Genomic DNA, 54,554 nt, shown 5'->3' with positions numbered 1-54,554 from the left:
CGGCCAGCAGTTCACGCAGCTCGTCCTTGCGCGCCGCCTCGTACAGGCTGCTGTCGCCGAGCTTTTCCTCGATGGCGGCAAGCTTGTCGTGGACCTTGCCCAGTTCCTTCTCCAGCTTCTCCGCCTCGCGCTTGTGCGGGGCGAGTTGCTGGCGCAGTGCGGCAGCGGCCTGGCGCTGGGCGCGCTTGTCGGTCTTGTCCGCATTCGGCGCAGTCGTGCTCTGCGGCTGCTGCCGGGCACGGTAGTCGATCAGCCAGCGGGCGTAGTCGTCGAGATCGCCATCGAACGGCTGGATGCGGCCATCGGCGACCAGCATGAACTCGTCGGTGGTGCTCTTCAGCAGGTGGCGATCATGTGACACCACCAGCACGGCGCCGGCGAAATCCTGCAGGGCCATGGTCAGCGCCAGGCGCATTTCCAGGTCCAGGTGGTTGGTCGGTTCGTCGAGCAGCAGCAGGTTGGGCTTCTGCCAGGCGATCAGCGCCAGGGCCAGGCGCGCCTTCTCACCACCGGAGAAGTTCAGCACCGGCTCGTCGCAGCGCGGACCGCGGAAGTCGAAGCCGCCGAGGAAGTCGCGCAGGGTCTGCTCGCGCTCGCTCGGCGCCAGGCGTTGCACGTGCAGCAACGGGCTGGCCTTGGGGTCGAGGGCATCGAGCTGGTGCTGGGCGAAGTAGCCGATGGCCAGGTTCTCGCCGCGCGCCAGGCTGCCATCGAGCACGGTGAGATCACCGGCCAGGGTCTTGATCAGGGTCGACTTGCCCGCACCGTTGGGGCCGAGCAGGCCGATGCGAGCGCCGGGGGCGAGGCTCAGCTTGACCTTGTCCAGCACCGTCTTGTCGCCATAGCCGAGGCGCGCCTCGGACAGGTTGAGCAGCGGGCTGGAGACCTTGTCGGCCTCGCGGAAGACGAAGTCGAACGGCGAATCGACATGCGCCGGCGCCAGTTCCTCCAGGCGCTCCAGGGCCTTGATGCGGCTCTGCGCCTGGCGCGCCTTGGTGGCCTGGGCCTTGAAGCGGGCGATGTACTTTTCCATGTGCGCGCGCTGCGCCTGCTGCTTCTCGTACGCCTGCTGCTGCTGGGCCAGGCGTTCGGCGCGGGTGCGTTCGAAGGCCGAGTAGCCACCGCGATAGAGGGTCAGCTTCTGCTGCTCCAGGTGCCCCACATGGTCGACCACGGCGTCGAGGAAGTCGCGGTCGTGGGAGATCAGCAGCAGGGTGCCGGGGTAGTTCTTCAGCCACTCCTCCAGCCAGAGGATGGCGTCGAGGTCCAGGTGGTTGGTCGGCTCGTCGAGCAGCAGCAGCTCGGATGGGCACATCAGCGCCTGGGCCAGGTTGAGGCGCATGCGCCAGCCACCGGAGAAGTCGCCGACACGCTTGTCCATCTGCTCGGCGGTGAAGCCCAGTCCGGCCAGCAGCTTGCGCGCACGGGCATCGGCCGTGTAGCCCTGGGCGTTGTCCAGTTCGGTGTGCAGGCGGGCGATGGCGCTGCCGTCATGCGCCGCCTCGGCCTTGCTCAGCTCGGCCTGGATGGCGCGCAGCTGGGCGTCGCCGTCGAGCACATAGTCCGTGGCCAGGCGTTCGAGGTTGTCCACCTCCTGGCGCATATGGGCGATGCGCCAGTCGGCCGGCAGCAGGCAGTCGCCGGCGTCCGGCCCCAGCTCGCCGCGCAGCAAGGCGAACAGGCTGGATTTGCCGGCGCCATTGGCACCGATGAGACCGACCTTCTGGCCGGCGTGCAGGGTCAGCTCGGCGCCTTCGAGCAGGCGTTGCGGGCCACGTTGCAGAGTAAGATTGAGCAGTCGAATCATGATGGCGGCGGAGTCTACCAGCTTCGCCCCACCATAGCCCGGAGAGCCGCATGCCGTCTGACCTGTGGAGTTTTGCCAGTTATTGCTACGCGCGTCCCGGCGTGGAACAGACCTGCCTGCGCCTGCAGGGCGAAGGTGCCGATGTCTGCCTGCTGCTCTGCGCGCTGTGGTTGGAGCAGCGGCGAGTTGCCTGCGACACGCAGCGCCTTGAACAGCTACGCGGCATCGCCGAGCCGTGGCAGCGCCAGGTGGTGCAGCCCTTGCGCGAACTGCGGCGTGGCTGGAAGACCGCTAGCGTGAACGACCCGGCCCAGGCGCGGCTGCGCGCACAGGTGAAGGCACTGGAGCTGGAGGCCGAGCAGGAACTGCTCAGGCGACTGGAAGGGGTAGCGCAGAAATGGCAGGCCACGGACGAAGCCGTGGCCTGGTTGGAGCAGCTGGTAGATGACCACGACGCGCGCGAGCTGCTGCGCGCCGCGGCCGATCCGGCTTAGACGCCGGGCGGGGTGGTGCCGTTGCCGGCGACCGGAGCGACAGGCGCAGGAGTCGGCGTGGCGGCGCTGGCCGGTGCGGCCGGTTTCGCTGCTGCGGGCTTGGCCGCGGGTTTGGCTACTGGCTTGGCGGAAGGCTTGGCAACCGCAGGCTTGGCCGCGACCGGCTTCTTCACGGCGGGTTTCGCCGCAGGTTTTGCAGCCGGTTTGGCGGCAGGCTTGGCCGCAGCTTTTACCGCTGGCTTGGCTGCTGCAGGTTTTGCCGCTGCGGGCTTGGCCGCGGGTTTCGCTGTAGCTTTGGCAGCTGGTTTGGCTGCTGGCTTCGCGGCCGGCTTGGCGGCAGCCGCCTTGGCCGGAGCCTTGGCAGCAGCCGGTTTGGCCGGGGCCTTGGCGGCCGGTTTAGCAGCAGGTTTTGCTGCGGCTTTCGCGGCCGGCTTGGCCGCTGGTTTGGCAGCGCTCTTCGCAGCAGGTTTAGCAGCGGGCTTAGCGGCTGATTTGGCGACTGGCTTGGCGGCGGGTTTTGCGGCACTGGCGGCCTTCTTCGCGGCCGGTTTGGCAGCCGGTTTCGCCGCAGTCTTGGCGGCAGGTTTGGCGGCGGCTTTGCTGGCCGGTTTCGCTGCGGCTTTTGCTGCAGGCTTAGCGGCTGGCTTCGCAGCGGCCTTGGCGGCAGGTTTGGCCGCAGCCTTGGCAACGGGTTTGGCGGCGGCCTTCTTCGCCGCCGGTTTGGCTGCCGGCTTCACGACAGACTTGGCGACGGCGCGGCTGCTGAGTGCCTTGTTCGCCGCCTCACGTACCTTGCCTACGCCCTGGGCGAGCTTCAGGCTCTCCTGGGCATCACGCTTGAGCTGCACGATGTAGGCGCGGGTCTCGGCCTGGCGGGTCTTGAGGCTGGCGAGCAGGTCTTCCAGCTCGGCCACGGCGGCCTTGGCCTTGTCCTGCGCCTTGGCCTTTCCGGCCTTGGCAGCGTCCTGCAGTTTGGTGCGAGTCTCGTGGAGTTTTTCTTGCGCCTTGCCGCGCTGCTTTTCCAGTTTGGTGAGCAGTTCTTCGGCGTCGACCAGAGCTTGCGCGCAGGCCTTTTCCAAATGTTCGAGCAGGCTATGGGAGAGTTGCTGAAGCAGATGCAAAGGGGTGCTGACGGACTTCTTATTGTTGGTCGGCATGGCGTGCCTCCTAACGGACGTTGGTGCTCCCCATACTAGACGGCTGACTCGCCGGTCGCTAGCACCCGCTTCGGCAACAGGCATAATCGCCGACAAATTCTGCGGAGACTTCCACCATGTTGCGTCATTCGTTGTTGCTGTTGTGCCTGCTTCCCGCCCTGTCGCCGGCCGCGAATCAGGACGAGGATCTGGCCTACAGCCTGGGGGCGCGCCTGGGCGAAAGACTGCACGGCGAAGTGCCGAACCTGCCGCTGGATGCCCTGCTCCAGGGCCTGCGCCAGGCCTATCGTGGCGAGGCTCTGCGGCTGCCGCCGGAGCGCATCGACGCCCTGCTCGAAGCCCACGAACAACACATGGCGCAGAGCCGCGAAGAGCAGACGCGAATGGCCGAGGGGCGCTTCTTCGCCAAAGAAAAATCCCAGTACGGCGTGCGCGAACTGGAGGGCGGCGTACTGGTGCGAGAGCTACGCGCGGGCAGCGGACGCAAGCCATCGGCGAGCAGTCGGGTGAAGGTGAGTTATCGCGGCGAGCTGGCCGATGGAAGCCTGTTCGACCAGAGCGAAGGCGCGCAATGGTTCCGTCTCAACGCGCTGATTCCCGGCTGGCAAACGGCACTGCGGCAGATGCCGATCGGCGCGCGCTGGCGCGTGGTGATTCCCGCCGCGCAGGCCTATGGCGAAGAAGGCGCAGGCGATTTGATTCCGCCGAACGCGCCTCTGGTGTTCGAGGTGGAACTGCTGGATGTGGCCGACTGATGGTGATCGCCAGGCCATGAAAAAAGCCGCCTGAAGAGGCGGCTTTTTTGTGCGGATCACTGTTCAGATCGGGGTCGCGGTGACCTGGTGCTGATGAGAGTTGTGCAGCACTTCGATCAGGCAGTCTTCCAGTTCGAAGCGCTCGTGCAGCAGCTGCCCGAGGCGTTTCAGTTCGGCATTGAGAGAGGCGGCGTCGCGGCAATCGCCGTTGTCACAGCGATCATTGAAGGCCAGCGCTACTTCGGTGATGGCTTCGATGCGCGGGTAGATCTGCTTGGCCAGTTCGAGGCCGCGCTGGTCGCCGAAGGCCTTGGCCTCGACGGTGAGCTGCTCGTAGACCTCGAAGTGCCCGGCGGAGACATAGTCCACCAGAATTTCGCAGAAGCGCTGCACGTCCTGAGTGTTGTTAGCGACGCCCTGAGGTTTGTCGCAGAGCCCACCGAAAGCGCTCACCAGCTCATGACGTTCCTGCAGCCAGCGGTCGATCAGCTGGTGTACACCGCCCCAGCGTTCCTGGGCGTTCTGGCAGCTCTCGAGCATGATGTCCTCACTTCCCTTACTGGTGAATGCTGAATACGCCAGCCCCGAGACATTTTATTGTCAGCTCGCGGGTTCTCGGGGAAGGCCTCGCCGAAAACGGCGGATTACTGGCGAGACGTAGGGCCAGAGTATGCCCACTCGACGCGGGCATCAAGTCATGCCGAGCGGAAAAACTCAGACCCGCTTCAGCGGCGACGTAGCAGCTGGAACAGCGCGAACAGGATCATGCCGATGAAGGCCAGCAGGCTCCACTCCGGCACGCTCAGGCCGAACAGGGTCCAGGTCACTTCGGCGCAATCGGCGGTGCCATGGAACACCAGGCGCACGATTTCCTGCAGCGGCAGCGCCTCCATCATGAACTCCAGGCTCGGCAGGCAGGCCTCCAGTTGATCGGCCGGCACGCTTTGCAGCCACACCTGGCGCGCCGCGGTACCGGCACCGCCGGCGGCGAACAGCAGGGCCAGCACGGCGTACACACGCTGCCCGGTTCGCGCCGGGCCGTGGATGGCGGCGGTCAGGCAGACCAAGGCGAAGAGGATGACGAACACGCGCTGAACGATGCACATCGGGCAGGGGTTCAGGCCGACCGCATGCTCCAGGTAGAGGGCTCCGCCCATCAGGGCCAGGCAGCCGAGGAAGGCGAGCAGGAACAGGGTACGCGGGGTGGCCAGCGCCATGGGAACTCCGATGCGGGGCGAGAAAGGCGCCTACGGTAGAGGAAAGCTGACCGGCCTTTCAAGGCACCGGCAGGCGCCCCGTCAGCGACAGGGCGCCGCACGTCAGCCGAGCGGCTGATCCACTAGTGTGCGGGTTGCGGCAACTGAGGCAGGCGCTGGCCCTGCAACACCAGCATCTCCTGCAGCAGGCGGTTGCTGCCTTCGGCGTCGCCCTGGCTGGCCAGCAGGCGCGCCAGCTCGGCACAGGTCTCGGCGCTGCGGGAGAACTCCAGACTGATCTCGAAGTACTCGCGGGCCTTGCCCCACAGGCCGTTCTGCAGGCACAGACGGCCCAGGCTTAGCAGCAGCAGCGGGTCCTGCGGGTGCTGCTTGAGCAGGCCCTCGGCCGTCTGCAGCTGACGCGCCGGATCGCGGCCGCGCAGCTGGCCGTAGAGACGCATCAGGCGCGCGTCGTAGCCCTGCTTGAGGGCTTTGCGCAGGACTTCCTCGGCCTCCTCCTGAGCCCCCAGCGCACGCAGCTGGCCGGCATAGGCCAGGAGCAGTTCGGCATCCTGGCGCTGCGCCGAGGACAACTGCTGCCAGGCCGCGGTGAGCGGCTGCAGGGCGACCTCCCCCTGGTTCAGCCCCTGTTCGCCAGCAGCCTGCAGGCGGGCGATCCACACTTTGCGCTCCAGCTCGGCCAGCGCCTCGCCTTCCAGCACCTTGGTCTTGCGCAGCTCCGGCAGCAAATCGAGCAGCGCCGCCCAATCACCGCGCTCGACCAGGGTGCGTTGCAGCTGCTCCAGCACCAGGTGATGACGCGGATGGCGCTCGCGCATGGCCTGCAGAGTGTCTAACGCGCCCTGCAGATTGCCCTGATCGCGCTGCAGCTCGGCATGAGTCAGGGCGATCGCCAACTCGGCCTGGGGCTGGCGCCGCAGGGCCTGTTCCAGCAGCTCCTCGCTCTCTTCCACACGGCCCAGCTTGTGCGCCGCGCGTGCCGCCCCCAGGTAATACATCAGCGGCTGACGCTCGCCTTCGGCGGCCAGGCGCAGGTGGCGCACGGCGCGCTCCCAGCGGCCCTCGATCAGGTCGAGCAGGCCCTTGTCGGCGGCCAGTTGCTGACGACGGCCGCGCTGGCGGCGCGACCAGGGGTTGACCAGCCCGCCGGACACCAGCAGCAGACGCACCAGCCAGCGCAGCGTCCACAGCAGCAGCACGCCGACCACGATCAGCAGCAGGAACACCCACAGGCTGGACTCGTAGCGCAGGCCTTTCCAGGCAATCAGCACGTAGCCGCTGTGTTCGACGATGGCCAGGCCGAGCGCGGTGGCGGCGGCCACCACCAGGACCAGCAGCAGAGCGGCGCGAATCATTGCCCGCCCTCCTCGATCGCCTCGACATCGGGTTCGAGCGCGGGCTCGACTTCAGGCTCGGCTGCGGCCTCGGGCATCAGCTCGGCGGCTTCGCGACGCTTGAGGTAGGCCTGCAGGCCGGTCAGGGCGTCATCCAGCCTGGGCATGCTGGCGACCACTTTCTGGCTGCTCAGCTCGCCGATGCGCTTCTGCATGGCCTGCACGGCCTGGTTGTCGCGATCGAAGTAGCTGTCCAGCACCTCGCTGGCGGAAGCCAGGGCCTGGCGATAGACCTCCTGCTCGCCATTCAGCGCACCCCACTGGGCCTGCTCCAGGGCCAGGGCCAGGGTCAGGCGCACCTGCGCCAGGCTCTGCCCGGCCAGCTGCGGGCGCACGTCCTGGTCGGCGTGCAGGTCGATGCGCACGTAGCGCGACAACTCCTCCCACAGCGCCTCCCAGCGACTGCTGTCACTGGCGTTGACGCTGCTCTGCACTTCCGCCGGCAGGATGTATTCGGGGGCCAGCATCTGCAGCTGGGCGACCTGGCCACGCAGGGCGGCCAGTTGCAGGAACAGACCGCTGCGGTCCACCTGGGGCAGGCTGCGCAATGCCTCCAGCACCTTGATCAGCTCGCCGCGGGCGGCGAAGGCCTGCGGGTCGTTCTGCGCGCGCAGAATATCGTCGGCGCCCTGTACCAGGGCCACGGCGCTGTCCACGTCCTGCAACGCGGAGAGGCGCAGCATGGCCAGGCGCAGCAGGTGCTCGGCCTCGGCCAGGCGCCAGTCCTCGCGGCTCTTGCCGAGCAGGCCGGAAAGGCCCTGGGCCAGGCGCTGCTGCTCGCCCTGCAGGCTCACCAGCAGGTCGCGCTGGGTGGCCAGTTCGTCCGCCGTCGGCAAGCCGGCCAGGCGTTTGGCGACGTGCTCCTCGCTGGCCTTCACCCGCGCCTGGGCGGCTTCTCCGGCTTGCTGGAACTGCGCCAGCTGCCGCGCGGCCTGGCCTTGCTGTTGATACAGCTGCCAGGCACTCCAACCTCCCGCACCGAGGGCGGCCAGGCCAACCAGCAGCGCCAGCCAGGCCGGGCCACGGCCTTTGGCCTTAGGCGCGACGGCCAGCGGCGGCTGGTCGATCTGGGTTTGCGGGGTCTGTTCGCTGATCTGCGGGGCTGTTTCGCTCACGTGTCCTTCCTTTGCTAGTGGGCCGGCGCCGGGGTAGCGCGCAGGGCCGCCAGAACAGCCGCAGCACTGGCGCCGCGACAATCGATGACCTGCCGTGCCCCCGCCGCGCGGGCCATCTCGGCCACCCGCGGACTGGGCACCAGCAAGGGTAGCCGAGCGAGCTCCGCCCAGGCATCGGCGGCCAGCTGGCGGAGGTTGTCCAGGCCTTGCGCGCTGCTCACCAGCAGGGCGTTCAGCTGTGATTCCTCGATCACCTGGGCCAGCGTACCGGCAGGGTATTGAGGCCGTATACGGCGATAGAGTTCCAGATAGTCCACGGCAACGCCACGCTGGCTCAGGGTTTCGGCGATCAGTTCGCGACCGCCCTCGCCGCGCATGATCAGCACTCGCGAGCTCGGCCCCCGCAACGCCTCATCCAGCTGCGGCAGCGCCAGCAGCGCCTCGCTGTCATCGCCCGCGCTCGGGCAACTGGCTTGCAGACCGTGGGGTTGCAGGTATCGGTCGAGAATCTGCGCGGTGGCGGCGCCGACGCTGAACCAGCGCGGGCCGCTTGGCGGCTGCGCGCGATGACGGGCGAGCAGGTCGAGGCCCAGGCGCGCCGCCGGTTTGCTGACCACGATCACCGCGCAATAGCGCTGCAGATCGAGAGCAATGGCGCGCTGCTCGGCCGTCTCGGCCAGCGCCTCGGTCTCCAGCAACGGCAGGCTGCGGCTGAACACTCCCGCCTCGGCCAGTGTCGCGGCCAGGGCCTCACACTCGGCGGCCGGGCGGGTCAGCAGCAGGCGCCAGCCCGTCACTCGCCAGCGGCCTCGCCGTAGACCGCCTTGAGGATGGTTTCTGCGCCTTGAGCCAGGAGGTCCTGGGCCACCTGCACACCGAGCACTTCGGCGTCGGTGCCACGGCCTTCGGCGCGCAACAGCAGGCCGCCATCGGGCTGGCCGACCAGGCCGCGCAGCCAGATCTGCTCGCCTTCGAGCAGCGCGTAGCAGGCGATCGGCACCTGGCAGCCGCCATTGAGGCGCTTGTTCAGGGCGCGCTCGGCGATCACCCGAGTGGCGGTTTCGGTGTGGTGCAGCGGCGCCAGCAGCGAATGGATCTCGCTGTCGGCACTGCGGCATTCGATGCCCACCGCACCCTGGCCACCGGCCGGCAGGCTGTCGTCGACGCTGATCGAGGAGCGGATGCGCTCTTCGAAGCCGAGGCGGATCAGGCCGGCGGCAGCGAGGATGATGGCGTCGTACTCGCCGGCATCCAGTTTGGCCAGGCGGGTATTCACGTTGCCACGCAGGAACTGGATCTTCAGGTCCGGCCGACGCGCCAGCAGCTGGGCCTGGCGACGCAGGCTGGAAGTGCCGACCACACTGCCGGCCGGCAGGACGTCGAGGCTGTCATAGGTATTGGAGACGAAGGCATCGCGCGGGTCTTCGCGTTCGCAGATGCAGAACAGGCCGAGCCCCTCGGGGAAGTCCATCGGCACATCCTTCATCGAATGCACGGCGATGTCCGCCTCGTTCTCCAGCAGGGCAGTTTCCAGTTCCTTAACGAACAGACCCTTGCCGCCGATTTTCGCCAGGGGCGCGTCGAGCAGCTTGTCGCCGCGACTGACCATGGGCACCAGGCTGACTGTCAGCCCCGGATGGGCTTGTTCCAGACGGGCTTTGACGTACTCGGCCTGCCACAGGGCCAGGGCGCTCTTACGGGTGGCGATGCGAATTTCGCGGGACATGGGCAATTCCAGGAAGCGGACTGCCACGGATGATAACAGGATGACCAGCGCACGCCCGCAGGCACAATCGCCGCAGGCGTTTGCACGTGGCGCTACAGGCTGTGCATCAGCTTGCGCACGCCGGCCACATGACGGCGGCTGACGGTCAGCGCATCCGGCCCCAGGCCCTTGAGGTAGAGCTGGAAGTGCCCCAGCGGCGTGCGCTGCAGACGTTCGATACGCTCGCGGGCAACCAGGGCGTTGCGGTGGATGCGCACGAAGCGCTCACCGAACTCGTCCTCCAGCGCCTTCAGCGGCTCGTCCAGCAGTACCTCGCCGCCTTCGTGGCGCAGGGTCACGTACTTGTGATCGGCGATGAAGAAGATCACCTGCTCCAGCGGAATCAGCTCGATGCCCTTGCGGGTGCGCGCACTGATATGGCTGCGCGGGCCGGCGCCATTGTCGCCACCAGAGGGGCGAGTGAGCGCGGCGAGCTGCACCCGGTTGGGCCGCTCGGCCTTCTTCAGTGCGGCGGCCAAGGCCTCCGGCCGCACCGGCTTGACCAGGTAGCCGACGGCGCTGACGTCGAAGGCCTCCAGGGCGAATTCATCATGGGCGGTGCAGAAGATCACCGCCGGCGGCGCCTCGCGCTCGCACAGCTTGGCCGCTACCTGCAGGCCATCGAGGCCGGGCATGCGGATATCCAGCAGGACCACGTCCGGCCGCAAGCTGTCGATCAGCGTCAGAGCCTCTTCACCATTGCTGGCCGAGGGCTCGAGGACACGGTAGCCATCGAGTTCACCGACCATGCGGGCCAGTCGCTCGCGGGCAAGGGGTTCGTCATCGACGATCAGCACATTCATATTGCTCGGGCTTCCTGCATGAGTCTCGAACAAGGATAGCGTAGACAGGTGAAGTGTCGCCCGTCACGGCGATCCACGCTGAGACTCGCGCCGGGGCCGAAAAGTGCCGCCAGGCGCGCGTCGATATTCACCAGTGCCTGGTGGGTGCCGCGCGACGGCTGCTGCTCGGCGCGTTCCTGGTAGGGGTTGCTCACACAGAGCTGGAACACCCCGTCCCGGTAATCCGCCTCGATCCGTACCAGACCGCCCTCGATACGCGGCTGGATGCCATAGATAAGGGCATTCTCCAGCAGCGGTTGCAGGGTCAGCTGGGGGATCGGCAAGTCCGTCGGCACGGTTTCCACCTGCCATTCCAACTGTAGCCGGTCGCCGAGCCGATAGTGCTCGATCGACAGATATCTCTTCGCCAATTCCAGCTCATCGCCCCAGGCCACCAGGGTGCCGGGCTTTGCCAGACTGGCGCGGAACAGGTCGGATAGATCGAGCACCGCCTGCTCGGCCTTGATCGGGTCGATCGCCACCAGGCTGGCGATGCTGTTCAGGCTGTTGAACAGGAAATGCGGGCGGATGCGCGCCTGCAGCGACTCGATGCGCGCCTTCAGCTCGGCCTGCTGCTGCCGGCGCCACTGGCTCTGCAGGTAGAAGTAGCGCAGCAGCAGGGCGGACATGATCAGGCTGATCAGCGCATGGCGCAGGTACAGGTTGACCTCGCCATCGCGCGGCAAAGGTCCGCCCAGCTCGTAGTAGTCGGCCACCGCCGTGCAGCCCAGCGCCAGCCCCACCACCAGGGCGCAGCACAGGGTGCCGGCCAGGGCCGCGCGCAGCCGTGCCAGCAGCGGGCGCAGGCGACACAGGAGGGCGGCGGAGAGCAGCACTATCCACTGCACGAACAACGAGGTCAGCGCCAGGCGCACCCAGTTGAAGCCCGGCTGCATCGGCTCGGACAGCACCAGCACCAGCACCAGCAGCTCGGCCAGCAGCACCAGGCTGAGCAGCGCCTCGGGCTCGCACAGTTCCGGCAGGAAGAAATCGTCGTCCGGAGCGAGCGTGCGCCCCTTGTTGAACCAGTGGATTTTCATCCGCGCAGTTTCCTTGTGTGCCACTGGGGCGGCAAGCCAGAGCGCTCCGGCCGGGCTAAAACGGGTGCCCAAATGCCACCTCTCGCTGAAAACTGTGACGAGCCTGGCAGATCGGCGCGGCCTCGGTTTTCCCGGCAAGGCTGTTATTATCGACACACTTTGTCCTTTTCGCAGGCGCCGCGCCTGCCCAGTCCCGCGAGTTCTGCCATGAGCCTTGAGAAGACCAACCAGTCCTGGGGCGGCCGCTTCAGCGAGCCCGTCGACGCCTTCGTCGCCCGCTTCACCGCCTCCGTCGACTTCGACAAGCGCCTCTATCGCCACGACATCATGGGCTCCATCGCCCACGCCACCATGCTATCCAAGGTCGGCGTGCTGACCGCGGAAGAGCGCGACGCCATCGAGGCAGGCCTCAAGCAGATCCAGGGCGAGATCGAGGCCGGCCAGTTCGACTGGCGCGTCGACCTGGAAGACGTGCACATGAACATCGAGGCGCGCCTGACCGACCGCATCGGCGTCACCGGCAAGAAGCTGCATACCGGCCGTTCGCGCAACGACCAGGTGGCAACCGACATCCGCCTGTGGCTGCGCGACGAGATCGACCTGATCCTCGCCGAAATCACCCGCCTACAGCAGGGCCTGCTCGGTCTGGCGGAGGCCGAGGCCGACACCATCATGCCCGGCTTCACCCACCTGCAGACCGCCCAGCCGGTGACCTTCGGCCATCACCTCTTGGCCTGGTTCGAGATGCTGTCGCGCGACCATGAGCGCCTGGTCGACTGCCGCAAGCGGGTCAACCGCATGCCGCTGGGCTCGGCCGCCCTGGCCGGCACCACCTACCCGATCGCCCGCGAGATCACTGCCGAACTGCTGGGCTTCGACCAGGTCGGCGGCAACTCGCTGGACGGCGTGTCGGATCGCGACTTCGCCATCGAATTCTGCGCCGCCGCCTCGCTGGCCATGATGCACCTGTCGCGCTTCTCCGAAGAGCTGGTGCTGTGGACTTCGGCGCAATTCCAGTTCATCGACCTGCCGGACCGCTTCTGCACTGGTTCCTCGATCATGCCGCAGAAGAAGAACCCGGACGTGCCCGAGCTGGTGCGCGGCAAGACCGGCCGCGTGTTCGGCGCCCTGACCGGCCTGCTGACCCTGATGAAGGGCCAGCCGCTGGCCTACAACAAGGACAACCAGGAAGACAAGGAACCGCTGTTCGACGCCGCCGACACCCTGCGCGACAGCCTGCGCGCCTTCGCCGACATGGTCCCGGCGATCAAGCCCAAGCGCGAGATCATGCGCGAGGCGGCACGTCGCGGCTTCTCCACCGCCACCGACCTGGCCGACTACCTGGTGCGCAAGGGCCTGCCCTTCCGCGACTGCCACGAGATCGTCGGCCACGCGGTGAAATACGGCGTGGACAGCGGCAAGGACCTGGCTGAGATGAGCCTGGACGAACTGCGTCAGTTCAGCGACCAGATCGGCGACGACGTGTTCGCCGTGCTGACCCTGGAAGGCTCGGTCAACGCCCGCGACCATATCGGCGGCACCGCACCGAACCAGGTCCGCGCCGCCGTGGCGCGTGGCAAGGAACTGCTGGCGACGCGCTGATCGCCATAGCGGGAAAGGGACTTCCGATGGATGCACTGTTGCATGGCCTGGGCGCGCTGCTCCGGTGGCTGGTCCTTGGACTGATCCAGGGGCTGTTCGAATGGCTCTTTCTCCAGCTCTGCTATGCCCTGGGCTGGCTGGCCCTGCGTCTGCTCACCCTGGGGCGCCATCCGCGCCAGCCTCTGCGCCAGGCCGATCCGGATACGCCGCGCAACGTCTGGATCATCGCCCTCGGTTTCATCTGCCTGGTCGGCCTTGTGGCCGGCCTGATCATTCGCAATGGCTGAACACTTCGAGAACTCTCCCATGAGCCTGCATATCCGCCCCGCCACCGCTGAAGACGCCGCGCTGATCCTGCGCTTCATCACCGACCTGGCCATCTACGAGAAGGCCGAACACGAGGTAAAGACCGACGTGGCCGGCATCCGCGACAGCCTGTTCGGCGAAGGAAGCACCACTCACGGCCTGATCTGCGAACTGGACGGCGTGCCGGTCGGCTTCGCCGTGTATTTCTTCAGCTACTCGACCTGGCTGGGCAAGCACGGCATCTACCTGGAAGACCTCTACGTCTCTCCCGAGCACCGCAAGCTCGGTGCCGGCAAAGCCCTACTGCGCCACCTGGCCCAGCTGGCCGTGGCCAAGGGCTGCGGGCGCATGGAATGGGCGGTGCTGGACTGGAACACGCCGGCCATGGAGTTCTACGAAGCCTTCGGCGCGCGCCCCAAGGATGACTGGGTCTGCTACCGCCTGACCGGCCAGGCGCTGCTCGACTTCGCTGCCGGCTGAGCCGGCAGCGGGCACACTGCCTCAGGCCTTGCTCTTGAGAAAGGCCATGAAGCCGGGCATGCCGGCTTCTTTCTGCGCGGCGATCATCTGCACGTGCGGGTTCTGCTGCAGCCGCTCCAGCAGCGCGCGGGCGGCCGGGAAGTCGGCCAGCAGGTCCAGGCCGAACACCTTCTGTGCCACCACCGCGGCCAGGTCGATGCTGTAGAGGAAATACAGGTCGGCCAGGCTGAACTGCTCGCCAGCCACATAGGGCGCGAAGCGGCCGTGGCGCTTGAGTGTGGCGATGCCGGCCAGCAGTTCGCCGCGGGCCTTGTCCTTGATCGCCGGGTCCACCGGGTTGCGGAAGAACGCCTCCGGGTAGCAGCTGCGCGCCGGCAGCTCGATGTACAGCTCGATTTCCTTGACCAGCGCACGCACTTGGGCCCGCGCGTAGGGCTCGGCCGGCAGCAGCGGGCGGCCTTCGCCGAGCTCTTCCAGGTAGTCGAGGATGGCGCTGGTCTCGCTGATGTAGCCGTGCTCGGTCTGCAGCACCGGCACCTTGCCGCGCGGGCTGATGGCGAGGAAGGCCTCGTCCTGGCAGCCGTAGACGGTGACGGTGTCGAACGCCAGGCCCTTTTCCAGCAGGGCCAGGTGCACCATGTTGTAGTAGTTGCTGACGGCAAATCCGTGGAGTCTGAGCATGGGTCGCTTCCAGGCAGGCAAAACCCAGTTATAGCCGGCCGCAACGCCAGGGGAAGCTTCATCAGACGGCTGAATGGCACAGCAACGGGCAGGCCGTGGCACACTGCGGATCAGCAACCGAGGAGTCGCCATGAGCGAGCACGACGACAACGACGAAGAAGCCTTCGCCGAACAGACCCTGATCCAGGCCATCGAGAACCAGCTGGAAGCGGACAATCCGCCGGCGGCCAAGGCGGTCTACAACAAGCTGACCCTGGTGGGTTACCCGCGCGAGGAGATCCTCGAGCTGATGGCCCTGGTGCTGGCCCACGAGATCGACGCCATGCTGCGCGACGACCGCCCCTTCGACGGCGCCTGGTACGAGCAGGCCCTGCGCGCCCTGCCGGATCTTCCCGAGCAGGGCTGATCCCGGACTACACTGAGCCGAATGATTCCCGCCGCGCCATCGCGCGGCCCACGACAACAACAAGCCGGAGTCGCCATGGCCTACACCCCCGAACTGATTGCCGAACTGGAAATCCTCGCCCTGTACAACCTGGACAACCACCAGGAAGGGCTCAAGGTGCACAACAACGCCTCCAACCGCGCCCAGATGGCCATCACCCGGCTGCACGAGAAGGGCCTGGTGACCCAGGCCGACGGCGGCTACCTGACCAGCCTGGGGCTGGATGCCGCCGAGCATGCACAGGCGCTGCTGACCATCCTCTGCCCGCAACCAGCCTGAGAACCTGCCTACGATCTCTTGATCGTCGGCCATGCTGCGTTGAAATGGGGCTCACCCTTCGGGCCAGCCTGCGGCTGTTACTCCCGCTGGTCGTTGCGCCTTGCCCGGCTCAGCTCAAAAGATCGTAAACAGATGCTCCGCGACCGGGGGCGGCGCGACCCCCGGATTTCTCCCTACAGTCGTGGCCGGGAGCCGCCGATACACTGGGCAGGAATGGCTGCCAGGCGCCGCTCGGCGCTGGTAGTCTTGCTGCCACCATCGCTTTCGAGCAGTACATGACGCGCACCCAGGAAATCCGTCCGGATATCAACGAAGGCATCGACCGCAAGGTCCTGGCGCAGCTGCGCGCGCGTTTCCTGAAGATCAACGCCGGCCGCCTGGGCCGCGCCATGCAGGCGCTGTCGACGCGCCAGCAACTGGTGCTCAAGCTGCTGCCGCTGCTGTTCCATGTGAACCATCCGCTGCTGCCAGGCTATGTCTCGGCCGCTACCCCGGCCGGGTTGTCTGGCTTCGAGCCGAGCGAGGAGATCCTCGCCGAGGCCCAGCGCCTGACCCGCTCCTTTACCTACAAGCCCCGCCGCAGCAGCCCCCTGGCCGGCAAGCGGCCCGCGCCGATCCACGGCCTGTTCCTGATGGGCAGCCTGGGCACGGTGGCTCAAGCCGAGCAGAGCGACATGGACCTGTGGGTGTGCCACGACCCGGCGATGGACCCCCGCGCACTCGCCGAACTGCAGCGTAAATGCACCCTGCTGGAAGCCTGGGCCGCCACCCAGGGTGCCGAGGTGCACTGCTTCCTGATCGACCCGGCGCGCTTCACCGTCGGCGACCGTGAGGCGCAACTGACCTCCGACGACTGCGGTACTACCCAGCACTACCTGCTGCTCGACGAGTTCTACCGCACCGCCATCTGGCTCGGCGGGCGCACCCCGCTGTGGTGGCTGGTGCCGGTGTACGAAGAGGCCAACTACCGCGGCTACACCCATGCGCTGCTGAGCAAGCGTTTCGTGCGTGCCGAAGAGGTGCTCGACCTGGGCAACCTGGCGCGCATCCCACCGGGCGAGTTCATCGGCGCCGGCATGTGGCAGCTGTTCAAGGGCATCGACTCGCCCTACAAGTCGGTGCTCAAGCTGCTGCTCACCGAGGTCTACGCCAGCGAGCACCCGCGGGTGGAATGCCTGAGCCTGCGCTTCAAGCAGGCGGTGTACGCCAACCGCCTGGAGCTGGACGAGCTGGACCCCTACATTGTGGTGTACCGCCGCCTGGAGGAATACCTCACCGAGCGCGGCGAACTGGAGCGCCTGGAGCTGATCCGCCGCTGCCTGTACCTCAAGGTCGGCAAGAAGCTCAGCGTGCCGCCGCGCCAGCGCGCCAAGAGCTGGCAGCGCCTGCTGTTCGAGCGCCTCACCGGTGAGTGGCACTGGAGCCAGCGCGAGCTGGCCAATCTCGACAGCCGCAGCCAGTGGAAGGTGCGCCAGGTCAGCGCCGAGCGCCGCGCGCTGGTCAACGAGCTGACCTACAGCTACCGCTTCCTCTCGCAGTTCGCCCGCAGCGAGCAGGCCGCCATGCCGCTCAACAGCCGCGACCTCGGCGTGCTCGGCCGGCGTCTGTACGCCGCCTTCGAGCGCAAGGCCGGCAAGATCGAGTTCATCAACCCCGGCATCGCCCCGGACCTGGCCGAGGACACCCTGACCCTGGTGCAGAGCCCCAGCCAGGAAGCCGACGGCGAGACCCAGTGGGCGCTCTACCCAGGCAGCCTGAACGGCCAGGAATGGCCGGACTTCGCCCCGCTCAAGCGCGCCCGCCAGCTGATCGAGCTGCTCGCCTGGTGCCACCGCAACGGAGTGATCGACAGCAGCACGCGCCTGTCGCTACACCCCGGCAGCAGCGACCTCGGCGAGTTCGAGCTGTCCAGTCTGCTGAGCAGCCTGCAGCAGAGCGTGCCGCTGCCGCTGCCGGCGGTGAACGAGGATTCCCTGCTGCTCGCCGCCGAGCCGGCCGAGGTACTGTTGCTGGTCAACGTCGGCATCGACCCGCTCAAAGCCCACAGCCAGCTCAACGTGCACCTGACCACCGGGCGCACCGACTCGCTGGGCTACTCCGGCGTGCGCGAGAACCTGGTGCTGACCCTCGACCAGGTCAGCCTGAACAGCTGGAACGAGCTGATGGTCAGCCGCTACGACGGCCCCCACGCCCTGCTCGACTGCCTGCGCGACTACCTCAACGCCCTGCCCGCCAGCGGTCGCCGCCCCAGCCTCAAGGTGCGCTGCTTCTGCCGCAACCGCGCCCAGGCCATCGCCCAGCGCGTCGAGGAGCTGTTCCGCGATGCCCTCGCCAGCCTCACCGGCGGCTCGGGCAGTCGCTACCTGCTGCAGGTGCAGCAGCACTACCACGTGCTGGAGCTGCTGCCCGGCCAGGTCAGCCACGCCGCCCTGGCCGACCTGCCGAGCCTGATCGAGCACCTGGGCGAGGAACAATCGGCCTACAGCCCGCTGCACCTGGACCGCTACGCCCTGGAAGGCGAGGAGCTGGCGCTGGTCCTGCCCCTGGGCCGCCCCCAGTGCATCCAGGTGTTCTATCGGGTCGACGGCGACCAGGCCGAGCTCTCGGTGCTGGACGAATACAACGCGCTGTGGCGCCAGCGCCTGCCGTTCCGCGACGAGCAGAGCCTGCTGACCCCGCTGCAGCGCTTCCTGCAGTCAGTGCTGTACCGGCGCAACGCCCTGCTGCCGCTGGACAGCCCGCAACCACCGGCGGCGCTGGACATCCTCTACTACGAGGTGCTGCCGGCGCCGCCCCACCGCGCCCGTCACCTGGAGCGCCGCGCCCCGCCGCAGGCCCAGGTCGCCCACTCGTTCTACGATGTGCAGGCCATCGTCGAGCCGGCCGAGCACGGCCGCGTGCACGTCACCCTGTACTGCAACCACCGCGAATTCTCCGAGCTGGAGTACGGCGCCGAGCTATTCGGTGCCGTGGCCCGGCACATCCTGGCCCAGCGTCGCGGTGCCGAGCGCTACCCCTGCTACATCACCGACCTTGATCTATCGCGCATTCTCGGCGACGGCCAGGCGCAGACCATCCACTACCTGCGCTATAAGGCCGAGCTGGAAGCCGCGCTCAACAGCGCCCTGCAAAACGCCTGACCGACAAGGACGCCCCATGCTCCTCACCAGCGCAATCATTGGCGCCACCGCCTTCGGCCTGTTCCGCTGGCGCCGGCATCGCCAGCGCGTGCTGCGCGAGCAGTTCATCGCCGGCTTCGAGTTCCCCGAGCAGCTGCGCAGCAGGCTGACCAAGCACTACCCGCAGCTCACGCCCACCCAGACCGGCCAGGTGCTGCGTGGCCTGCGCGAATACTTCCAGCTGTGTCGCCTGGCCGATCAGCGCATGGTGGCCATGCCCTCGCAGGCGGTGGACATGGCCTGGCACGAATTCATCCTCTATACCCGCCAGTACCGCCAGTTCTGCCGCCAGGGCCTCGGGCGCTTCCTGCACCATACCCCGCATGACGTCATGCCCAACCCGAACGCCGCCAGCGAAGGCATCCGCCGCGCCTGGCGCCTGGCCTGCAGCCGCGAGGGCATCGACCCGCAACTGCCGGCGCGCCTGCCACTGCTGTTCGCCCTGGACGCAGAATTGGGCATCGCCGACGGCTTTCGCTACAGCCTGGATTGCGGCGCCCACCCGGGCAGCTACCGCAATGGCGATGCCTACTGCGCCAGCCATATCGGCTGTGGTTCGGGTTGCTCCGGTGGCTCGGGGTCGAACAACGACAGCAGCGGCGATAGCGGCTCCGACGGCGGTGGTTGCGGTGGAGGATGTGGCGGGGGCGGCGACTGAGCCGCCCGGCTCAGCCGTTCATCGGCGCCTGGGGATGTTCCAGGGCGTAGAGGTACGAGCCTTCCAGGCTGTGGTTGGCTGCCACGCTGGCGTAGCTGGCGGTGAAGGCCACCGCCAGGCCCAGGTGCTGGTACAGCAGGGTGTCGGTCACCGCCGGCGGGATTTCCGGCACCAGGTCACTGTCGTTGACCACGCGGAAGGTGGTGATGCCCAGCGCGTTGTAGCTGGCGGCGAAGTCCGGCGCGGCCAGGCGCGGGCTGGCGAAGTTGTAGTGCTGCAGGGCCTGGTCCGGCCAGCGCTCGTGCAGGTCGAGCACCGCCATGCTGCTCAGCGCGCAACCCAGGCTGTGTCCGCAGACCCATAGAGGGCCGGTCGGCTGCAGGCTGTCCAGCGCCGCCAGGGCCAGGTCGCGCAGGGAACCGTAGAGCTTGAGAAAACCGGCATGCACATGGCCCTGGCCGCCGTCCTGCCAGGGCCATGCGGCCTGCTCCACATCCAGATCGTCGAGCCAGTCCTGCACCGAATCGGTACCTCGCAGCACCAGGTAGGTCTCGCCCTGGTCGTTGGCCGCGGCGAAGCCGAAGGGCTCGGACTCGTTGATGAAGTGCAGGTCGCTGAGAATGCTCCAGATCGGCTGGGAGAAACGCCAGCCGGGCAGCTGCGGCGGGGTCCAAACGAAGTCCTGGGGGCGGCGCGGACGATCCTGGGTCTGCCATTGGTGGTACTGCGCGTAGGCCTGGTCGACCAGTTGCGCGCAAAGCAGCGCGCGGTCCAAAGAAAAGCCTTGGGGGAAGTACAGGGGCAGGCTAGACATGGCGGCCTCCTTGCCGGCGGTGGGTTAAGACACTCTAGTCCAGTGACAGGCACGCACGGGGCGAGTTCCCGACCCTCGGAACAACAATCAATCCAGCTGATACTTACTACGCAGAAGCAGCATTATTCAATCGAATCACCCTGAGCGAATCTGGCGCCATTCCAGCATTCCCTCGGGAGAACGACATGCCCAGACCCATGCGCCAGCACGCGGACAGCGGCGCCCTCGCCGCTTTCGGCCTGTTCGCCATCGCAGCCAGCGTACTGCTGAGCCTGGTCCTCGGCCTGGGCGACGAGCGGGCACCGACCAGCGGGGCCAGCCTGCCCGACGCGCTGCACGCTTTGCTCGGGGCTATCCGGGTGGGAGGCTAGGACATGCAGCTCACCCCGCCCAAGGCCCTGTTGCTCGCCCTGCTGCTGGCACTGATCAACGCTCCGGCGCTGGCCGGCAGCGGCAAGGTGGCTGGCGGTGGTGTGGCGCGCACCATCGAGTGCAACCACAACATGGCGCGCAATCTGGAACTGGACGAGCAGCTCAAGCGCCGTAGCGATACGCCGCCCTGCCGGGAGCGCGCGGGACTGTCCGCGCGCTTTCTGCTGGCCTAGCGTTGGTATTCGCCAGCGGCCTCGGGCTGGTATTCCACGGCCAGCAGGGTCAGCTTGAGCGGCTTGCCGGCCGGGCCCGGCCAGTCGATCTGCTGGCCGACGGACAGGCCGAGCAGGGCGCAGCCCACCGGGGCGAGGATCGACACCCGGCCTTCGCCGCCGACATCCTCGGGGAACACCAGGGTCAGGTGGTAATCCTTGCCGCTGCCTTCCTCGCGGCAGTGCACCCGCGAGTTCATCGTCACCACCCCGGCCGGCACCTCGTCGTGGCCCACCACCTGGGCGCGCGCCAGCTCCGTTTCCAGGGCCTTGGCGGTCGGGCCGAAGTCCTCCAGGCTGTCGAGCAGGCGCTCCAGGCGCTGCAGGTCGAGACGGGTGATGATGATCGCGGGGGTGCTGCTCATGACGTGGGTCTTGCTCCTTGGGCCAGATAAAGCAAAACCCCGCCCTGAGGCGGGGTTTTGATCGGTTAGTCAGCTTTGACTGACCCTACCACAAGCCCGGCAAGAAGCAAGACCGCCTGGTTAATCCCAACTCGGCGGCGGCCGCAGACGCTGTTGGGCAGCCTGGCAGATCTGCCGGCGCCGGCCATTGTCGGCCTTGCCCCATTCGAGTATCTCGGCCAGGCTGCGACCGCAGCCCAGGCACACGTCCTGGTCGTCCAGGCAGCACTGGCGCCGGCAGGGTGAGTCGACGACCTCAGAGCTCGTCGAATTCGATGTCTTCACCGGCCTGCTCACGGGTCACCCGGTTCAGCAGTTCGCCCAGCGGCTCCTCGCTAGTGTCGCAGATCCACAGCGCCTGGGCCTCGTCGTAGTCGAAGTGGAAACCACCGGAGCGCGCCGCCACCCACAGCTGACGCAAGGGCTCCTGACGACTGAGAATCACCTGGGTGCCGTTCTCGAAACGCACGGTCAGCACACCGGCGGAGTTTTCCAGGTCGAGATCCAGGTCGCTGTCGTCGAAAATGTCTTCCACGGCCTGCTGGGCGGCATCGACCAGATCGTGGAAACGGGCTTCGCTCAAACTCATAACAGCGTCCTCAAGGTTGGGGCGGCGAGTCTATCAGGCTCTGCCGGTAGGCGCCGGGGCTCTGTCCGGTCCAGCGGCGGAAGGCACGGGCCAACGAACCGGCCTCGCTGAAGCCGACCAGGAAGGCAATCTCCGCCAGCTCCAGCGCCGGGTCGCGCAGGTAGTGCAGCACCAGTTGGTGGCGCGTCTCGTCGAGCAGGCCACTGAACGATAGACCCGCTTCGCGCAGGCGCCGTTGCAGGGTGCGGGGGCTGAGGTCGAGGCTCTGCGCCAGGCGTTCCAGGTCGGCGCCCTCCTCCGGCAACTGGCGGGCCAGCTCGCGACGGGCACGATCCAGCACGCTGTGGCCCAGGTTGAGCTGGCCGAGCAGGCGATCGGCATGGGCATCCAGCAGCTGGCGCAACTGAGCGTCGGCCTGGCCCAGCGGCGTGCTCAGCAGGCGCTTGGGGAACACCAGGGCATTGTCGGCCTGGCCGAACAGCACCGGGCAACCGAAGATGCGCTGGTGCTCCGAGGTATCGGCCGGCGCCGGGTGCTGAAAACGCACCTCGGTCGGCGGAATCTGCAGCCCGGTGATCCAGCGGCCGAAGGTCAGCCAGCCGGCCAGGGTCTCCTCGCTGTGCTGGCGCTGCTGCTCGCGCACCAATGGTTGCCAGCCGTGCGCCACCTGCGGCTCCAGGCCCTCGCGCGGCGGCTCGTCATCCAGGTCGACACGGCCCAGGTTGCCCACCAGCGCGGCGTAACGGGCCTGGCGATGCAGGGCGTCCGCCAGTGTCGCGCAGCTCATGATCAGGTAACCGAGCACGCCGTAGTAGCCGGGACGCATGGCCTCGCCCAGGTGCAGGCCAAGGTTGGCATCACCGGTCAGGCGCACGCCCTCGCCCAGCAGTTCGAGGTAGGTGCTGACGGCGATGCGCTGGTCGCGCTGGGCGAGGATCGCCGGGCTCAGCTGCACCTTGGCCAGCAGCACTTCGCTGGCGAAGCCCTGGCGGGCGAGATAGTCCAGCAGGCCCTGTAGGTAGGCGACCGAGACCGAGCTGGCGAGTGTGGCGGGGGCGTCCATCGGGGCTCCGTTTTTTCCGTCCATGCTAGCCGCAAAAGCCCCGCCGTGGGCAAGCCCGAGACGCCAGCCCGACGGTCCTGACAGGCCCGCCGGGCGTACATAGGCAAGGCGGCGGGGGGTCGGTATACTCCGACTCATTCTCGATTTCGCAAAGGATTCCACCATGAAGCGCCTTCTGCTGCCCTTCATCGCGCTCGCCGTGTTCACCGCCGCCCTCGCCGGCTGTGGCCAGAAAGGCCCGCTGTACCTGCCCGATGATGACAAGACCGTCAAAGAACGCGACAAAGACGTCTTCCTCTAAGGGGGTTCCATGCAAGCCTTTACCAGCCGCGACGGGCAACTGTTCGCGGAAGGCGTGGCCCTGTCCGCCATCGCCGAACGCTTCGGCACGCCCACCTACGTGTACTCCCGCGCCCATATCGAGGCCCAGTACCGCGCCTATGCCGACGCGCTCACTGGCATGCCACACCTGGTCTGCTTCGCGGTCAAGGCCAACTCCAACCTCGGCGTGCTGAACGTCCTGGCGCGCCTCGGTGCAGGCTTCGACATCGTCTCCCGCGGCGAACTGGAGCGCGTACTGGCCGCCGGTGGCGAACCCGCCAAGATCGTGTTCTCCGGCGTCGGCAAGACCCGTGACGACATGCGCCGCGCCCTGGAAGTGGGCGTGCACTGCTTCAATGTAGAGTCGGTGGATGAGCTGGAGCGCCTGCAGCTGGTCGCCGCCGAACTGGGCAAGACCGCTGCCATCTCGCTACGGGTCAACCCGGACGTAGACGCCGGCACCCACCCGTACATTTCCACCGGCCTGAAGGAAAACAAGTTCGGCATCGATATCGAGCAGGCGCCAGCGGTCTACGCCCGCGCCGCCGCCCTGTCGAACCTGCAGGTGGTCGGTGTCGACTGCCATATAGGTTCGCAGCTGACCACGCTGCCGCCCTTCCTCGACGCCCTCGACCGCCTGCTGGCGCTGATCGACCAACTGGCCGGGCAAGGCATCCAGATCAAGCATCTGGACCTCGGCGGCGGCCTCGGCGTGCAGTACCGCGACGAGCAGCCACCGCTGGCCGGCGACTACATCAAGGCTGTGCGCGAGCGCATTGCCGGTCGCGACCTGGCCTTGGTGTTCGAGCCGGGCCGCTACATCGTGGCCAACGCCGGCGTGCTGCTGACCCGCGTGGAATACCTCAAGCACACCACGCACAAGGACTTCGCCATCATCGATGCGGCGATGAACGACCTGATCCGCCCGGCGCTGTACCAGGCCTGGATGGACGTCACCCCGGTGCAGCCGCGCGGCGGCGAGGCACGCAACTACGACCTGGTCGGGCCGATCTGCGAGACCGGCGACTTCCTGGCCAAGGGCCGCGAACTGGTGCTGGCCGAGGGCGACCTGCTTGCCGTGCGTTCGGCCGGCGCCTACGGCTTCGTCATGAGTTCCAACTACAACACCCGCGGCCGCGCCGCCGAGGTGCTGGTGGATGGCGAGCAGGCCCACGAAGTACGCCGCCGCGAGACCCTCGCCGAACTCTACGCCGGCGAAAGCCTGCTGCCGCAGTGAGGGCGCGATCATGCTATTGCGCTTCACCAAGATGCACGGCCTCGGCAACGACTTCATGGTCCTCGACCTGATCAGCCAGCACGCGCATATCCAGCCCAAGCACGCCAAGGCGTGGGGCGACCGCCACACGGGCGTCGGCTTCGACCAGCTGCTGCTGGTGGAAGCCCCGACCACCCCGGACGTGGACTTCCGCTACCGCATCTTCAACTCCGACGGCTCGGAAGTGGAGCAGTGCGGCAACGGCGCGCGCTGCTTCGCCCGCTTCGTGGTGGACAAGCGCCTGACCGTGAAGAAGCAGATCCGCGTGGAGACCAAGGGCGGCATCATCGAGCTCAACCTGCGTCCCGATGGCCAGGTGATCGTCGACATGGGTGCGCCGCGCCTGGCGCCGCAGCAGATTCCCTTCCAGGCCGAAACCGAGGCGCTCAGCTACACGATCGAGGTGGACGGGCAGAGCGTGCAGCTGGCCACCGTATCCATGGGCAACCCCCACGCGGTACTGCGCGTCGATGACGTCGACAGCGCCCCAGTGCATACGCTCGGACCCAAGCTGGAGCACCATCCGCGCTTCCCGCAGCGGGTCAATGTCGGCTTCCTGCAGATCGTCGACCGCAAGCAGGCGCGCCTGCGCGTGTGGGAACGCGGCGCCGGCGAGACCCAGGCCTGTGGCACCGGCGCCTGCGCCGCCGCCGTGGCCGCCATTCGCCAGGGCTGGATGGACTCGCCAGTGCAGCTGGAGCTGCCGGGCGGCAAGTTGTCCATCGAGTGGGCAGGGCCCGGCCAGCCGGTTATGATGACCGGACCCGCCGTTCGCGTGTACGAAGGACAGGTTCGTCTATGAGTGACCATGATCAGCTCGTGAAACTCGACTCCGAGAGCGTCGCCGCCTATCTGCGGCAGCATCCGGAATTCTTCGTCGACCACGAGGAGCTGATCCCCGAGCTGCGCATTCCGCACCAGCCCGGCGAAGCCGTGTCGCTGGTGGAGCGCCAGGTCAAGCTGCTGCGCGAGCGCAACATCGAGATGCGCCATCGCCTGTCGCAGCTGATGGACGTGGCCCGCGATAACGACCGCCTGTTCGACAAGACCCGCCGCCTGGTGCTCGACCTGCTCGACGCCACCAGCCTTGAAGAAGTGATCGGCGCGGTGGAAGACAGCCTGCGCCACGAATTCCAGGTGCCCTTCGTCAGCCTGATCCTGTTCAGCGAGACGCCGCTGGGCGTCGGCCGCTCGGTCAGCTCGGCCGAGGCCCACCAGGCCATCGGCGGCCTGCTCGGTGCCGGCAAGACCACCTGTGGCGTGCTGCGCCCCAACGAGCTGGAGTTCATCTTCGGCAGCGAAGAGTTCGCCCAGGTCGGCTCGGCCGCCGTGGTCAGCCTCGCCTACCAGGGCCTGCACGGCGTACTCGCCATCGGCAGCCCGGACCCGCAACACTACAAGAGCAGCCTCGGCACCCTGTTCCTCGGCTACGTGGCCGAAGTGCTGGCCCGCGTGCTGCCGCGCTTCGCCGCGCCACTGCGCTCGGTACGCTGATCCCGGGCCGCTCGCGGCCCACCCGTCGCCTGCCGGAGTCGCCATGCAGAGCAGCCTCGACGCCTACCTCGAACACCTGCGCAGCGAGCGCCAGGTCTCCGCACACACCCTCGACGGCTACCGTCGCGACCTGCTGAAGGTACTCTCCCTGTGCGAGAAGCACGCCGTCACCAGCTGGGACGCCCTCGACACCCGCACCCTGCGCGCCATGGTCGCCCGCCTGCATGGCCTAGGTCAGTCCAGCCGCTCGCTGGCCCGCCTGCTCTCGGCGGTGCGCGGCTTCTATCAATACCTCGGTCGTGAAGGCCTGTGCCGGCATGATCCGGCCGGCGGGCTGACCGCGCCCAAGGGCGAGCGCCGCCTGCCGCGCGCGCTGGACACAGACCGCACGGCCCAGTTGCTGGACGGCGGCGTGGAGGACGACTTCATCGCCCGCCGCGACCAGGCCATGCTCGAGCTGTTCTATTCCTCCGGCCTGCGCCTGTCCGAGCTGGTCGGCCTGGACCTGGACGGCCTCGACCTGCCCGCCGGCCTGGTGCGGGTACGCGGCAAGGGCAACAAGGCCCGCGAGCTGCCGATCGGACGCAAGGCACGCGAAGCCATGGAGGCCTGGCTGCCGCTGCGAGCCATGACCAGCCCGCAGGACGGCGCGGTGTTCGTTGGCCGCCAGGGCAAGCGCCTGACCCCGCGCGCCATCCAGCTGCGAGTGCGCCAGGCCGGCGTGCGCGAGCTGGGCCAGCACCTGCATCCGCATATGCTGCGGCACAGCTTCGCCAGCCATATGCTGGAGTCCAGCCAGGACCTGCGCGCCGTGCAAGAGCTGCTCGGCCACGCCGATATCGCCACCACGCAGATCTACACCCACCTGGACTTCCAGCACCTGGCCAAGGTCTACGACGGCGCCCATCCACGGGCCAAACGCAAGAGCGAATCCTGATGAGCATCCGCCTGATCACCTTCGACCTCGACGACACCCTGTGGGACGTGGCGCCGGTGATGCACAGCGCCGAGGCGGCGTTGCGCGACTGGCTGGCCGCCGAGGCGCCGCGCCTGGGGCCGGTGCCGATCGAGCACCTGTGGGCGATTCGTGCGCGCCTGCTGCAGGTCGACCCCGGTCTCAAGCATCGCCTCAGCGAGCTGCGCCGGCGCATTCTGCTGCACGCCCTGCTCGACGCCGGCTATGCCCAGGGCGAGGCCGACGACCTGGCCGAGCTGGGCTTCCAGGTGTTCCTCGCCGCGCGTCATCAGGTGCAGCTGTTCCCCGAGGTCCATCCCACCCTGGAGCGTCTAGCCATGCGCTACACCCTCGGCGTAATCACCAACGGCAACGCCGACGTGCACCGCCTGGGCCTGGCCGACTACTTCCGCTTCGCCCTGTGCGCCGAGGAACTGGGCATCGGCAAGCCCGACCCGCACCCGTTCCAGACCGCCCTGCAGCACGCCGGGGTGGCGGCCGAACAGGCCGTGCACATCGGCGACCATCCCGGCGACGACATCGCCGGCGCCCACGCCGCCGGCCTACGCGCCATCTGGTTCAACCCCCAGGGCAAGCCCTGGGAGGGCGAGCAGTTGCCGGATGCGCAGATCCGCAGCCTGGCCGAGCTGCCAGCGCTTCTGGAGCGCTGGAGCTGAACCAACGCCCATGAAAAAGCCCGCCGAATTGGCGGGCTTTTTCATGCCGGCGGCAGTCCTCAGATGGGACGGCTGCCGTACTTGCTGTCCGGCTTCTTGGGTGGATCGGCCACCACGTTGGGCTCGATCTCCTGCACCGCCCCGCCACGCGCCAGGAACTCTTCCATGGCCTTGGCCAGAGCGTCGCGCTCCTTCTGCTTGGCTTCTACGCTGGGCAATTCCTCGATTTCCTCGGCAGCCTTGGCCTTCTTGCCAGGCTTGCTGCCGGGCTCGGCGGCTTCACTGCCGTCGTCGCCGTCATCGCCGGCGTCGGCTGCTTCCAGCTCGTCGCCCTCGTCCTCGTCGGCGCCTTCCAGGTCGTCCTGTTCCAGTTCTTCGTCGCTCATGTTCTACCTCATGACTTGCGCAGAGCAGGTTACTTATAGCCCAGCGACACGCATTGCAAAAATGCCGCTGGAAAAATTTTTATCGGCGGGTCGCGCCTTCGCGCAGCTCGCCTTGCAGGGTCGCCAGCACCCGGCGGGAGCCGCCATGGTCGCGGTGCTCGCCGAGATAGATGCCCTGCCAGGTGCCGAGGTTCAATCGACCTTCGCTGACCGGCAGACTCAGCTGACAGCCCAGCAGGCTGGACTTGAAATGTGCCGGCAGATCGTCCGGCCCTTCGTAGTCGTGCTCGTAGCCTTGCGCACCCAGGGGCACAAGACGGTTGAAGAAGCGCTCGAAGTCACGTCGCACCGCACCATCGGCATTCTCATTGATGGTCAGCGAGGCGGACGTGTGCTGCAGCCACAGGTGCAAAAGCCCCACCCGGTAATCGGCCAGCTCCGGCAACGCCTGCAGGAGCTCGTCGCTCACCAGATGAAAACCGCGCGCCCGGGCACGCAAACTGATCAGCCGTTGTTGCCACATTTTCCAACACCTGCAGCATCTACTGGCGGCGCATTTTAGAGCCTGTCCACGGCCTTTTCACCTGGCCGGCGCGGGAAATTTCCAATCCGTCGATGTCCTCGCAGCACATAGAACAAAGGGCGCCGCAGCGCCCTTGGTTTGGTCAGCGGCTGGCGTCACTTGCGAGTGAACTCCGGATAGGCCTCCATGCCGCACTCGGCGATGTCGACGCCCTCGTATTCGTCCTCCTCGCTGACGCGCAGGCCCATGATCAGTTTGATCAGGCCCCACACCAGCAGGCTGGCGACGAATACCCAGGCGAAGATGCAAGCCGCGCCAAGCATCTGCACGCTGAGACTGGCACCGCTGTTGGTCAGCGGCACCACCAGCAGGCCCCAGATGCCGCTGGTACCGTGCACCGAGATGGCGCCCACCGGATCGTCAATGCGCAGGCGCTCCAGCATGAGGATGCTGAACACCACCAGCACACCACCCACGGCGCCGATCAGCGCCGCCTGCACCGCGCTCGGCGTGGCCGGCTCGGCGGTGATCGACACCAGACCGGCCAGGGCGCCGTTGAGGATCATGGTCAGGTCGGCCTTGCCGAACAGCACCCGAGCCACCACCAGCGCCGCCAGCAGACCACCGGCGGCGGCCAGGTTGGTGTTGACGAACACCGTGGCCACCACGTTGGCGTCCTCGATGCTGCTGATGCTGAGCTGCGAACCCCCGTTGAAGCCGAACCAGCCGAACCACAGGATCAGCGTGCCGAGGGTGGCCAGCGGCAGATTGGCTCCGGGAATCGCGTTGATCTGCCCCTGACTGCCGTACTTGCCCTTGCGTGCGCCGAGCAGGATGACTCCGGCCAGCGCAGCCGAGGCGCCGGCCAGGTGGACGATGCCCGAGCCGGCGAAGTCCTTGAAGCCGAGCTGCTTGAGGAAGCCACCGCCCCAGGTCCAGTAGCCCTCGATCGGGTAGATCAGGCCGCACATGACCACCGCGAAGGCCAGGAACGCCCACAGCTTCATGCGCTCGGCCACGGCGCCGGAGACGATGGACATGCAGGTCGCGGTGAACACCACCTGAAAGAAGAAGTCGGCGCGCTTGGCGTAGCCCGGCGCGTTCTCGCCAGCCGCCGCGACCAGCTCCACCGCGTGCTCGTCGCCGATCAGAAAGCCGAAATGTGGTAGCACGCCGCCCGCGGCGCCGCCATACATCAGGTAGTAGCCGACCAGCAGGTACATCACGCAGGCCAGGGCGTAGAGGACGATGTTCTTGGTAAGAATCTCTGCGGTGTTCTTGGCCCGCACCAGGCCGGACTCGAGCATGGCGAAGCCCGCCGCCATCCACATCACCAGGGCGCCACAGATCAGCAGGTAGAAGGTGTCCAGCGCATACTGCAGGGGAATCAGAGCCGTGCTTTCCATCGAGTACTCCGTTGTACTGGTTGCACAGAGCCGCGCCGCCGTTGGCGCGCAATGAAAAACGCCCGGCGGACCGGGCGTTTGGTGTTGCTGCAGGACTTACAGGTTGTAGCCGCGCTCGTTGTGCTCGGAGAGGTCGAGGCCAACGGTCTCGGACTCTTCGTTGACGCGCAGGCCCATCACCAGGTCCAGCACCTTGAGGATCACGAAGGTGACGATGCCGGTGTAGACCACGGTGACCAGCACGCCGACGATCTGGATCCAGACCTGGCCGCCGATGTCTTCCACGCTGCCGAAGCCACCCAGGGCCGGAGCGGCGAACACGCCGGTCAGGATGGCGCCGACGATGCCGCCGATGCCGTGTACGCCGAAGGCGTCCAGGGAGTCGTCGTAGCCCAGCTTGCGCTTGAGGCTGGTGGCGCAGAAGAAGCAGATCACGCCAGCGGACAGACCGATGACCAGAGCGCCCATCGGGCCGGCGGTACCGGCGGCCGGGGTGATGGCGACCAGACCGGCGACCACACCGGAGGCGATCCCCAGGGCGCTCGGCTTACCGTGGGTGACCCACTCGGCGAACATCCAGCCCAGGGCGGCGGCGGCGGTGGCGATCTGGGTAACCAGCATGGCCATACCGGCGGTGCCGTTGGCGGCGACGGCGGAACCGGCGTTGAAGCCGAACCAGCCGATCCACAGCATGGCGGCGCCGATCAGGGTGTAGCCCAGGTTGTGCGGAGCCATCGGGGTGGTCGGGTAGCCTTTACGCTTGCCCAGCACCAGGCAGGCCACCAGACCGGCGATACCGGCGTTGATGTGCACCACGGTGCCACCGGCGAAGTCGAGGACGCCTTCGTCCCACAGGAAGGCGCCGTCGCCGGACCAGACCATGTGGCACATCGGGGCGTAGACCAGGGTGAACCACACGGCCATGAAGATCAGCATCGCGGAGAACTTCATGCGCTCGGCGAAGGCGCCGACGATCAGGGCCGGAGTGATGATGGCGAAGGTCATCTGGAAGACGATGAACACGCTTTCCGGGAAGGCCGCGATCAGGCTGTCAGGGGTCAGGCCACTGAGGAACGCCTTGTTCAGGCCGCCGACGAAGGAGTTCAGGTTGGTGACACCCTTCTCCATGCCGGTGGTGTCGAAGGCCAGGCTGTAGCCGTAGACCACCCAGAGGATGCTGATCAGGCCGGTGATGGCGAAGCACTGCATCATCACCGAGAGAACGTTCTTGGAGCGGACCATGCCGCTGTAGAACAGCGCCAGGCCGGGAATGGTCATGAACAGCACCAGCGCGGTGGCAGTCAGCATCCAGGCGGTGTCGCCGGAGTTGAGTACGACCTCGTCAGCCATGGCCAGGCCAGGGGTTACGAGGGACAAAAGGGCTCCTAGCCCTGCGATCTTACGCAGAGTCATGTGTTTTTCTCCTGGGGCGTGTTGGGTTCTGAGGCTTAAACTGCGTCGGTGCCGGTTTCGCCGGTACGGATGCGGATGGCCTGTTCCAGATTGACGACGAAGATCTTGCCGTCACCGATCTTGCCGGTGTTGGCCGCCTTGGTGATCGCCTCGATGACCCGGTCCAGCTGGTCGTCGGCGATGGCCACGTCGATCTTCACCTTGGGCAGGAAGTCGACCACGTATTCCGCGCCGCGATACAGCTCGGTGTGGCCCTTCTGCCGACCGAAGCCTTTGACTTCGGTCACGGTGATGCCCTGCACGCCGATCTCCGACAGCGACTCGCGCACGTCGTCCAGCTTGAACGGCTTGATGATGGCAGTGACTAGCTTCATGAAACTTTCTCCCGTTTTGATGGACTCGCCCCAGGAAAACGAACCCGGCTCAAGTCTAAGCGCAGTGTCTGGCTTTTGAAACGCATCGACCGCCCTGTTGCCAGCCGATTCGATGCCCACCAACCGCATCCGGTGAAGCACTCCCCCGCTTCATCCTGCACACCGGTACTGCATCGGTGCACGCGTCATGGGGTGTTAAGCAGAAAGCTTGCCAGCTATGCCAAAAGGCCACTTTTTCATGCAGTTAGGTCTTCACCGCGGTAATCCGAGCAGATTGACCGGCAGGTCATTGCACAGCATTGGTGCGCGACAGCTCCCCGCGGTGATCAAAAATCGTGCACTCGCCGCTCAACCCTGGCAGGCGCGGGGTGCGTGCTACACTGCCGGCCGTTTGCTCACGGAATAAACCGCCATGCTGCCGCCCAAAGCCATTCTCGATACCCTCGCCAGCCACGCCTCGCGCCTGTTCAGCGGCGAGAATCCATTGCCGCGCAGCGAGTTCGAGGCGCAGTTCAAGGCCCTGCTGCAGAGCGCCTTCGGCAAGCTGGATCTGGTGAGTCGCGAAGAGTTCGACAGCCAGATGGCCGTGCTGACCCGCACCCGCGCCCGCCTGGAAGCCCTGGAAGCCAAGCTGGCGGAGCTGGAAGCCCAACAGAAACCACCCGCCGAGTAAGCCCATCGGCGGGCATGCGATCAAGGAGTGATCCATGTCCCTGGCCATCGTCCACAGCCGCGCCCAGGTCGGCGTCGAAGCCCCGCCTGTTACCGTCGAGGCGCACCTGGCCAACGGCCTGCCCAGCATGGCCCTGGTCGGCCTACCGGAAGCCGCGGTCAAGGAAAGCAAGGACCGCGTGCGCAGCGCCATCCAGAACTCCGGCTTCGAATTCCCCGCGCGCAGGATCACTCTCAACCTCGCCCCCGCCGACCTGCCCAAGGACGGCGGCCGCTTCGACCTGGCCATCGCCCTCGGCGTGCTGGCCGCCAGCGGCCAGGTGCCGGTAGATAGCCTGGCCGAGCTGGAATGCCTCGGCGAACTGGCGCTGTCCGGCGCCCTACGCCCGGTACAGGGCGTGCTGCCGGCCGCTCTAGCCGCCCGCGCTGCCGGACGCACCCTGGTGGTGCCCAGCGCCAATGCCGAAGAGGCCTGCCTGGCTTCCGGCCTGACAGTGCTGGCCGTCGATCACCTGCTGCAGATCGCCGCCCACCTCAACGGCCATACGCCGCTGGCGCCGCACCAGGCCAGCGGCTTGCTGCGCGAGACGCCGGCCTATCCGGACCTGGCCGAAGTGCAGGGCCAGCAGGCAGCCAAGCGCGCCCTGCTGATTGCCGCCAGCGGCGGCCACAACCTGTTGTTCAGCGGGCCGCCCGGCACCGGCAAGACCCTGCTCGCCAGCCGCCTGCCCGGCCTGCTGCCACCACTGTCCGAAGAGGAGGCGCTGGAGGTGGCGGCCATCCATTCGGTGGCCAGCCTGGCGCCGCTGGCGGCCTGGCCGCAGAGACCCTTCAGGCAGCCCCATCACAGCGCATCCGGACCGGCGCTGGTTGGTGGTGGTAGTCGGCCGCAACCCGGGGAAATTACCTTGGCCCATCAGGGCGTGCTGTTTCTGGATGAACTTCCCGAGTTCGACAGAAAGGTATTGGAAGTTCTGCGCGAACCGCTGGAGAGCGGGCAGATCGTCATCGCTCGAGCCCGCGACAAGGTGCGCTTTCCCGCCCGCTTCCAGCTGGTGGCGGCGATGAACCCATGCCCCTGTGGCTACATCGGTGACCCCGGCGGGCGTTGCCGCTGCTCGCCGGACCAAGTGCAGCGCTACCGCGCCAAGCTGTCCGGGCCGCTGCTCGACCGCATCGACCTGCACCTCACCGTGGCGCGCGAGAGCACCAGCCTGCAGGCACCGGCGCAACCGGGCGAAGACAGCGCCAGCGTCGCCGGCCGGGTCGCCCTGGCGCGGCAACGGCAGCTCAAGCGCCAGGGCTGCGCCAATGCCTTTCTCGACCTGCCCGGCCTGCGCCGGCACTGCCCACTGACCGAGCAGGACCAGCACTGGCTGGAGCAAGCCTGCGAACGCCTCAATCTGTCGCTGCGCGCCGCCCACCGTCTACTCAAAGTGGCGCGCACCCTGGCCGACCTGGAGCAGGTCGAGCAGATCGCCCGCGCTCACCTGGCCGAAGCCCTGCAATACCGGCCGGTCCAGACCTGAAAGAAAAAAGCCCGGCACAGGCCGGGCTTCTTAATTGGGCAATGCGCAGGATCAGGCAGCGCTCGACCAGCTGCGCGCCTGGCGCTGGCGGCAGGCTTCACCGAAGGCCTCGAAGATCTTCACCGAATCCGGATTCTGCGCGGCCTGCCATTCCGGGTGCCACTGCACGGCGAACAGGAAGGGCGACAGGCTCGGCGCATGGAACGCCTCGACCAGGCCGTCCTCGGCGCGGGCCAGCGGCTCCAGGCCCTTGCCCAGGGTCTTCACGCCCTGACCATGCAGGGAGTTGACGCCGATCTCCTCACCACCCAGCACCTTGGCCAGCCAGCTGCCGGACTCGATGCGCACCTTGTGCGCCTCGGCGTACTGCACGGCCACCGGATCGTCAGTGTTTTCGCGATGGTCGTTGAAGCCCGGCTCGGCGTAGAGCTTCTGATACATGTCGCCGCCCAGGGCCACGTTGATTTCCTGCATGCCACGGCAGATGCCAAAGATCGGCAGGCCGCGGGCGATGGCGGCCTTGATCAGCGGCAGGTCGAACAGGTCACGGTCACGATCCTGACTCTTCTCCGGGGTGAGGTTCTCCTGGCCGTAGAGGGTCGGATCAATGTTCGAGCCGGCGCCGGTGAGGTACACACCGTCGGCCATGTCGAGGTACTGCTCGAGGTCTTGGGTACCGCAGCAGGTGGGCATCAGCACAGGCACGCAGCCGGCGATCTCCACCAGCGGCACGATGTATTTGTGAGTCATCACCTGATAGTCGTGGCCCTTGCGCTCCTGAGCGCCCATGGACATCAACACGACGGGTTTACGTTTGGCAGAAGTGGTCTTTGCGCTGTTGTTGTTGGACATACGTCACCTTGGGGCAGGTCGGCCTGCCGTTGCTGTGCAGGTGGGTCGGGAGATCGACGCGCTACCTGTTTGGCACGGTTCCGTCTGTCGGCGGCGTAACTGGGGCCTCGCCTGGAGGCATGGGAGTGGGAGGTAACGAACCTACCGCGACGGCCGCATAACAGACGAACCGCCAGCACAGTCTCTCCAGACCCGTAAAATATGTCAAACAAATCTTATTGGGATCGTTTAATAATCAGATCGACATATCGGCCCACAGGCGCCGTTATTCGGCGCATAAGGCCATAGCCGCTTTTTCCCAACCCGCCAAAAAAGTCCATTATTTTTTACGAAAATCCATTGAAACCCTGCCAGGCCGCGGGCCCGGGGACTTGTCAGGCCTTGATCCACTGCACCGCTGGCAGGCGCATCTGCGCCATCTCGCCGAGGAGGAAATCGCGCAGGCGCCACAGACGTTCTTCGCCGCGCCGGCCACGCGGCCAGACCAGGTGATAGCTGTCGCCACTGGCCACCGCGCTGGGCCAGGGCAGACCGAGACGGCCCTGTTCGACATCCTCGGCGACCATCACCAGATCGCCGATGGATACCCCGTAGCCGCGCGCCGCCGCCACTATGCCCAGCTCCAGGGTGTCGAACACCTGGCCACCCCTGAGCGGCACCCGCTCCTCCAGGCCCATGGCCTGTACCCAGCGCCGCCAGTCGCGGCGGTCCGGGGTCGGATGCAGCAGCTCTGTGGCCTGCAGGCGCTCCAGCTCCCAGGGCCCATCGGCGGCGGCCTCCGGCGCGCAGACCGGGATCAGCCATTCGGCGAACAGCTCGACGCTCTCCCACTCGGAGGGGAAGGCGCCGCCGCTGCTGAGCAGCACGGCGCAGTCGAAAGGCTCCTGATGGAAGTCGACCTTGTCCACGTCCATCCAGGCGCTGGTCAGCTGCACCTCGATATCGGCATTGCGCTGGCGAAAGCGCGACAGCCGCGCCAGCAGCCAGCGCATGGTCAGGGTCGACGGCGCCTTCAGGCGCAGGGTGGCGTCGTCGGCGCTCAGCGCGGTGCAGGCCCGCTCCAGCGCATCGAAGCCATCGCGCACCCCCGGCAGCAACAGGCGCGCGCTCTCGCTCAGGCGCAGATGGCGGCCGACGCGCTCGAACAGGCGGCAGCCGAAATGTTCCTCCAGGGTGCGGATGTGCCGGCTCACCGCGCTCTGGGTAATGGCCAGCTCCTCGGCGGCGCGGGTGAAGGACGCATGCCGCGCGGCGGCCTCGAAGGCGCGCAGGGCATAGAGCGGGGGCAGGCGACGGCCCATGGCGATTACCTATGAGTATTAGTCATGCCAGGCATCGCTTTTTTCCCTTTGTGCGACCGCGGCTGGCTCCGGAGAATTGCAGCATTCTCGGCTCGCCCGATTCCTGTGGGCAAGCCCTTTCACTGAGCCAGACTCATCATGCCGCACGCCGTCCGCGACGAACTCACCGCCCTCTTCCGCCTCGCCGGCCCGTTGATCGCCGCGCAGCTGGCCCACGTGCTGATGGTGTTCACCGACACCCTGATGATGGGCAAGCTGGGCCCGGCGGAGCTGGCCGCCGGCGGCCTGGGCGCGGCCAGCTATTCGTTCATCTCGATTTTCTGCGTCGGCGTGCTGGCTGCAGTCGGCAACTTGATCGCCATCCGTCACGGTGCCGGCGACACGGCCGGGGTCACCCGCCTGGCGCAGAACGGCCTGTGGCTGGCCTGGGGCCTGGCCCTGGCCTGCGGCGTACTGCTATGGAACCTCGGCCCGCTATTGGCCCAGTTCGGTCAGGAAGCCCACAACATCGAAGGCGCCATGCAGTTCCTCTCCACCCTGGTGTTCGCCCTGCCCGGTTATCTCGGTTTCATGGCCCTGCGCGGCTTCCCCGCGGCCATCGGCCGACCGGGACCGGTGATGGCAATCAGCATCGGCGGCGCGCTGGCCAACTTCGCCCTCAACTACGTGCTGATCCACGGCTGGTTTGGCCTGCCCCAGCTCGGCCTGGCCGGTATCGGCTTGGTCACCGCGGTGGTCGCCAATGTAATGACCCTGCTGCTGTTCATTCATCTGCTGCGTCATCCGGCCTACGCCGCCTACCCGCTGCGCCAGGGCTTGCTGCAACCACGTATGGCCGAATTGAAGGAGCTGCTGCGCCTGGGCCTGCCGATCGGTGGCACCTACGCGGTGGAGTCCGGCATGTTCGCCTTCGCCGCCCTGTGCATGGGCGCCATCGGTAGCCACGCGCTGGCCGCGCACCAAGTGGCGATCATGTCGGTGTATGTCGCCTTCATGGTGCCCGTGGGCATTTCCTACGCCACCACCTTCCGCATCGGCCAGCACTACGGCGCCGGCCGCCTGCTCGAGGCACGCCGGGCCGGGCGCCTGGGTATCGCCAGCGGCGCCGTGCTGATGCTCGGCTTCGCCGTGCTGTTCTGGCTGCTGCCGGAGCAGGTGGTGGGGCTGTTCCTCGACCGCCACGACCCGCAGTTCGCCGCCGTGGTAGCCATGGCCGTGAGCCTGTTGGCGGTGGCCGCGGTGTTCGAGCTGTTCGACGGCATCCAGACCATCGCAATGGGCGCGATCCGCGGCCTCAAGGACGGCAAGACCACCCTGCTGGTGGGCATCGGCTGCTATTGGGTGATCGGCATTCCGCTGGCCTGGGCGCTGGCCTTTCCGCTGGGTTGGGGCGCCGAAGGCGTGTGGTGGGGCCTGGCTGGCGGCCTGGCCTGCGCCGCGGTGGGCCTGACCCTAGGCTTCGAGTGGAAGATGGGACGGATGCTGCGGCCGCAGTCGGTAGCGGTAGAGGCCTGTCTGTCGTAGCCCGAATGAAACCCTGGGCGGAGTCGCCTGCTTCCCGGATTGCATCCGGGCTACCCCTGGGTCGGCGGCTACGCCTTAAGACGGCACACCAGCCAGCAGCGGCTGGCGCATGCCGAACACCAGGAAGCGCGCCAAGTCGGCCAGCGGCAGCGGCTTGCTGATCAGGTAGCCCTGCACCTGGTCGCAGCCGAACTGGCGCAGCAGAGCCAGTTGCTCGGCGTTCTCCACGCCCTCGGCCACCACTTCCAGATGGAGGTTGTGCGCCAGGTTGATCATGGCCCGCACCAGCTGGCGGTTCTCCGCGCGCTCGCCCATGCCGCCGACGAAACTCTTGTCGATCTTCAGCAAGGTAATCGGCAGGTTGTTGAGGTGCACGAAGGACGAGAAACCGGTGCCGAAGTCGTCCAGCGAGAAGCGCACGCCGAGCCGGCCGAGAGCCTGCATGGTCTGCTGCACCTGCTCGCTGCGGCGCATCACGGCCGTCTCGGTCAGCTCGAACTCCAGCCACTGGGCATCCACGCCGCGCTCTTCGATCAGGCGGCTGAGGGTCGACAGCAGCTGGCTGTCCTGGAACTGGCGGAACGACAGGTTGACCGCCATGTGCAGCGCCGGCAGGCCGCGCCCGCGCAGCCACTGCATGTCGCGCAAGGCGCGGGAGATCACCCAGTAGCCGAGCGGCACGATCAGCCCGCTCTCCTCGGCCAGCGGCACGAATTCGTCCGGGCCGAGCAGGCCGCGCTCGGTGTGACGCCAGCGCACCAGTGCCTCCAGGCCGACGATGCGCCCGCTCTGCAGGCACAGGCGCGGCTGGTAGTGCAGCTCCAGCTCGTCGCGGCGCAGGGCACGACGCAGCTCGGTCTCCAGGTCGGCCATGCTGCGTGCGCCGCGATGAATGCGCTCGTCGTACAGATGATGGGTGCAGCCCTGGGCCGCCTTGGCCTGCTGCATGGCGATGTGCGCATGCCACATCAGCGGGTCGGCGCCGGCGTCGGCGCGGGCATGGGCCAGGCCCAGGCTGCAGCCGAGCAGCAGGCTCTCGCCGTCGACCCAATAGGGCTCGGACAGCGCCTCAGTGATGCGTTCGGCCAGGCGCTCGGCGCGGGCCGGGTCGCGACGGGTGTCGACCAGCAGGGCGAACTCGTCGCTGCCCAGGCGCGCCAGGGCGTCACCGGCCTCCAGCTGGACCTTGAGCCGCGCCACCACCTGCAGGATCAGGCGGTCGCCGGCCTGATAGCCGAGGGCGTCGTTGACGTGCTTGAAGTTGTCCAGGTCGAGATGGCCTAGGGTCAGGCCGCGCCCCTGGTATTCCGCCAGGCGCGCGGCCAGCAGGGTCTGGAAGCCCTGGCGGTTGGCGATGCCGGTCAGCGGATCCTGCTCCGCCAGACACTGCAGAGTGTTCTGCAGGCGCGAACGCTCGCCGGCGTAGCGCAGGCAGCGGCGCAGCAGATCGACGCTGAGACTGCCGCGCACCAGCCAGTCGTAGACATCGGCCGGCGCCTCGGTGGGCTCCTCGTCGAGCAGCAACACGGTGGGCAGCGAGCAACGGCCGGGGGCCGGGCGGCAGGCGGGAGTGGTCAGCAGCAGGCCGCAGCCACCGTCGTCGAACAGGCTGCTGGCGGCTTCCCAAGAGGGCGCGGTGATCAGCGGGTAGGCCCCGGCGATGACTTCGAGCCGCGCGCGCAGCAAGGCCGCCCACTCCGGCCTTTCGGCGAGCAGGACCAAGCGCATGGGTTCGACGAGCGCGGACAAATGACCTCCCCAAGGCCAAGCGAGACAGACTTACCCCGTCTGCGTGCACCGTTTTTCGGCGTTCTCTTTCTGCCGTCCTGTGCAGATTTCTGCGCATCCTCCCGGAAAGGCATAGCAGCGGCAACCGGGTGCGGGTGGTACAAGCGTACATGATCTTAAAAAATAGTGACTTAGCACACAATCCTTAAGCTTTTTATGCGGAACTCGGCCCGCCCGGCGGCTGTCTGCACTCGTCCCGCCACCGCGTGGCGGCTGCTAGAATGCCGCCTCTTTTTTGCAGACCGAATCGCCCTCCATGTCCCGACTCAATCCTCGGCAGCAGGAAGCCGTGAACTACGTCGGCGGCCCTCTTCTGGTGCTCGCCGGCGCCGGCTCCGGCAAGACCAGCGTGATCACCCGCAAGATCGCCCACCTGGTGCAGCACTGCGGCATCCAGGCCCGCCACATTGTCGCCATGACCTTCACCAACAAGGCCGCGCGCGAGATGAAGGAGCGTGTCGGCACCCTGCTCAAGGGCGCCGAGGCCCGGGGCCTGACCGTGTCGACCTTCCACAACCTGGGCATGAACATCATCCGCAAGGAATACGCGGCGCTGGGCTACAAGCCGGGCTTCTCGATCTTCGACGACGGCGACATCAAGGCCCTGCTGACCGACATCATGCAGAAGGAATACGCCGGCGATGACGGCGCCGACGAGGTCAAGAACTACATCGACAGCTGGAAGAACGACCTGATCCTGCCGGACCAGGCGCTGGCCAATGCCCGCAATCCCAAGGAGCAGACCGCCGCCGTCGTCTACCTGCATTACCAGCGCACGCTCAAGGCGTACAACGCGGTGGACTTCAACGACCTGATCCTGCTGCCGGTGAAGCTGTTCCAGGAGCACAAGGACATCCTGGAGAAATGGCAGAACCGCATCCGCTACCTGCTGGTGGACGAGTACCAGGACACCAACTCCAGCCAGTACCTGCTGGTGAAGCTGCTGGTGGGCATGCGCAACCAGATCACCGTGGTCGGCGACGACGACCAGTCGATCTACGCCTGGCGCGGCGCACGCCCGGAAAACCTGATGCTGCTGAAAGAGGACTACCCCTCGCTGAAGGTGGTGATGCTGGAGCAGAACTACCGCTCCACCAGCCGCATCCTCAAATGCGCCAACACCCTGATCGCCAACAACCCGCACGCCTTCGAGAAGCAGCTGTGGTCGGAAATGGGCATGGGCGACGAGATCCGCGTGATCCGCACCCGCAACGAAGACGCCGAGTGCGAGCGCGTGGCGCTGGAGATCCTCACCGAGCACCTGCGCACCGAGCGCCCGTACAGCGACTTCGCCATCCTCTACCGCGGCAACTACCAGGCCAAGCTGATGGAGCTGAAACTGCAGCACCACCAGATTCCCTATCGCCTGTCCGGCGGCACCAGCTTCTTCGCCCGCCAGGAGGTGAAGGACCTGATGAGCTACTTCCGCCTGCTGGTCAATCCGGATGACGACAACGCCTACCTGCGGGTGATCAACGTGCCGCGCCGGGAGATCGGCTCCACCACCCTGGAGAAGCTCGGCAACTACGCCAGCGAGCGCAAGATCAGCATGTACACCGCCAGCGACGAGCTGGGCCTGGCCGAACACCTGGACAGCCGCTACACCGAGCGCCTGTCGCGCTTCAAACGCTACATGGACAAGATCCGCGAGCAGTGCGCCGGCAACGATCCGATCGGCGCCATCCGCAGCATGGTGATGGACATCGACTACGAGAGCTGGCTGCGCCAGAACGCCTCCAGCGACAAGGTCGCCGAGGCGCGCATGGGCAACGTCTGGTTCCTGGTTGAGGCGCTGAAGAACACCCTGGACAAGGACGAAGACGGCGACATGACCGTCGAAGACGCCATCGGCAAGCTGGTGCTGCGCGACATGCTGGAGCGCCAGCAGGAAGAGGAAGAAGGCGCCGAGGGCGTGCAGATGATGACCATGCACGCCTCCAAGGGCCTGGAGTTCCCCTCGGTGTACATCATCGGCTTCGAGGAGGAGATCCTCCCGCACCGCTCCAGCATCGAGGCCGATACCATCGAGGAAGAGCGGCGCCTGGCCTACGTCGGCATCACCCGCGCCAAGCGCAACCTGACGCTGACCTTCGCCGCCAAGCGCAAGCAGTACGGCGAGATCATCGACTGCACGCCGAGTCGCTTCCTCGACGAACTGCCGCCCGAAGACCTGGTCAGGGAAGGCCAGGAAGACACCCCGGTGGAGGTCAAGGCGGCGCGCGGCAACGACGCCCTGGCCAACATGCGCGCGATGCTCAAGCGCTGACCGCGCGCACAGTCGCCACTGGACGGCTTGGCTAGACTGCGGGCTTCCGTCGTATCGCAAGGAAGCGCGCCGTGTCCCACCGCATGTACCTGTACAACAAGGCCGAGATCGGCAGCAGCACCGACGCCTGCCTGCCGCTGATGGAATGGGGCTACGAACTGCCCCTGCTGCTGCAGCCGCTGTTCGCCCAGGCGCCATACGTCGGGCGCAACTGCTACAACGACCCGGACAGCGAGGAAGGCCTGTACGCCGAGGCGCCCGGCGGCATTGCCGCACTACGTGGCTTCTACGACTTCATCGAACGGCATGCCGGCGTGCTGCTGACCGACGTCGAGGCCTTCCGCGAGGCGCAGCGCAAGATCTTCCAGTTGCTCGACGAACAGGCCGGCCATGCCTGGTTCCATCTGGACGCCTGGGACGTGTTCAACATGAGCGACGACGACAGGCGCGCCCAGGCCGAGGCGCTGCTCGGCGAGATCGAGCAGGCCAACGCCTGCATCCGCGAGGCCATCGCCAACGACAACCCGCTGCTGCTCGATGCCTGCCCGGGCGTTGACGCGCCCTGGGCGGGCAGCTTCCGCACCCTGCTCAATCTGGACAACTACGACTACGGTTGGACGCCGCTGAGCTCGCTGTTGCCGTACCAGGCTGAGGACGAGCCGCAGATCTTCCAAGAGAACGACCTGTTCGGCCTGCGCGGGGCCAACGGCCAGGTGCTGATCGCGCCGCGCTACCAGGAGTTCTTCGATTTCGACTGGGACAGCGGCCTGGCCTGCGTGCAGCAGGACGGGCGCTTCGGCTATGTGGATCGCCAGGGCCGCGAAGTCATCGCCTGCCAGTTCGAGGAGGCCTACGACTTCACTGGCGCCCATGCGCTGATCGCCGAGGGCGGCAAGTTCGGCCTGATCGACCGCCAGGGCCAGGTCACCGTGCCCTGCCAATTCGATGGCGGCGAGCCACTGGACCACGACGGCACCTGCTGGAGCGTGCAACAGGGCGCGCTGTGGGGCGTGATCGACCCGACCGGCAACTGGCTGCTGCCAGCAAAGTACCGGCAGATCCAAGCCCACGGCAGCTGCTATTCCGCCAAGCCGGAGAAGGGCCCGCAGCAACTGTTCACCCGGCGCTTCCACGCCCTCGGCGCCATCGGCCTGGACAACGTGGACATCGCCTACCTGGACGAGGCTCACAACGCCTATGTGATCCGCCGCCGCGACGGCAAGCAATGGCTGTATCGCGCCCTCGACGAACTCGGCCAGCCGCTGCTACCGGGCGAGTACCAGTCGCTCAAGTACCAGCACGACCTGCAGGCCTGGCTGGTGCGCGACCAGCGCCTATATGGCCTCTACCGCCATACCAACCGGCAATGGCTGCTGCCCTGCGCCCATGCCCGCCTGGTGCCGCAGGAAAACACCAGCCGCGAAGACGATGGCCCCGCCTATTGCACGGTGCAGGACCAGCGTGGCTGGGGCCTCTACCGCGGCGGCGAGCGGCCCGGCTGGGTTTTCGAGCCGCGCTTCGAGCGCCTCGAGCACCTCAACCAGCGCTACTTCAACGCCTGCCTGGAGGGTCGCTGGGGCCTCGTCGACACCCGTGGCGAGTGGTTGCGCCAGCCCGTCGACAAGGCCCGCGCCGACTTCCGCTTCGTCCGTGACGGCGCCCTGGCCCTGGTGTTCCATGATGACCGCGCCTGGTCCCTGCAGGCCGATGGCGAGTGCCGGCCGCTGGCCGCCGAGCGGGCCCTGGAGATAGTCGATTGCTACGCCCAGTTCGGCCTCGACGAAGTGCAGCAGGCCTGCCTGCGAGCCAGCGCCGGCGACCTCTGGCAGGCGCTGGACTGCCATCGCCGCGGCCTGGCCGCCTATGAGGCGGAGGACTACGAAAAGGCCCGCGCGCTACTGCTGCGCGCCGTCGAGCTGGGCAACGACGATGCCCTCAACGACCTCGGCTGCCTGCTGGAGAATGCCGACCAGGACCATGCAGGCGCCCTCGCCTACTTCCAGCGCGCCTGCGCCGCCGGCTCGCCGTTGGCCGCGCGCAACCTGGGCGACTGCTATCGCTGGGGGCGCGGCTGTGAACAGGACCTGGTCAAGGCGCGCGACTATTTCCTGCTGGCCACCGAGCGCGGCCATCGCCCAGCGCATCTGGAACTGGCCGCGCTGCTGCTCGACCATCAGCCGGAACTGGGCGACCTCGACCTGACCCTGGAGCACTACCTGGCGGCCTGGCGCCACGGCGACAAGGACGAGAGCGCCAGCTGCCTGGGCTGGCTGTACGAGCAGCGCGAGGACTATGCCCAGGCCCAGCGCTACTACCTGCATGCATCCGCCCGTGGCGATGCCTACGCCGACTGGCGGCTGGGCCGCTTGCACCTGTACGGCCTGGACATGCCGGCCAATCCGCACAAGGCGCTGGAGTACCTGCGTCACGCCAGCGCGCAGGAGTGCGAGAGCGCCTACCTGGATCTGGCCGAATTGCTGCTGGACGAGGAAGCCACCCAGGAAGAAGGCCTGGGCTGGCTGCAGAAGGCGGTAGACGCCGAAGTGGTCGGTGCTCGCGAGCTGGCCGAGCAGTTGCTCAAGCAACGCAACGGCTCCAGCCTGCTGGGACGCCTACTCGGTCGACTGCGACAATAGGCCGCAGAGTGCAGGCGAAAAAAAGCCGCCCGTAGGCGGCTTTTTTCTCGCTGTCGCAGGCCTTACAGGCCGGACATCTTCTGGATCGCGCCTTTCAGCTCGTCGTCCGAGCAGGTGGCGCAGGTGCCTTTCGGCGGCATCGCATTGATGCCGGAGATGGCCTTGGCCAGCAGGCCATCGAGACCACCTTCCTTGTCGGCGCGGGCCTTCCAGGCGGCGGTGTCGCCAGCCTTCGGAGCACCCAGCACGCCGGCGTTGTGGCAGGCGCCACAGTGGGCGGCGATCACGTCGTCGGGCGACTTGGCGCCACCACCAGCGGACACGGCTACGGCGCCGACGCCCTTGCATTCTTCACCCTGGATGCAGACCTCGCCGACCGGCTTGATGCGCTCGGCGATCTCGTCGTTGGTCGCAGCCTGAGCGCTCACAGCCCACAGGGCCAATACGGCAGCTTGGGCCACCAGCATTTTCTTGATCAGGTTCACGGTACACCCTCATTGGCTAGACACGCTCGCGGCCACGGTTCGCGAGCGGGCGCAGTATAACGGTTAGGCCTGTCGGCCGGAACAACCCAACTTGTCGCAGGGGCATTGCCCCGCCCTTTTAGAAGTTAGCCGGGGTTGTCGCACTGATCAGCCGAGCCGGCCTGTCGAACGGATTACGGAAGCGATGCGGCTTGGTGCTGTCGAAGTAGTAGCTGTCGCCCGGCTCGAGGACAAATACCTCGGCGCCAACGGTCAGTTCGAGGCGCCCGTCCACCAGCATGCCGGCCTCTTCGCCGTCGTGGTTGAGCATTTCCTCACCGGTGTCGGTACCCGGCGGGTAGATCTCGTCGAGGAAGGTGATGGTCCGGTTGGGATGCGCCTTGCCGATCAGCTTCATCGTCACGGCACCGCTGGAAAGGTCGGTCAGTTCGTTGGCCCGGTAAACCACCTGGGTGTGGCTGTCCTGCTCCATATCCAGGGAGAAGAACTCCACCAGCGACATGGGAATCCCGCCGAGCACCTTCTTCAACGAGCTGATCGAGGGGCTCACGCTGTTCTTCTCGATCATCGAAATGGTGCTGTTGGTGACGCCCGCACGTTTGGCGAGTTCACGCTGGGAAAGGCCTTTGAGTTTGCGGATAGATTGCAGTCGAACACCGACGTCCAATGCGGGGGTCCTCCTTGGGAGCAAGGCATATGGGTGGCCGTATCATGGCGCCAGTGTTCAGTATTTACAACACTGCTGCCGCAATTGCTCCGCCGCCCGGCCGCTAGCCCCCGGAATAGAGCCTCGGTACCCGCTTGAGATTGCAGAACAGCTGGTACGGAATGCTGCCGCAACCATAGGCAACTGCGCTGGCCGAGACGTTGCGGCCCCACAATTCGACCCGGCTGCCGAGGCCGGCGCCGGGCAGTTCAGTGAGGTCGACGGTGAGCATGTCCATCGATACCCGGCCGATCAGGCGGGTGGCCTGGCCGTCGACCATGACCGGCGTGCCGGTGGCCGCATGGCGCGGGTAGCCGTCGGCATAGCCCATGGCGACCACGCCGACGCGGGTCGGCCGTTCACTGACGAAGCGCGCACCGTAGCCCACCGGCTCGCCGGCCGGCAGCTCGCGCACGGCGATGATCTTCGATTCCAGAGTCATCACCGGCTTGAGTCGCGCGGCCTGTTCCTGGTCCTGCTCGAAGGGGGTGGCGCCGTAGAGCATGATGCCGGGGCGCACCCAGTCGCTGACGATGCCCGGCCAGCCGAGGATGGCCGGGGAGTTGCGCAGGCTGACTTCGCCCTGCAGGCCGGCGCGGACCTGCTCGAACAGGGCAACCTGCTCTTCGCTGCGCGGGCAGTCCAGCTCGTCGGCGCGGGCGAAATGGCTCATCAGCACGATCTTGTCGACCTTGCCGCTGGCCAGCAGGCGCGCGTGGGCGTCGCGGTACTCAGCCGGGTGCAAACCGACCCGGTGCATGCCCGAGTCGACCTTCAGCCATACCTGCAGTGGTCGCGCCAGGCGCGCCCGCTCGATGGCCTCGACCTGCCAGGCAGAGTGCACCACGCACCACAGCTGATGCTGGTCGATCAGGCTCAGTTCGCTCTCCTCGAAGAAGCCCTCGAGCAGCAGGATCGGCTTGCGGATGCCGGCGTAGCGCAGCTCCAGCGCCTCCTCGATGCAGGCCACGGCGAAACCATCGGCCTCCACTTCCAGCGCCTGGGCACAGCGCGTGGCGCCATGGCCGTAGGCGTCAGCCTTGACCACCGCCAGGGCTTTCGCCCCGCTGATCTCGCGGGCGAGGCGGTAGTTGTGGCGCAGGGCTTCGAGGTCGATCAGGGCACGGGCGGGGCGCATTTCGGCTACTTCGTTCGGTTAAAAAAAGCCCGGCGGGGGTGCCGGGCGAAAGGGATGTTCAGTTCTGGGCGGCGACGACCATCATCTCCACCAGCACGCGCGGGTCGTACAGCTTGCCCTCGACGCAGGCGCGGGCCGGGGCGGCGCCCTCGGCGACCCAGGCGTCCCACACCTGGTTGAGGCCGGCGTAGTCGGCGGCCATGTCCTTGAGGTAGATGGTCACCGAGAGAATCTTCGACTTGTCGCTGCCGGCCTCGGCCAGGGCACTGTCGATGTTGGCCAGGGTCTGCCGGGTCTGCTCAGCGATGTCGCCGCTGTAATCGTCGGCCAGTTGGCCCGCCAGGTAGACGGTGCCGTTATGGATGACGATGTCGCTGTAGCGTTTCTCAATGCGCAGGCGCTGGATGGACATGCTTGTGGGTCTCCTTGGTGTTGCCGTAGCGGGAAATATCCAGGCCTTCTGCGCTGATCTGCGGGCGCTTCTTCGCCATCAGGTCGGCGAGCAGGCGACCGGAGCCGCAGGCCATGGTCCAGCCAAGGGTACCGTGTCCGGTGTTGAGGAACAGGTTGCGATAGGCGGTCCCGCCCACGATCGGCGTGCCGTCCGGAGTAGCCGGGCGCAGGCCGGTCCAGAAGGTCGCCTGGCTGACGTCGCCGCCCTGCGGATACAGATCATTGGTGATCATCTCCAGGGTCGCGCGGCGCGCGGGATTGAGGCTCAGGTCGAAACCGGCGATCTCGGCCATGCCGCCCACGCGGATGCGGTTGTCGAAACGGGTGATGGCGACCTTGTAGGTCTCATCGAGAATGGTCGAGGACGGTGCCATGTCCGGGTTGCTGATCGGCACGGTCAGCGAGTAGCCCTTGAGCGGGTACACCGGCGCCTTGATGCCCAGCGGCTTGAGCAGCTGCGGGCTGTAACTGCCGAGGGCGAGTACATAGCGGTCGGCGGTCTCCAGCTTGCCGTCGATCCACACACCGTTGATGCGGTCGCCGGCATGGTCGAGGCGCTCGATGTTGCAGCCGAAGCGGAATTCCACGCCCAGGGCCTTGGCCATGTCCGCCAGCTTGGTGGTGAACATCTGGCAGTCGCCGGTCTGGTCGTTGGGCAGACGCAGGGCGCCGGCCAGCTTGTCGGTGACGCCGGCCAGGGCCGGCTCGACGCGGGCGATGCCGGCGCGGTCGAGCAGTTCATAGGGCACGCCGGACTGCTGCAGCACGGCGATGTCCTTGGCGGCGTTGTCCAACTGGGCCTGGGTGCGGAACAGCTGAGTGGTACCGAGCTGGCGGCCTTCGTAGCCGATGCCGGTTTCGGCGCGCAGCTCGTCGAGGCAGTCGCGGCTGTACTCGGACAGCCGCACCATGCGCTCCTTGTTCACCGCATAGCGTGCTGCGGTGCAGTTGCGCAGCATCTGCGACATCCACAGGTATTGATCGATATCGGCGGTGGCCTTGATCGCCAGCGGCGCGTGCTTCTGCAGCAGCCACTTGATGGCCTTCAGCGGCACGCCCGGGGCGGCCCAGGGCGAGGCGTAGCCGGGGGAGACCTGGCCGGCGTTGGCGAAGCTGGTTTCCAGGGCCGGGCCGTTCTGGCGGTCGACCACTACTACTTCGAAGCCGGCGCGGGCCAGATAGTAGGCGCTGGCGGTACCGATCACACCGCTGCCAAGAACCAGAACGCGCATTGTGGCCTCCATCAGGCGTTTGTTTTGCTGAGCGTTATGGCCGGCAGTATAGGAAGGCTTGAGTAGCGATAATCACTGTTTATCAAGCAGCATTTGGCGTTAGCTCGCGACGCAGAGCACTTTTACAGGAATGCACTCAGGCGACATGGCTGGACTTGCGTCACACTGCCAGTGAATTATCGCGTTCTGTTATTCCACACACGCCGACCGGAGTCCGCCCATGCGCACCCAGCACCAGAGCCGCCGCGAACTGGACAAGATCGACCGCAACATCCTGCGCATCCTCCAGGAGGATGGCCGCATCAGCTTCACCGAGCTGGGCGAACGGGTCGGCCTATCCACCACGCCCTGCACCGAGCGCGTGCGGCGCCTGGAGCGCGAGGGGATCATCATGGGCTACCACGCCCGCCTCAACCCACAGCAGCTCAAGGCCAGCCTGCTGGTGTTCGTCGAGATCAGCCTGGACTACAAGTCCGGCGACACCTTCGAGGACTTCCGCCGCGCCGTGCTCAAACTGCCCCATGTGCTGGAGTGCCATCTGGTCAGTGGCGACTTCGACTACCTGGTGAAGGCGCGCATCAACGAGATGGCCAGCTACCGCAAGCTGCTTGGCGACATCCTGCTCAAGCTGCCGCACGTGCGTGAGTCGAAGTCGTACATCGTCATGGAAGAGGTGAAGGAATCGCTGACCCTGCCGGTGCCTGACTGACGAGGCGGAAAAACAGTTTTTACCGCGCCCCTCTTGGCGAGGCGCGCGGGCCGCGCTTATCCTGCGTCAAATTTTAACAACACATCACTCAGGATTTCGCACATGAACGCCCGCGTTCACCAGCCGCACCAGCCAGCCGTGCACAGCGACCAGCACGCCTCCTCCTACTACGCCGCCACTGCCAATCTGCAGCTGGCCTATCCGCCGCTGGCGGGTGAGGAGCTGGCCGATGTGTGCATTGTCGGTGGCGGGTTCTCCGGCCTGAACACCGCCATCGAGCTGGCCCAGAAGGGCTTCTCGGTGGTGCTGCTGGAGGCGCATCAGGTCGGTTGGGGCGCTAGCGGGCGCAACGGCGGCCAACTGATCCGCGGCGTCGGCCACGGCGTCGAGCAGTTCGAGTCGGTGATCGGCCAGGACGGCGTGCGCAACCTGAAGCTGATGGGCCTGGAGGCGGTGGAGATCGTCCGCCGCCGGGTCGAGCAGTACAACATCAACTGCGACCTGACCTGGGGCTACTGCGACCTGGCCAACAGGCCGGCGCACCTGGAAGGCTTCGCCGAGGACAAGGCCGAACTGGAAAGCCTCGGCTACCGCCACGAGCTGCGCCTGCTGCAGCCCGAGCAGATGCACCAGGTGGTCGGTTCCGACCGCTATGCCGGCGGCATGATCGACATGGGTTCGGGCCATCTGCACCCGCTCAACCTGGCCCTGGGCGAAGCGGCAGCCGCCGCCTCGCTCGGTGTGAAGATGCATGAGCACTCGGCCGTCACCCACATCGACTACGGTCCGGAAGTGCAGGTGCATACCGCCAACGGCAAGGTGCGCGCCAAGACCCTGGTGCTGGCCTGCAACGCCTACCTCAATGGCCTCAACGACAAGATCGGCGGCAAGGTGCTACCGGCCGGCAGCTACGTGATCGCCACCGAGCCGCTGTCCCCGGCCCAGGCGCGCAACCTGATCCCGCAGAACATGGCCCTGTGCGACCAGCGCGTGACGGTGGACTACTTCCGCCTGTCCGCCGACAACCGCCTGCTGTTCGGCGGCGCCTGCCACTACTCGGGCCGCGACCCGGCGGATATCGCCGCCTACATGCGGCCGAAGATGTTGCAGGTGTTCCCGCACCTGAAGGACGTGAGGATCGACTACCAGTGGGGCGGCATGATCGGCATCGGCGCCAACCGCCTGCCGCAGATCGGCCGGCTCAAGGACCAGCCCAACGTGTTCTACGCCCAGGCCTATGCCGGCCACGGCGTGAACGCCACCCACCTGGCCGGCAAGCTGCTGGCCGAGGCCATCAGCGGCCAGCAGGGCGGCGGTTTCGAGCTGTTCGACAAGGTGCCGCACATGACCTTCCCCGGCGGCAAGCATCTGCGCTCGCCGCTGCTGGCACTGGGCATGGCCTGGTATCGCCTCAAGGAGGCGGTGGGGCTGGTCTGAAACCGACCGGGACCTCCCCTCTCCCGTTTACGGAGAGGGGACACATCGAGCACTGCTGACGCTACAGTGGGTAGCCCGGAGCAATCCGGGAGCAGAGCTGCCTGCCTCCCGGATCGCATCCGGACTACAGGTGATGCCGCGCCTAGCGCAGCAGCCGCCAGAACGGCCGGGTCGCCTCGGCCCGCGCCTGTTCGGCGGTGAGGCCGATATCCTTCAGTTGCTCGGCGTCCAGCTCCAGCAACGCCTGGCGGGTGCTCAGACGGCGCTGCAGCAGCTGCCAGCGCCGCCCAAGCTCACGCAGCGGCAGGCGTTCGCCACATTCGCGCCGCTCCTGCAGCGCCACATACAGATCTCCGAACTCGCGCATGGTCAGCCCTCCGTTCCAGGCCTTCTCCCTTGGGTGACCATGATGACGGCGACCATACAGCCAATACAGATTCACAAATAATCTATTAACTCCATACAGATCGCTCGACTGCGCAGCTGAATGGTCTATTCTGCCGTCATCTGTATTGCTCGCCCCGAATCAAGGCAAGGCATCTGTCATGACGCTCTATCTCAACCTGGCCGAGCTGCTCGGCACCCGCATCGAACAGGGCCTGTACCGCCCCGGCGACCGCCTGCCCTCGGTACGCGCCCTCAGCCAGGAGCACGGCGTCAGCCTGAGCACCGTGCAGCAGGCCTACCGCCAGCTGGAGGACGACGGCCTTGTGGAGCCAAGACCGAAGTCCGGCTACTTCGTGCCACCAAGCAGACAGAAGCCGGCGTTGCCGATGGTCAGCCGTACAGCGCAGCGCCCGGTAGAGGTGTCGCAGTGGGACCAGGTACTGGAGCTGGTCAGCACCCCGCCCTACGGCGACGTGATCCAGCTCGGCCGCGGCATTCCCGATATCGGCGCGCCGACCCTCAAGCCGCTGCTGCGCAGCCTGTCGCGCCTGAGCCGGCGCCAGGGCCTGAAGGAGCTGAGCTATGGCTGCGTGGAGGGCGACATCGGCCTGCGCGAACAGGTCGCGCGCCTGGTGCTGGATTCCGGCTGCCAGATTCCGGCCGAGGACATCGTCATCACCACCGGCTGCCACGAGGCGCTGTCCACGGCGATCCGCGCCATCTGCCAGCCCGGCGACATAGTCGCGGTGGACTCGCCGAGCTTCCACGGCGTGATGCAGGCGCTCAAGGGCTTCGGCCTCAAGGCCCTGGAGCTGCCCACCGACCCGCTCACGGGGATCAGCCTGGAAGCCCTGGAAATGGCCCTGGAGCAGTGGCCGATCAAGGCCATCCAGCTCACTCCGACTTGCAACAACCCGCTCGGCTACATCATGCCGGAGGCCAACAAGCGCGCCCTGCTGGAGCTGGCCCAGCGCTACGACGTGGCGATCATCGAGGACGACATCTACGGCGAGCTGGCCTACAAGTACCCGCGCCCACGCAGCATCAAGTCGTTCGATGAGGACGGTCGCGTGCTGCTCTGCAGCTCCTTCTCCAAGACCCTGGCGCCGGGCCTGCGCATCGGCTGGATCGCCCCCGGCCGTTACCTGCAGCGGGTGCTGCACATGAAGTACATGAGCACCGGCATGAGCGCACAGCTGCCACAGCTGGCGCTGGCCGAGTTCATAGCGGCCGGCCAGTACGAGCCGCACCTGCGGCGCATGCGCGCCCAGTACGCGCGCGGCCGCGAGCTGATGACGGCGTGGGTCAGCCAGTACTTCCCGCCCGGCACCCGGGTCAGCCAACCCCAGGGCGGCTTCATGCTGTGGGTGGAGATGCCCCAGGGCTTCGACAGCCAGCGCCTCAACCGCCTCCTGGCGCCACACAAGGTGCAAGTGGCGCCGGGCAGCATCTTTTCTGCCGCCGGCAAGTACCGCAACTGCCTGCGCATGAACTTCGCCAACGTGCAGGCCGCCGGCATGGAGCAGGCCGTGCGCCGGGTTGGCGAAACGGTGGCGCAACTGCTGGGCGAACATTCCGCCTGAATTTTTGCGCCACGCCGGGCGTCCCAAGTAAACGGAGCGACGCCCACGCGGAGGCCGCATCTTGCGCCATGCCCTGTTGCTCGGCCTGCTGCTCGCGCTGGGCGCCTGCGGCAGTGCCGTTCCCATCCAGCCCAGCCAGACGCTGTCGCCGGCCGAATCGGCCTTTGGTCGCCAGCTGCAGCAGCTCGCCGAAAGGCACGAAGGCCAGTCCGGCTTCCGCCTGCTGCCGGCCAGCGACGAGGCCTTCGCCGCCCGCGCCGAGCTGATTCGCGCGGCCCGGGGCAGCCTCGACCTGCAGTACTACATCGTCCACGACGGCCTCAGCACGCGCACCCTGTTCGATGAACTGCTGAGCGCCGCCGACCGTGGCGTGCGCGTGCGCCTGCTGCTGGACGACACCAGCAGCGACGGCCGCGACTACGAGATCGCCCTGCTGGCCGCCCATCCCAACATCCAGGTGCGGGTGTTCAATCCGCTGCACCTGGGACGCTCCACCGGCGCCACCCGCCTGCTCGGCCGCGCGCTCAACCTCGGCCAGCAGCACCGGCGCATGCACAACAAGCTATGGTTGGCCGATGGCAGCGCGGCCATCGTCGGCGGGCGCAACCTGGGCGACGAGTACTTCGACGCCGAGCCCAGCCGCAACTTCACCGACATCGACCTGCTGGCCGTGGGCCCGGTGGCCGAGCAGCTGGGGCAGAGCTTCGATCAGTACTGGAACAGCGCGCTGAGCAAGCCGATCCAGCAGTTCCTGCGCTGGGCACCGGATCAGCGCGACCTGGCCCGGGCCCGCCAGCGCCTGCGCGGCTACCTGGCCACGGCAAGAGTCGAGCAGAAGGAATTGTCTGATCGCCTGCAGGCCTACCGCGAGGAGCCGCGGCTGCAGCGCTGGCTCGGCGAGCTGATCTGGGCGCCGGGCTGGGCCCTGTGGGACGCCCCGGCCAAGGTGCTGGCCGACGGCGAGCCGGACCCGCAGCTGCTGCTGGCCAACCAGCTGGCCCCCAAGCTGGCGGCCATCGAACACGAGTTGATCCTGGTTTCCGCCTACTTCGTGCCGGCCGAAGACGGCATGCGCTACCTCACCGGCCACGCCGACGCCGGGGTCAGCATCCGCCTGCTGACCAACTCGCTGGAGGCCACCGACGTGCCGGCCGTACATGGTGGCTACGCGCCCTATCGGCGCGAACTGCTGGAGCACGGTGTGCGCCTGTTCGAGCTGCGCCGCCAGCCCGACGGCAGCGGTTCCGGCGGCAGCGGGCCGTACAGCTTCAGCGGCGCGTCCGACTCCAGCCTGCACAGCAAGGCGATCGTCCTCGACGGCCGCTACAGCTTCGTCGGCTCGCTGAATTTCGACCCGCGCTCGCTGCTGTGGAACACCGAGGTCGGCGTGCTGGTGGACAGCCCACAACTCAGCGAGCATGTGCGCCGCCTGGCCCTGGAAGGCATGCAGCCTTCGCTCAGCTACGAGGTGCGCCTGCGTGATGGCCAGACGGTGTGGCTGACCGAAGACGACGGTCAGCCGCGGGAACTGGTGGAGGAGCCCGGTGGAGCCTGGCGCCATTTCAACGCCTGGTTCGCCGACCTGATCGGCCTCGAGCGCATGCTCTGAGCGACCTAGCCGCGCTCTTCGACCGATGGCGCGAGGAACGCCGTGCGCCGCCAGGCCAGTGCCACGAACACCAGCGCCCCCACGGCCATCAGCATCGGCAGCGCGTGGCCACTCAGCCACTGACTGGCCGCGCCGGTGGACAACGGCCCGAGCAGGCAGCCCACACCCCACAACAGGGCGATGTGCGAATTGGCGCGCACCAGCGCGTCGTCGCGGTAGAACTGCCCGACCAGGATCAGCGACAGGGTGTAGAGCCCGCCGGCGGCGGCACCGAACAGCACCAGCAGCGGCCAGATCAGCGGCGTGTGCAGCAGGAACGGAATGGCCAGGCTGGACAGCAACAGGCCCACGCCACAGGCGCGGAACAGCAGGCCGCGGGAAACCCGGTCGGCGAGCAGGCCGATCGGCAGCTGCAGCAGCGCATCGCCGACCACCACCACGCTGGCCATCAAAAGCGCGGTCTCCTGGGCGAAGCCCTCGCGCAGCAGGTAGATCGGCAGCAGGGTCAGCACCATCGCCTCGAAGGCGGCGAACAGCACCACAGCCCAGGCGATCGCCGGCAGACGCCGACAGAACGCCAGCAGGCCGCGGCCCGAGACGCTGTGCGCATCGACCTTGGGCGCCCCACCATGACCGAACAGCACCAGACTGCCGCCGACCAGCAGGCAGGCCGAGAGCCAGAAGCCCAGGTC

The 54,554-nt window shown here is 67.0% G+C and carries 57 protein-coding genes (2 of these 57 running past the window's edge); 26 read left to right on the top strand and 31 right to left on the bottom strand.

Annotated elements, in window-relative coordinates:
* Positions 1-1,807, bottom strand: the 5' portion of a protein-coding gene (locus IB232_RS17465; protein ID WP_192399859.1) for an ATP-binding cassette domain-containing protein. 104 nt of this gene lie to the left of the window's left edge; only the first 1,807 of its 1,911 coding nucleotides appear in the window; it begins with the start codon at positions 1,805-1,807; its stop codon lies beyond the left edge, outside the window.
* 50 nt (positions 1,808-1,857) lie between these two features.
* On the opposite strand from IB232_RS17465, the gene IB232_RS17460 reads away from it, so the two are divergent.
* Positions 1,858-2,301 carry a TIGR02444 family protein gene (locus tag IB232_RS17460; RefSeq protein WP_192399858.1) on the top strand — a complete coding sequence of 148 codons (444 nt, stop codon included), beginning with the start codon at positions 1,858-1,860 and terminating at the stop codon, positions 2,299-2,301.
* Here IB232_RS17460 and IB232_RS17455 read toward each other — a convergent pair.
* Entirely contained in the window at positions 2,298-3,458 is a 1,161-nt protein-coding gene (locus IB232_RS17455; RefSeq protein WP_192400070.1) for an AlgP family protein, read from the bottom strand. The two genes, IB232_RS17460 and IB232_RS17455, sit on opposite strands and share 4 nt — an antisense overlap.
* Before the next feature lie 116 nt (positions 3,459-3,574).
* Here IB232_RS17455 and IB232_RS17450 point away from each other — a divergent pair, with 116 nt between their 5' ends.
* Complete coding sequence (locus IB232_RS17450; RefSeq protein WP_192399857.1) at positions 3,575-4,213, top strand: FKBP-type peptidyl-prolyl cis-trans isomerase; 639 nt, start codon at positions 3,575-3,577, stop codon at positions 4,211-4,213.
* 63 nt (positions 4,214-4,276) lie between these two features.
* Here IB232_RS17450 and rsd read toward each other — a convergent pair whose 3' ends face one another.
* From rsd to IB232_RS17410, 8 genes are all read right to left on the bottom strand, one after another.
* Entirely contained in the window at positions 4,277-4,753 is a 477-nt protein-coding gene (gene rsd, locus IB232_RS17445) for a sigma D regulator (protein ID WP_192399856.1), read from the bottom strand.
* A 185-nt stretch (positions 4,754-4,938) separates the two neighbouring features.
* On the bottom strand, positions 4,939-5,430 hold the full coding sequence (locus tag IB232_RS17440) for a disulfide bond formation protein B (RefSeq protein ID WP_192399855.1): 492 nt from the start codon (positions 5,428-5,430) through the stop codon (positions 4,939-4,941).
* Positions 5,431-5,552: 122 nt separating this feature from the next.
* Positions 5,553-6,785: a heme biosynthesis HemY N-terminal domain-containing protein gene (locus tag IB232_RS17435; protein ID WP_192399854.1), complete on the bottom strand. Its 1,233-nt coding sequence runs from the start codon at positions 6,783-6,785 to the stop codon at positions 5,553-5,555.
* Positions 6,782-7,939 carry a uroporphyrinogen-III C-methyltransferase gene (locus tag IB232_RS17430; protein WP_318652284.1) on the bottom strand — a complete coding sequence of 386 codons (1,158 nt, stop codon included), beginning with the start codon at positions 7,937-7,939 and terminating at the stop codon, positions 6,782-6,784. The genes IB232_RS17435 and IB232_RS17430 overlap by 4 nt, the downstream gene beginning before the upstream one ends.
* 14 nt (positions 7,940-7,953) lie before the next feature.
* Positions 7,954-8,736, bottom strand: a complete 783-nt coding sequence (locus tag IB232_RS17425; RefSeq protein ID WP_192399853.1) for a uroporphyrinogen-III synthase — start codon at positions 8,734-8,736, stop codon at positions 7,954-7,956.
* Positions 8,733-9,665, bottom strand: a complete 933-nt coding sequence (gene hemC / locus IB232_RS17420; protein ID WP_192399852.1) for a hydroxymethylbilane synthase — start codon at positions 9,663-9,665, stop codon at positions 8,733-8,735. The genes IB232_RS17425 and hemC overlap by 4 nt, the downstream gene beginning before the upstream one ends.
* A 92-nt stretch (positions 9,666-9,757) precedes the next feature.
* A complete protein-coding gene (locus IB232_RS17415) occupies positions 9,758-10,507 on the bottom strand; it encodes a LytR/AlgR family response regulator transcription factor (protein ID WP_137974642.1) in 750 nt (249 codons plus the stop codon).
* Positions 10,504-11,586, bottom strand: coding sequence for a sensor histidine kinase (locus IB232_RS17410; protein ID WP_192399851.1), 1,083 nt, complete (start codon positions 11,584-11,586; stop codon positions 10,504-10,506). Before IB232_RS17410 ends, IB232_RS17415 begins: the two co-directional genes overlap by 4 nt.
* A gap of 207 nt (positions 11,587-11,793) precedes the next feature.
* On the opposite strand from IB232_RS17410, the gene argH reads away from it, so the two are divergent.
* Genes argH through IB232_RS17395 form a run of 3 tightly spaced genes read left to right on the top strand, consistent with a single transcriptional unit; the run spans position 11,794 to position 13,974 of the window.
* Positions 11,794-13,188 carry an argininosuccinate lyase gene (gene argH / locus IB232_RS17405; protein ID WP_192399850.1) on the top strand — a complete coding sequence of 465 codons (1,395 nt, stop codon included), beginning with the start codon at positions 11,794-11,796 and terminating at the stop codon, positions 13,186-13,188.
* Positions 13,189-13,214: 26 nt separating this feature from the next.
* Positions 13,215-13,475: a hypothetical protein gene (locus IB232_RS17400; protein ID WP_192399849.1), complete on the top strand. Its 261-nt coding sequence runs from the start codon at positions 13,215-13,217 to the stop codon at positions 13,473-13,475.
* A gap of 19 nt (positions 13,476-13,494) precedes the next feature.
* On the top strand, positions 13,495-13,974 hold the full coding sequence (locus IB232_RS17395) for a GNAT family N-acetyltransferase (protein WP_192399848.1): 480 nt from the start codon (positions 13,495-13,497) through the stop codon (positions 13,972-13,974).
* Positions 13,975-13,995: 21 nt separating this feature from the next.
* Here IB232_RS17395 and IB232_RS17390 read toward each other — a convergent pair whose 3' ends face one another.
* On the bottom strand, positions 13,996-14,655 hold the full coding sequence (locus tag IB232_RS17390) for a glutathione S-transferase family protein (protein WP_192399847.1): 660 nt from the start codon (positions 14,653-14,655) through the stop codon (positions 13,996-13,998).
* 130 nt (positions 14,656-14,785) lie between these two features.
* On the opposite strand from IB232_RS17390, the gene IB232_RS17385 reads away from it, so the two are divergent.
* The 4 genes from IB232_RS17385 to IB232_RS17370 all read left to right on the top strand — a co-directional run bounded on the left by IB232_RS17385 (position 14,786) and on the right by IB232_RS17370 (position 19,216).
* Positions 14,786-15,061, top strand: a complete 276-nt coding sequence (locus IB232_RS17385; protein WP_192399846.1) for a hypothetical protein — start codon at positions 14,786-14,788, stop codon at positions 15,059-15,061.
* Between the two features lie 75 nt (positions 15,062-15,136).
* On the top strand, positions 15,137-15,379 hold the full coding sequence (locus IB232_RS17380; protein ID WP_137974637.1) for a TIGR02647 family protein: 243 nt from the start codon (positions 15,137-15,139) through the stop codon (positions 15,377-15,379).
* Between the two features lie 275 nt (positions 15,380-15,654).
* On the top strand, positions 15,655-18,519 hold the full coding sequence (locus tag IB232_RS17375) for a class I adenylate cyclase (RefSeq protein ID WP_192399845.1): 2,865 nt from the start codon (positions 15,655-15,657) through the stop codon (positions 18,517-18,519).
* A gap of 16 nt (positions 18,520-18,535) precedes the next feature.
* On the top strand, positions 18,536-19,216 hold the full coding sequence (locus IB232_RS17370; RefSeq protein WP_192399844.1) for a glycine-rich domain-containing protein: 681 nt from the start codon (positions 18,536-18,538) through the stop codon (positions 19,214-19,216).
* A 10-nt stretch (positions 19,217-19,226) separates the two neighbouring features.
* Here the strand turns inward: IB232_RS17370 and IB232_RS17365 are convergent, their stop codons facing one another.
* Entirely contained in the window at positions 19,227-20,030 is an 804-nt protein-coding gene (locus tag IB232_RS17365) for a lipase family protein (protein WP_192399843.1), read from the bottom strand.
* A gap of 185 nt (positions 20,031-20,215) precedes the next feature.
* On the opposite strand from IB232_RS17365, the gene IB232_RS17360 reads away from it, so the two are divergent.
* Both IB232_RS17360 and IB232_RS17355 read left to right on the top strand, forming a co-directional pair.
* Positions 20,216-20,401 carry a hypothetical protein gene (locus IB232_RS17360; protein ID WP_192399842.1) on the top strand — a complete coding sequence of 62 codons (186 nt, stop codon included), beginning with the start codon at positions 20,216-20,218 and terminating at the stop codon, positions 20,399-20,401.
* 3 nt (positions 20,402-20,404) lie between these two features.
* On the top strand, positions 20,405-20,635 hold the full coding sequence (locus IB232_RS17355; protein WP_192399841.1) for a hypothetical protein: 231 nt from the start codon (positions 20,405-20,407) through the stop codon (positions 20,633-20,635).
* Here IB232_RS17355 and rnk read toward each other — a convergent pair.
* The 4 genes from rnk to IB232_RS17335 form a co-directional block, all read right to left on the bottom strand.
* Entirely contained in the window at positions 20,632-21,039 is a 408-nt protein-coding gene (gene rnk / locus IB232_RS17350) for a nucleoside diphosphate kinase regulator (protein ID WP_192399840.1), read from the bottom strand. The two genes, IB232_RS17355 and rnk, sit on opposite strands and share 4 nt — an antisense overlap.
* 120 nt (positions 21,040-21,159) lie before the next feature.
* Positions 21,160-21,363, bottom strand: a complete 204-nt coding sequence (locus IB232_RS17345) for a DUF1289 domain-containing protein (protein ID WP_192399839.1) — start codon at positions 21,361-21,363, stop codon at positions 21,160-21,162.
* Positions 21,335-21,667 carry an iron donor protein CyaY gene (cyaY, locus tag IB232_RS17340; RefSeq protein ID WP_137974629.1) on the bottom strand — a complete coding sequence of 111 codons (333 nt, stop codon included), beginning with the start codon at positions 21,665-21,667 and terminating at the stop codon, positions 21,335-21,337. The genes IB232_RS17345 and cyaY overlap by 29 nt, the downstream gene beginning before the upstream one ends.
* A 10-nt stretch (positions 21,668-21,677) precedes the next feature.
* On the bottom strand, positions 21,678-22,730 hold the full coding sequence (locus IB232_RS17335; RefSeq protein ID WP_192399838.1) for an AraC family transcriptional regulator: 1,053 nt from the start codon (positions 22,728-22,730) through the stop codon (positions 21,678-21,680).
* A 163-nt stretch (positions 22,731-22,893) separates the two neighbouring features.
* On the opposite strand from IB232_RS17335, the gene lptM reads away from it, so the two are divergent.
* The 6 genes from lptM to IB232_RS17305 are packed head-to-tail and all read left to right on the top strand — an operon-like array spanning position 22,894 to position 27,453.
* Positions 22,894-23,031 (top strand): LPS translocon maturation chaperone LptM, encoded by a 138-nt coding sequence (gene lptM, locus IB232_RS17330; protein WP_021700061.1) that lies wholly within the window; start codon positions 22,894-22,896, stop codon positions 23,029-23,031.
* 9 nt (positions 23,032-23,040) lie between these two features.
* Positions 23,041-24,288, top strand: a complete 1,248-nt coding sequence (gene lysA / locus IB232_RS17325; RefSeq protein ID WP_192399837.1) for a diaminopimelate decarboxylase — start codon at positions 23,041-23,043, stop codon at positions 24,286-24,288.
* Between the two features lie 10 nt (positions 24,289-24,298).
* Complete coding sequence (gene dapF, locus IB232_RS17320) at positions 24,299-25,129, top strand: diaminopimelate epimerase (RefSeq protein WP_192399836.1); 831 nt, start codon at positions 24,299-24,301, stop codon at positions 25,127-25,129.
* Positions 25,126-25,821: a DUF484 family protein gene (locus IB232_RS17315; RefSeq protein WP_192399835.1), complete on the top strand. Its 696-nt coding sequence runs from the start codon at positions 25,126-25,128 to the stop codon at positions 25,819-25,821. Before dapF ends, IB232_RS17315 begins: the two co-directional genes overlap by 4 nt.
* A gap of 43 nt (positions 25,822-25,864) precedes the next feature.
* Complete coding sequence (gene xerC / locus IB232_RS17310; RefSeq protein ID WP_192399834.1) at positions 25,865-26,758, top strand: tyrosine recombinase XerC; 894 nt, start codon at positions 25,865-25,867, stop codon at positions 26,756-26,758.
* The gene (locus IB232_RS17305) at positions 26,755-27,453 is read left to right on the top strand and encodes an HAD family hydrolase (protein WP_192400068.1); all 699 of its coding nucleotides are present in this window, start codon (positions 26,755-26,757) and stop codon (positions 27,451-27,453) included. The genes xerC and IB232_RS17305 overlap by 4 nt, the downstream gene beginning before the upstream one ends.
* Positions 27,454-27,512: 59 nt before the next feature.
* On the opposite strand, the gene sutA is transcribed toward IB232_RS17305, so the two are convergent.
* The 5 genes from sutA to glnK form a co-directional block, all read right to left on the bottom strand.
* Positions 27,513-27,839, bottom strand: coding sequence for a transcriptional regulator SutA (gene sutA, locus IB232_RS17300; RefSeq protein ID WP_192399833.1), 327 nt, complete (start codon positions 27,837-27,839; stop codon positions 27,513-27,515).
* Positions 27,840-27,918: 79 nt separating this feature from the next.
* A complete protein-coding gene (locus IB232_RS17295) occupies positions 27,919-28,362 on the bottom strand; it encodes a secondary thiamine-phosphate synthase enzyme YjbQ (protein WP_192399832.1) in 444 nt (147 codons plus the stop codon).
* Positions 28,363-28,517: 155 nt separating this feature from the next.
* Positions 28,518-29,768 (bottom strand): ammonium transporter, encoded by a 1,251-nt coding sequence (locus IB232_RS17290; protein WP_192399831.1) that lies wholly within the window; start codon positions 29,766-29,768, stop codon positions 28,518-28,520.
* A 96-nt stretch (positions 29,769-29,864) separates the two neighbouring features.
* A complete protein-coding gene (locus IB232_RS17285; RefSeq protein WP_192399830.1) occupies positions 29,865-31,181 on the bottom strand; it encodes an ammonium transporter in 1,317 nt (438 codons plus the stop codon).
* A 35-nt stretch (positions 31,182-31,216) separates the two neighbouring features.
* The gene (glnK, locus tag IB232_RS17280) at positions 31,217-31,555 is read right to left on the bottom strand and encodes a P-II family nitrogen regulator (RefSeq protein ID WP_021700071.1); all 339 of its coding nucleotides are present in this window, start codon (positions 31,553-31,555) and stop codon (positions 31,217-31,219) included.
* Positions 31,556-31,967: 412 nt separating this feature from the next.
* Between glnK and IB232_RS17275 the strand changes: the two genes are divergently transcribed.
* Together IB232_RS17275 and IB232_RS17270 are read left to right on the top strand one after the other, a co-directional pair.
* The gene (locus IB232_RS17275) at positions 31,968-32,228 is read left to right on the top strand and encodes an accessory factor UbiK family protein (protein WP_192399829.1); all 261 of its coding nucleotides are present in this window, start codon (positions 31,968-31,970) and stop codon (positions 32,226-32,228) included.
* 34 nt (positions 32,229-32,262) lie between these two features.
* Entirely contained in the window at positions 32,263-33,756 is a 1,494-nt protein-coding gene (locus tag IB232_RS17270) for a YifB family Mg chelatase-like AAA ATPase (protein WP_192399828.1), read from the top strand.
* 51 nt (positions 33,757-33,807) lie between these two features.
* Here the strand turns inward: IB232_RS17270 and IB232_RS17265 are convergent, their stop codons facing one another.
* Both IB232_RS17265 and IB232_RS17260 read right to left on the bottom strand, forming a co-directional pair.
* Positions 33,808-34,608, bottom strand: a complete 801-nt coding sequence (locus tag IB232_RS17265) for a gamma-glutamyl-gamma-aminobutyrate hydrolase family protein (RefSeq protein WP_192399827.1) — start codon at positions 34,606-34,608, stop codon at positions 33,808-33,810.
* A 374-nt stretch (positions 34,609-34,982) separates the two neighbouring features.
* A complete protein-coding gene (locus IB232_RS17260) occupies positions 34,983-35,909 on the bottom strand; it encodes a LysR substrate-binding domain-containing protein (RefSeq protein WP_192399826.1) in 927 nt (308 codons plus the stop codon).
* A gap of 138 nt (positions 35,910-36,047) precedes the next feature.
* Between IB232_RS17260 and IB232_RS17255 the strand changes: the two genes are divergently transcribed.
* Entirely contained in the window at positions 36,048-37,433 is a 1,386-nt protein-coding gene (locus IB232_RS17255) for a NorM family multidrug efflux MATE transporter (protein ID WP_192399825.1), read from the top strand.
* 75 nt (positions 37,434-37,508) lie between these two features.
* On the opposite strand, the gene IB232_RS17250 is transcribed toward IB232_RS17255, so the two are convergent.
* The gene (locus IB232_RS17250) at positions 37,509-39,182 is read right to left on the bottom strand and encodes a putative bifunctional diguanylate cyclase/phosphodiesterase (RefSeq protein ID WP_192399824.1); all 1,674 of its coding nucleotides are present in this window, start codon (positions 39,180-39,182) and stop codon (positions 37,509-37,511) included.
* A gap of 295 nt (positions 39,183-39,477) precedes the next feature.
* Here IB232_RS17250 and rep point away from each other — a divergent pair, with 295 nt between their 5' ends.
* Together rep and IB232_RS17240 are read left to right on the top strand one after the other, a co-directional pair.
* A complete protein-coding gene (gene rep, locus IB232_RS17245; RefSeq protein WP_192399823.1) occupies positions 39,478-41,487 on the top strand; it encodes a DNA helicase Rep in 2,010 nt (669 codons plus the stop codon).
* A 71-nt stretch (positions 41,488-41,558) separates the two neighbouring features.
* Entirely contained in the window at positions 41,559-44,123 is a 2,565-nt protein-coding gene (locus IB232_RS17240) for an SEL1-like repeat protein (protein WP_192399822.1), read from the top strand.
* 62 nt (positions 44,124-44,185) lie between these two features.
* Here IB232_RS17240 and IB232_RS17235 read toward each other — a convergent pair whose 3' ends face one another.
* From IB232_RS17235 to dadA, 5 genes are all read right to left on the bottom strand, one after another.
* A complete protein-coding gene (locus IB232_RS17235; RefSeq protein ID WP_192399821.1) occupies positions 44,186-44,608 on the bottom strand; it encodes a c-type cytochrome in 423 nt (140 codons plus the stop codon).
* A gap of 118 nt (positions 44,609-44,726) precedes the next feature.
* On the bottom strand, positions 44,727-45,275 hold the full coding sequence (locus IB232_RS17230) for a cupin domain-containing protein (RefSeq protein WP_137974609.1): 549 nt from the start codon (positions 45,273-45,275) through the stop codon (positions 44,727-44,729).
* 103 nt (positions 45,276-45,378) lie between these two features.
* Entirely contained in the window at positions 45,379-46,452 is a 1,074-nt protein-coding gene (gene alr, locus IB232_RS17225) for an alanine racemase (RefSeq protein WP_192399820.1), read from the bottom strand.
* A 58-nt stretch (positions 46,453-46,510) separates the two neighbouring features.
* Positions 46,511-46,864 carry a RidA family protein gene (locus IB232_RS17220; protein ID WP_137974607.1) on the bottom strand — a complete coding sequence of 118 codons (354 nt, stop codon included), beginning with the start codon at positions 46,862-46,864 and terminating at the stop codon, positions 46,511-46,513.
* A complete protein-coding gene (gene dadA, locus IB232_RS17215) occupies positions 46,839-48,137 on the bottom strand; it encodes a D-amino acid dehydrogenase (protein ID WP_192399819.1) in 1,299 nt (432 codons plus the stop codon). The genes IB232_RS17220 and dadA overlap by 26 nt, the downstream gene beginning before the upstream one ends.
* Before the next feature lie 220 nt (positions 48,138-48,357).
* Here dadA and dadR point away from each other — a divergent pair, with 220 nt between their 5' ends.
* On the top strand, positions 48,358-48,846 hold the full coding sequence (gene dadR, locus IB232_RS17210; protein WP_137974605.1) for a transcriptional regulator DadR: 489 nt from the start codon (positions 48,358-48,360) through the stop codon (positions 48,844-48,846).
* A gap of 102 nt (positions 48,847-48,948) precedes the next feature.
* Positions 48,949-50,283, top strand: a complete 1,335-nt coding sequence (locus IB232_RS17205) for an NAD(P)/FAD-dependent oxidoreductase (protein WP_192399818.1) — start codon at positions 48,949-48,951, stop codon at positions 50,281-50,283.
* Between the two features lie 142 nt (positions 50,284-50,425).
* Here the strand turns inward: IB232_RS17205 and IB232_RS17200 are convergent, their stop codons facing one another.
* Entirely contained in the window at positions 50,426-50,650 is a 225-nt protein-coding gene (locus IB232_RS17200) for a DUF1127 domain-containing protein (RefSeq protein ID WP_192399817.1), read from the bottom strand.
* A gap of 178 nt (positions 50,651-50,828) precedes the next feature.
* Between IB232_RS17200 and IB232_RS17195 the strand changes: the two genes are divergently transcribed.
* Both IB232_RS17195 and IB232_RS17190 read left to right on the top strand, forming a co-directional pair.
* Positions 50,829-52,253: a PLP-dependent aminotransferase family protein gene (locus tag IB232_RS17195; protein WP_192399816.1), complete on the top strand. Its 1,425-nt coding sequence runs from the start codon at positions 50,829-50,831 to the stop codon at positions 52,251-52,253.
* A gap of 58 nt (positions 52,254-52,311) precedes the next feature.
* Positions 52,312-53,862 (top strand): phospholipase D family protein, encoded by a 1,551-nt coding sequence (locus IB232_RS17190; protein WP_412547745.1) that lies wholly within the window; start codon positions 52,312-52,314, stop codon positions 53,860-53,862.
* A gap of 5 nt (positions 53,863-53,867) precedes the next feature.
* On the opposite strand, the gene IB232_RS17185 is transcribed toward IB232_RS17190, so the two are convergent.
* Positions 53,868-54,554 carry the 3' portion of an MFS transporter gene (locus IB232_RS17185; RefSeq protein WP_192399814.1) on the bottom strand. Its footprint extends 465 nt past the window's final position, so 687 of the gene's 1,152 nt are visible here — the last part of the coding sequence; the start codon falls outside the window, past its right edge — the gene reads right to left on this strand; it ends in the stop codon at positions 53,868-53,870.

The organism is Pseudomonas sp. PDM15, assembly GCF_014851565.1.
Taxonomy (GTDB): Bacteria; Pseudomonadota; Gammaproteobacteria; order Pseudomonadales; family Pseudomonadaceae; genus Aquipseudomonas.
The sequence above is the reverse complement of the archived record's forward strand: the minus strand, read 5'-3'. Positions and strand labels throughout refer to the sequence as shown.

Bases quoted from the DNA above. Each gene is read 5' to 3' on its own strand.
- IB232_RS17315 (WP_192399835.1), top strand. From the start codon at position 25,126: ATGAGTGACCATGATCAGCTCGTGAAACTCGACTCCGAGAGCGTCGCC.
- IB232_RS17285 (WP_192399830.1), bottom strand. From the start codon at position 31,181: ATGACTCTGCGTAAGATCGCAGGGCTAGGAGCCCTTTTGTCCCTCGTA.
- IB232_RS17195 (WP_192399816.1), top strand. From the start codon at position 50,829: ATGACGCTCTATCTCAACCTGGCCGAGCTGCTCGGCACCCGCATCGAA.
- IB232_RS17380 (WP_137974637.1), top strand. From the start codon at position 15,137: ATGGCCTACACCCCCGAACTGATTGCCGAACTGGAAATCCTCGCCCTG.
- IB232_RS17220 (WP_137974607.1), bottom strand. From the start codon at position 46,864: ATGTCCATCCAGCGCCTGCGCATTGAGAAACGCTACAGCGACATCGTC.
- IB232_RS17265 (WP_192399827.1), bottom strand. From the start codon at position 34,608: ATGTCCAACAACAACAGCGCAAAGACCACTTCTGCCAAACGTAAACCC.
- IB232_RS17395 (WP_192399848.1), top strand. From the start codon at position 13,495: ATGAGCCTGCATATCCGCCCCGCCACCGCTGAAGACGCCGCGCTGATC.
- dadR (WP_137974605.1), top strand. From the start codon at position 48,358: ATGCGCACCCAGCACCAGAGCCGCCGCGAACTGGACAAGATCGACCGC.
- IB232_RS17450 (WP_192399857.1), top strand. From the start codon at position 3,575: ATGTTGCGTCATTCGTTGTTGCTGTTGTGCCTGCTTCCCGCCCTGTCG.
- IB232_RS17390 (WP_192399847.1), bottom strand. From the start codon at position 14,655: ATGCTCAGACTCCACGGATTTGCCGTCAGCAACTACTACAACATGGTG.
- IB232_RS17355 (WP_192399841.1), top strand. From the start codon at position 20,405: ATGCAGCTCACCCCGCCCAAGGCCCTGTTGCTCGCCCTGCTGCTGGCA.
- IB232_RS17455 (WP_192400070.1), bottom strand. From the start codon at position 3,458: ATGCCGACCAACAATAAGAAGTCCGTCAGCACCCCTTTGCATCTGCTT.
- rnk (WP_192399840.1), bottom strand. From the start codon at position 21,039: ATGAGCAGCACCCCCGCGATCATCATCACCCGTCTCGACCTGCAGCGC.
- hemC (WP_192399852.1), bottom strand. From the start codon at position 9,665: ATGTCCCGCGAAATTCGCATCGCCACCCGTAAGAGCGCCCTGGCCCTG.
- IB232_RS17385 (WP_192399846.1), top strand. From the start codon at position 14,786: ATGAGCGAGCACGACGACAACGACGAAGAAGCCTTCGCCGAACAGACC.
- dapF (WP_192399836.1), top strand. From the start codon at position 24,299: ATGCTATTGCGCTTCACCAAGATGCACGGCCTCGGCAACGACTTCATG.
- IB232_RS17365 (WP_192399843.1), bottom strand. From the start codon at position 20,030: ATGTCTAGCCTGCCCCTGTACTTCCCCCAAGGCTTTTCTTTGGACCGC.
- IB232_RS17335 (WP_192399838.1), bottom strand. From the start codon at position 22,730: ATGGACGCCCCCGCCACACTCGCCAGCTCGGTCTCGGTCGCCTACCTA.
- argH (WP_192399850.1), top strand. From the start codon at position 11,794: ATGAGCCTTGAGAAGACCAACCAGTCCTGGGGCGGCCGCTTCAGCGAG.
- IB232_RS17270 (WP_192399828.1), top strand. From the start codon at position 32,263: ATGTCCCTGGCCATCGTCCACAGCCGCGCCCAGGTCGGCGTCGAAGCC.
- lptM (WP_021700061.1), top strand. From the start codon at position 22,894: ATGAAGCGCCTTCTGCTGCCCTTCATCGCGCTCGCCGTGTTCACCGCC.
- IB232_RS17205 (WP_192399818.1), top strand. From the start codon at position 48,949: ATGAACGCCCGCGTTCACCAGCCGCACCAGCCAGCCGTGCACAGCGAC.
- IB232_RS17275 (WP_192399829.1), top strand. From the start codon at position 31,968: ATGCTGCCGCCCAAAGCCATTCTCGATACCCTCGCCAGCCACGCCTCG.
- IB232_RS17415 (WP_137974642.1), bottom strand. From the start codon at position 10,507: ATGAATGTGCTGATCGTCGATGACGAACCCCTTGCCCGCGAGCGACTG.
- IB232_RS17400 (WP_192399849.1), top strand. From the start codon at position 13,215: ATGGATGCACTGTTGCATGGCCTGGGCGCGCTGCTCCGGTGGCTGGTC.
- IB232_RS17370 (WP_192399844.1), top strand. From the start codon at position 18,536: ATGCTCCTCACCAGCGCAATCATTGGCGCCACCGCCTTCGGCCTGTTC.
- IB232_RS17435 (WP_192399854.1), bottom strand. From the start codon at position 6,785: ATGATTCGCGCCGCTCTGCTGCTGGTCCTGGTGGTGGCCGCCGCCACC.
- IB232_RS17410 (WP_192399851.1), bottom strand. From the start codon at position 11,586: ATGAAAATCCACTGGTTCAACAAGGGGCGCACGCTCGCTCCGGACGAC.
- IB232_RS17440 (WP_192399855.1), bottom strand. From the start codon at position 5,430: ATGGCGCTGGCCACCCCGCGTACCCTGTTCCTGCTCGCCTTCCTCGGC.
- cyaY (WP_137974629.1), bottom strand. From the start codon at position 21,667: ATGAGTTTGAGCGAAGCCCGTTTCCACGATCTGGTCGATGCCGCCCAG.
- rep (WP_192399823.1), top strand. From the start codon at position 39,478: ATGTCCCGACTCAATCCTCGGCAGCAGGAAGCCGTGAACTACGTCGGC.
- rsd (WP_192399856.1), bottom strand. From the start codon at position 4,753: ATGCTCGAGAGCTGCCAGAACGCCCAGGAACGCTGGGGCGGTGTACAC.
- glnK (WP_021700071.1), bottom strand. From the start codon at position 31,555: ATGAAGCTAGTCACTGCCATCATCAAGCCGTTCAAGCTGGACGACGTG.
- IB232_RS17255 (WP_192399825.1), top strand. From the start codon at position 36,048: ATGCCGCACGCCGTCCGCGACGAACTCACCGCCCTCTTCCGCCTCGCC.
- alr (WP_192399820.1), bottom strand. From the start codon at position 46,452: ATGCGCCCCGCCCGTGCCCTGATCGACCTCGAAGCCCTGCGCCACAAC.
- IB232_RS17200 (WP_192399817.1), bottom strand. From the start codon at position 50,650: ATGCGCGAGTTCGGAGATCTGTATGTGGCGCTGCAGGAGCGGCGCGAA.
- IB232_RS17295 (WP_192399832.1), bottom strand. From the start codon at position 28,362: ATGTGGCAACAACGGCTGATCAGTTTGCGTGCCCGGGCGCGCGGTTTT.
- IB232_RS17375 (WP_192399845.1), top strand. From the start codon at position 15,655: ATGACGCGCACCCAGGAAATCCGTCCGGATATCAACGAAGGCATCGAC.
- IB232_RS17360 (WP_192399842.1), top strand. From the start codon at position 20,216: ATGCCCAGACCCATGCGCCAGCACGCGGACAGCGGCGCCCTCGCCGCT.
- dadA (WP_192399819.1), bottom strand. From the start codon at position 48,137: ATGCGCGTTCTGGTTCTTGGCAGCGGTGTGATCGGTACCGCCAGCGCC.
- xerC (WP_192399834.1), top strand. From the start codon at position 25,865: ATGCAGAGCAGCCTCGACGCCTACCTCGAACACCTGCGCAGCGAGCGC.
- sutA (WP_192399833.1), bottom strand. From the start codon at position 27,839: ATGAGCGACGAAGAACTGGAACAGGACGACCTGGAAGGCGCCGACGAG.
- IB232_RS17290 (WP_192399831.1), bottom strand. From the start codon at position 29,768: ATGGAAAGCACGGCTCTGATTCCCCTGCAGTATGCGCTGGACACCTTC.
- IB232_RS17260 (WP_192399826.1), bottom strand. From the start codon at position 35,909: ATGGGCCGTCGCCTGCCCCCGCTCTATGCCCTGCGCGCCTTCGAGGCC.
- IB232_RS17460 (WP_192399858.1), top strand. From the start codon at position 1,858: ATGCCGTCTGACCTGTGGAGTTTTGCCAGTTATTGCTACGCGCGTCCC.
- lysA (WP_192399837.1), top strand. From the start codon at position 23,041: ATGCAAGCCTTTACCAGCCGCGACGGGCAACTGTTCGCGGAAGGCGTG.